This is a genomic window from Herbihabitans rhizosphaerae, assembly GCF_004216555.1.
GTDB lineage: Bacteria > Actinomycetota > Actinomycetes > Mycobacteriales > Pseudonocardiaceae > Herbihabitans > Herbihabitans rhizosphaerae.
This window is the reverse complement of sequence record NZ_SGWQ01000004.1, coordinates 391282-448952: the sequence shown is the minus strand read 5'-3', so window position 1 is coordinate 448952 and position 57671 is coordinate 391282. Positions and strand designations below refer to the sequence as shown.

The window sequence follows — 57671 nt, the reverse complement described above, 5'->3', positions numbered from 1 at the left end:
CGACACGAGCGAGCACATGCTGGAGCTGCTGCTGCGCGAGCTGGAGGTCGACCCGCACGACGTGGTGAACGTGCACGGGCTGCTCGACCTGTCCTGCCTGTGGCAGCTCTACGGCGTGGACCGCAAGGAACTCAAGGACTCGCCGCTGGTGCCGGCCACCCACCCGGCGTTCGGCGAGCGCGAGACGCCCAAGAGCGTGTTCGCCGCGCTGCGCGAGGGTGACGTGCTGGTGCACCACCCGTACGACTCGTTCTCCACGAGCGTGCAGCGGTTCATCGAGCAGGCGGCGATCGACCCGAAGGTGCTGGCGATCAAGCAGACGCTGTACCGCACCTCCGGCGACTCGCCGATCGTGGACGCGCTGATCGACGCGGCCGAGGCGGGCAAGCAGGTCGTGGCGCTGGTGGAGATCAAGGCGCGGTTCGACGAGCAGGCCAACATCAAGTGGGCACGCGCGCTGGAGAAGGCCGGCGTGCACGTGGTGTACGGGTTGGTCGGTCTCAAGACGCACTGCAAGACCGCGCTCGTGGTGCGCCAGGAAGGGTCGAACATCCGGCGCTACTGCCACATCGGCACCGGCAACTACAACCCGAAGACCGCGCGGCTGTACGAGGACATCGGCCTGCTCACCGCCGAGCCGGCGATCGGCGCGGACCTGACCGACCTGTTCAACGTGCTCACCGGGTACGCGCGGCAGGACACCTACCGCAGCCTGCTGGTCGCGCCGTACGGCGTGCGCCGCGGCATCGTCGAGCGGATCCAGGACGAGATCGAGCACGCGCGGCTCGGCCGGCAGGCCGGCGTGCGGATCAAGGTCAACTCGCTGGTGGACGAGCAGGTGATCGACGCGCTGTACCGGGCGTCGCAGGCGGGCGTCCCGGTCGACATCGTGGTGCGCGGGATCTGCGCGCTGAAACCGGGAATCGCCGGACTGTCGGACAACATCACGGTGCGCTCGATCCTCGGGCGGTTCCTCGAGCACTCGCGGGTGTTCCACTTCGCCGGCTGCGGCGAGCACTGGATCGGCAGCGCCGACATGATGCACCGCAACCTGGACCGGCGGGTCGAGGTGCAGGTGCGGGTGACCGATCCGGCGCTGACCGCCCAGCTCGACACGATGTTCGACTCCGCGCTCGATCCGACCACCCGGTGCTGGGTGCTCGGCGCCAACGGCGAGTGGGAGGCCTCCCCGGCTCGGGGTTCGACGGTCAGAGACCACCAAGCGGAGTTGCTCGCCAAGCACCGTGCCCAGGGGTGACCATGACGGACGTGGTCCGGGCCGCGGGTGCGGTGGTGTGGCGGATGGCCGGCGACGAGCCGGAGGTGGCCGTGGTGCACCGGCCCCGGTACGACGACTGGTCGCTGCCCAAGGGCAAGCTGGACGACGGTGAGACGGTGCCCGCCGCCGCGGTGCGCGAGGTGGCCGAGGAGACCGGTTTCGACGTCGTGCTCGGCCGGTCGCTCGGCCGCGCCGAGTACAGCGTGACCCGGCCGCGGCCAGGCCCGAAGACCGTGGACTACTTCGCCGCGCACGCCACGGGTGGCGAGTTCGCGCCGAACGACGAAGTGGACGAGCTGCGCTGGCTGTCGCCGGCCGACGCGGTGCGGCTGGTCGGCTACCCGCACGACGAGTCGATGTTGCAGGCGTTCGGCGCGCTGCCGGCCGAGTTGGCGATCGTGCTGCTGGTGCGGCACGCCAAGGCGGGTCGCCGTTCCGAGTGGACGGACGACGACTCGTTGCGGCCGCTCACCTCTGTCGGCCACGAGCAGGCGCGGGCACTGGCGGGCATGCTGCCGCTGTTCGGCGCCGACCGGGTGTTCTCCGCGCCGAGGGTGCGGTGCGTGCAGACCGTCCAGCCAGTGGCCGACGCGCTCGGCGTTCCGGTGACCGACGAGCGGCTGATGTCCGAAGAGGGCTACTGGCACGACGAGCGGACCGCGGTCGACTGCTTTCTGGAGATCGTCGGGCGCGGCGGTACGCCGGTGGTGTGCAGCCAGGGCGGCGCGATCCCGGACCTGGTCAACCGCCTCGCCGTGCGGGCCGGAATCCGGATGCACGACATACCGTCGAAGAAGGCGAGCACCTGGGTGCTCTCCTTCGAGTCCACAGTGGACGGACCGCGACTGGCCGCCGCCGACTACCTGCCAACTCCATTGCCGTGAATACCGTCGAGTAGAGCCAACTCGTCGCTGCTCAGCCGGAGATCGCCGGCCGCGATGTTCTCCTCCAGGTGTGCGGGATCGCCGGTGCCGGGGATGGCGAGTACGTGCCGGCCGCGGTGCAGGGTCCAGGCGAGCCGGATCTGTGCCGGGGTGGCGTTGTGCGCCTCGGCGACCTTGGCGACCTCGGCCCGGCCCGTGGTGTCCTGGCCTCCGTGCGGGACACCGGGAACCGAGGTCGCGACGGCGAAGAAGGGCACGAACGCGATGCCGTGCTCGGCGCACAGGTCGACCAGGTCGTCGTCCTGCCGATTGGTCAGGCCGTACCGGTTCTGCACGCAGACCACCGGTGCGATCGCCATGGCCTCGGTGAGCTGTTCGGCCACGATGTTGGAGATGCCGAGGTGGCGGATCAGGCCCGCGTCGCGCAGGTCCGCGAGCGCGCCGAAGTGCTCGGCCACCGACCCGGGCTCCTTGCCCATTCCGGCTCCCCAGCGCAGGTTCACGACGTCGAGGTGGTCCAGGCCGAGTTGGCGGATGTTCTCCTCGACCTGACCACGAAGTTGGTCGGGCCGCGCGTATTCGAATTCGCCGTCGCGGGAACGGCCAGCGCCGACCTTCGTGGTGAGCACCAACTCGTCGGGGTAGGGCTGTAGCGCCGTGCTGATCAACTCGTTCGCGGATCGAGTAGGCGTGAAGTAGAAGGACGCGGTGTCGATGTGGTTCACACCGAGTTCGATGGCGCGGAGCAGCACGGCGATCGCGTCCTCGCGGCTCTTGGGTTTCTCGTCCCAGGGCATGCCGGTCAACCGCATCGCGCCGAGGCCGATCCGGTTGATGGTGCGATCGCCGAGTTGCCAGGTGCCCGCGTTCTGGATATTCGTCATGCCACCAGAATCGCGTCGCGACGGCCCGCCGTCCGGGATTGGCAACAACCTGCCGAACTGGGCACCGCCGTTCCGGCACGGGCAGAATCGATGGTATGCGGACGAACGACATGGTGACCGTCGTGCACGGTGAACAGGAGCTGTTCCAGCGAGTCGGGCACATGTTCACGACCGTGACCGACCTCGCGTGTGCCGCCAACGACCTCGCGACCTGGGTGACCGACCACCGGTCCGACGAACACACGGCAGCTGTGGCACGGCGGTGCGGCGACATGCGCGTCCGCAAGATCTATCGGTCCGGCGTGCTGCTCGACTCGGTGTCGGCGCGGGAACTCGCGGACAGGCGCGACCGGTTCGGGGCACAGATTCGCATCACCACCGACGAGCTCAACGAGACGATCATCATGGACGGCCGTCTCGTGATCCTGGCCGGCAACCTCAACGCCGGTCAGCGCAGTTACAGCGTCATCACCCAGCCCGAGACCGTCGAGGGAGTGATGTCGCTGTTCGAGACGGCCTGGCGGTCGGCGACCGATCTCGCCGTTTACGACGCGAGGGTCTCCGAGATCCGCCAGCTCGCGCCCGCGGTGCTGGACCTTCTCAGCCGCGGAGTCAAGGACGAGACCGCCGCCAGGACACTCGACCTCGGCGTGCGCACCTACCGGCGCCGGGTGGCCGAGCTGATGTCCGCGCTGGGCGCCGAGTCACGCTTCCAAGCCGGTGTGCGAGCACGCGAACTCGGCTTGGTGTAGCCGATCCCGAGCACCTGGGCACTCTCCTTCGAGTCCACAGTGGACGGCCCGGTGCTGGCCGCGGCGGACTACGTTCCCACGCCGCTGCCCTGATCGCCGAGCAGCGCGTCGAGTTCGGGAAGTCGTCGATCATCCAGTGGACGCAGGAGTTCGCGTGCCTCTCGCCATGCCTCGCTCGCCGCGTCGGACTGGCCCTTGGCGTGCAGGATGCGACCTCGGACGACGAGCGCGTGGCCGATCTGGCGGCCGCGCCCGAGTTCCCTGAAGTACTCCAGCGATCGGTCCGAGTAGACCATCGCCTCGTCGTAGTCGCCGAGCGCGACGCAGGCATCGGCGAGATTGGACAGGCAGATCGCCTCGTAGGAGCGTTCCGACGCCTCGCGGAACAGCGGCAGCGCGCGCAGCCCGTAGGACAGCGCCGCACGCGCCCGCCCGGCCTCCGCGCAACTCCCGCACAGGTTCAGCAACACGTACGCGCGAAACAGCCCGCCGCCGCCCTCCGGCAACGCGGCGAGCGCCTGCTCGTACATGCGCACGGCACCCTCGAAATCGCCGTGCCGGAACGGTTCGGCACCCATGTTGCTGAGCACCTGTGCCTCGCCCTCACGGTCACCGCGCGCCCGGCGGTTGGCCAGCGCCCGCTCGAAACACGCGCGCACCTCACCCCAGTCGGCCGCCTCGGTGTGCGCCATGGCGAGGTTGTTCAGCGAGAGGAAGATGGCGTCCCCATCGCCGAGCCGCTCGGCGCACGCCAAGCCGATCCGCGCCGTACTCACCCATTCCTGGACGTTGTGCAGGATCAGCCACGCGCCGGACAGCAGCCACGCGAGCCGCCACGCCAGGTCGTCCAGCCCGTGTGCGGCGGCGAGGCCGACCGTGCCGACGAGGTTGTCCCGGTCCCGCTCGATCCAGCGCAACGCGTCGCCGTGACCGTCGAATTCGGGCACGCCGTCCAACTCCCGGTCGATGTCCACCACCTCGCGCAGCCTCGGCGGCCGGGAGAGCACCGACCGCGCCCGCCCGGCCAGCAGCACGTACCGCTCGGCCAGCCGTTCGATCGCGGCTCGGCGCTCGGTCGGATCGAGATCCTCGGCGAGCCCGGAGGCGTAGGCCCGCAACAGATCGTGGAGCTGGAACCGACCGCGGCCGGGCTGGTTCACCAGATGCGCGGCGACCAGTTCGTCCAACGCGGCCCGGGTACGCGGCCGGCCGTCCAGCGCGCTCGCCGTGAACAGATCGAACCGCGGGCCGGGCACGAGACCCAGCAGCCGGAACAGCCGCGCCGCCTCGGGGCGCAACGCGTTGTAGGACAAGGAGAACGTGGCACGCAGATCGGTGCCCTCGTCGTGCGGGTCGCGCAGCACGTCCAGCCGGGAACGCTCGTCACGCAGTTCGTCGACCAGTTCGGCGATCGTGTTGTCCCGGAAGCGTGACACGTACTCGGCGGCCAGCGCGATCGCCAGCGGCAGGTGTCCGCACAGCGCGACCAGTTCGGTGACCGCGTCCGGCTCGTCGGCGATCCGGTCGTCACCGGCCGACGCGGCGAGCAGGCAGGCCGCGGCGGCGGCGGAGAACTCGCGCACCGACAGCCGCCGCGCGCCGTCCCGGGCGACCAGCCCGCGCAACTGATTGCGACTCGTGATCACGACGAGCTGCCCCGGCCCGCCGAACAGCGGCCGCACCTGGCCGGCGGTGGCGACGTTGTCCAGCATCAGGATCGTGCGCGTACCCGCGAACCGGGTGCGCAGCATCGCCGACCGTCCCTCCACTGTGGACGGGATCAGGTCGGGCCGGACGCCGGCCGCGCGCAGCAGCGTGTCCAGCGCCGCCTCGGGCGGCACCGGCGCGTCGCCGGAATGCCCGCGCATGTCGAGGAAGAACTGGCCGTCGGGGTACCGGCCGGCGATCCGGTGTGCCCAGTGCACGGCCAGCGAGGTCTTGCCGACACCGGCTGTGCCGTCGATCAGCACGATGGCCGTCGCGTCGGGCTGGGCCTGTTCGAGCAGCCGGTCCAGTTCGGCGAGTTCGGCGCCACGAGCGGTGAATCGCGTTGTGTCGTGCGGAAGCTGGCGCGGCACAAGGGCGGGCGGCTCGGCGGCCTCGCCGGCGTCGTCGGGCGGGACGGCGTTGAGCAGCTCCAGATGCAGCGCGCGCAACCGTTCGCCGGGATCGACGCCCAGCTCGTCGGCGAACCGCTCGCGACAGTCGGCGTAGACGGCGAGCGCCTCGGCGGTGCGACCGGACGCGGCGAGCACTCGCATCAGCCGCTCCCACAACGGTTCCCGCAGCGGGTGCCGGACGAGCAGCTCGGTCAGCTCGCCGGCCACGCCGTCCACCTCGCCCAGGTCGAGATCGAGGTCCACCCGGCGCTCGACGGCGACCAGGTGACTCTCGACGAGCTGCGGCACGTGCTCGTCGAGCAGCACGTCGGACCGCACGGACTGCAGCGGTTCCCCTTGCCACAGCGCCAATGCCTCGCCGAGCAGCGCCCGCTCGACCGCCGGGTCACCCTCGGCGGCGGCTCGTCGCAGGAGCGCGGCGAACCGGGTGACATCGACGTCGTCGGGGTCGGCCGCGAGCCGGTAGCCGTCCCGGCCGGTGCTGATCGCACCGTCGCCGACCTGCTGGCGCAGCCGCATGACGTGGGTCTGCACGCTTGCCTTGGCGCGGCTGGGTGTCCGTTCGCCCCACACGGCCCTGGCCAGGGTGTCCACCGGAACGTCCCGCCCGGCGAACAGGGCGAGCGCGGCGAGCAGGATCCGTTGCTTCGGACCGGAAACCACGATCGGCTCGCCGCCCAGGCGGACCTCGAACGGCCCGAGCAGCCGCACGCGCAGCCGCCGGCGCCCGTCGGCCTCGGTCACTGTCTCCGTCCCATTGAGACCAGCGTAGCCGCGCACGGCAACACAAGAGCGCGCCGAGCGGTACTCCAACACGCAGCCGAGCAACTTCACCAGGCCACCCACGAAAGCCACGTCGAGGTCGGCCGAGAAAGTCGAGGGCGACCGCCGCCACGCCGAAGGCGTCTCTGCCAACCACCCATGCAACCCAGCCACCCACTGTGGCCGTTGACCCACCAAGCAACAGCACCACAGGCCTTTCGGCGGAGCCGAACGGGCAGCGGCTTTGCCCTCGATAACATGACTGTGGGCCCGGCGGAATCCGCCGGGCCCACACAGTCAGTCCGATGTGGACTGCTACTTCTTCTTCCGTGCCGGCGCCTTCTTGGCGGTCGCCTTCACGGCGGTCTTCTTGGCCGGGGTCGCCTTCTTGGCGGCCGCGGTGCTCTTGGCCGCCGTCTTCTTCGGCGCGGCCTTGGCGGTGGTGCTCTTGGCCGCCGCGGGCTTCGCGGCGGTCTTCTTCGGGGCCGCCTTGGCGGTGGTGCTCTTGGCCGCCGCGGGCTTCGCGGCGGTCTTCTTCGGCGCGGCCTTCGTCGCGGTGGCCCGCGTCGAGGTGGCCCGCGTCGTCGTGGCCTTGCGGGCTGTCGTACCCGTTGCGGCGGTACGAGTCCGGCTCGTGGTGGCCCGGGTCGTGGTGCTCCGCGTCGCGGTGCCGCGCGCGGCGGTACCGCGAGTGGCCGTGCTGCGCGCCGTGGTGGTGCCACGGGTTGCGGTGCTCCGCGTCGCCGTCGTCTTCGCCGCGGCGGTGCCACGGCTGGCGGCGGTGGAACGGGTCGTGGCCACCTTCGGCAGCTTCTTCGTGCCGCTGATGACGTCCTTGAACATCGTGCCCGCGCGGAACGCGGGAACGTTGGTCTTCTTGACCTTCACGGTTTCGCCGGTGCGCGGGTTGCGAGCGGTTCGAGCAGCGCGAGCGCGCTTCTCGAAAACGCCGAACCCGGTGATGTTGACCTTCTCGCCCTTGTTGACCGTACGAACGATCACGTCGACGAGACCGTCGACCGCAGTGCCTGCGGTCTTCCTGTCACCGAGACGCTCGGACAGCGCCTCGATCAGCTGGGCCTTATTCACCCTTCAGTCCTCCGTAGACCACACTGAACGTTTACGGCCTATCCGGCCGACTTCTCGCCACCGTAGGCCCAAGTTCGCGCGAATGCCACGCGCCACGCCCTATTTTTCCTTGCGTGGCGGCACTTTTCGCGCGTCTGATGGCTCTTGGGCAGACCGGTCACGCCGCGAACCATAGACCAATGTGATCACCGGTGCACAATCGACCCGGTGCGAATAGCCGGTCGAAACCGTTGTGTGGCCCCTAATTCGATAAGGACTCAGGCCGGTGTGGTGACCGGTTTCCAGGCCGGCCGGGCCTGTTCGAAGGCACCGATCTGGGCGTCATGCCGCAGCGAGAGGGCGATATCGTCGAGCCCTTCGAGCAGGCGCCAGCGGGTGTAGTCGTCGATGTCGAAGCGGGCTTGGAAGTCCTTTGCGCGCACGGTCTTCTCGGCCAGATCGACGGTCACCTCGGTGCCCGGATCGTTCTCCAGGACCTTCCACAGCTGCTCGACGTCGGCCTGCTCACACTGCGCCGCGAGCAGCCCCTGCTTGCCGGAGTTCCCCCGAAAGATGTCGGCGAACCGGGAGGAGATGACCACCCGAAAGCCGTAGTCGGCCAGTGCCCAGACGGCGTGCTCGCGGGACGATCCGGTGCCGAAGTCGGGCCCGGCGACCAGCACGCTGCCGGCCGAGAACGCGTTGTGGTTCAAGACGAACTGCTCGTCGGCGCGCCACGCGGCGAACAGCCCGTCGGCGAAGCCGGTGCGGCTGACCCGCTTGAGGTACACGGCCGGGATGATCTGGTCGGTGTCCACGTTGGACCGTCGCAGTGGGACACCGACGCCGGTGTGGGTGGTAAAAGGCTCCATCGTCAGCTCCTTAGTTCACGTCGGACGGGGTGGACAGGGTGCCGCGGATCGCGGTGGCGGCGGCGACGAGCGGGGACACCAGATGGGTCCGGCCGCCCTTGCCTTGCCGCCCCTCGAAGTTCCGGTTGGACGTGGACGCGCTGCGCTCCCCCGGCGCGAGCTGGTCCGGGTTCATCCCGAGACACATCGAGCAGCCGGCGGCCCGCCATTCGGCGCCCGCCTCCAGGAAGATCTTGTGCAGGCCCTCGTTCTCGGCGGCCTCGCGCACCCGCATCGAGCCCGGCACGACGAGCATCCGCACGCCGCCCGCGACCTTGTGTCCACGAAGGATCTCCGCGGCGGCCCGCAGGTCCTCGATTCGCCCGTTCGTGCACGAGCCGAGGAACACGGTGTCGACCCTGATGTCCCGCAACGGCGTTCCCGGCCGCAGGTCCATGTAGGACAGTGCCTTCTCGGCGGCGACGCGCTCGTGCTCGTCGACGATCGCCTCCGGGTCCGGCACCCGCCCGGACAGCGGCAAACCCTGCCCGGGGTTGGTTCCCCAGGTGACGAACGGAGTCAGCTCGTCGGCGTCCAGGCGCACCTCGGCGTCGAACGTCGCGTCGTCGTCGGTGCGCAGCTCGCGCCACGCGGCGACCGCCTCGTCCCACTGCTCGCCGGTGGGCGCGTGCGGGCGGCCCTTGAGATAGGCGAAAGTCGTGTCGTCCGGCGCGATCATGCCGGCACGCGCGCCGGCCTCGATGGACATGTTGCACACGGTCATCCGGGCTTCCACGGACAGTGCCTCGATGGCGCTGCCCCGGTACTCGAGTACGTATCCCTGCCCGCCGCCGGTGCCGATCTTGGCGATCACCGCGAGGATGACGTCCTTCGCCGTGACACCGGGCGCGAGCGCGCCGTCGATGGTGATCGCCATCGTCTTGAATGGACGCAGCGGCAGCGTCTGGGTGGCCAGCACATGCTCCACTTCGGACGTTCCGATGCCGAACGCGAGCGCGCCGAACGCGCCGTGCGTGGAGGTGTGACTGTCGCCGCAGACGACGGTGGTGCCCGGCTGGGTCAGCCCGAGCTGCGGACCGACGACGTGCACGATGCCCTGCTCGGCGTCGCCCATCGGGTGCAGCCGGACGCCGAACTCCTTGCAGTTGCGGCGAAGCGTGTCCACCTGGGTACGCGACACCGGGTCCGCGATGGGCAGCTCGATGTCCGTCGTCGGAACGTTGTGGTCCTCGGTGGCGATCGTCAGGTCCGGCCGGCGCACCGTGCGGCCGGCGAGCCGGAGCCCGTCGAAGGCCTGCGGACTGGTCACCTCGTGCACGAGATGGAGATCGATGTAGAGCAGATCCGGCTCGTCGCCTTCACCCTTGCGCACGACGTGCGCGTCCCACACCTTCTCCGCGAGTGTGCGGCCCATGGCTGATCACCGCCGGCTTTCTGAACTGTTCCGAGTTGAGTGCCTCGCCAGGAAAGGCCCGGCACGCCTCTCGACGGCCCAGGCGCCCGCTGCCTGCGTTGTCGAAAGGCCCAAGTACGTCCAGTACGAGGACCTTCCTCCGCCTTGGCAGCGAACGCCTGTATCCGCCGAATAGGCGCACCAGCCTTCCCCGGCGAGACACGTGGTCTTCCCAAATACTGGACTCCCACATGACGGGAATCTAGTATCGAGTCGTGGGACAGCATAGCGGTATCGGAGTACTGGACAAGGCAATGGCCGTGCTGCACGCGGTCGCGAAGGAGCCGTGCGGGCTCGCGGAGCTGTGCAGCAGAACGGGGTTGCCGCGCGCGACCGCGCACCGGCTGGCGGTCGGCCTGGAGACGCATCGCTTGCTGCGCAGGGGATCCGACGGCAGATGGCGGCCGGGTGCCGCGCTGGCGGAGCTCGCCGGCGGCGCGACGGATCCACTGTTGGACGCGGCCACCGCCGTGCTTCCCAGACTGCGAGACATCACCGGGGAGAGCGTCCAGCTCTACCGGCGCGACGGGATGCACCGCATCTGCGTGTGCGCCGCCGAGCCGCCCAGTGGCCTGCGCGACACCGTCCCGGTCGGCGCGCGGCTGCCGATGACGGCCGGCTCGGGCGCGAAAGTCCTTGCCGCGTGGGCGGATCCGGCCACCCAGCGGCTGCTGCTCAACGACGCGGTGTTCGGCGAGCGGGCGCTGCTGGAGGTGCGCAGGCGCGGCTGGGCGCAGAGCGTCGCCGAGCGGGAACCGGGGGTCGCCAGCGTGTCGGCGCCCGTGCGAGACGGCTCCGGCACCGTGGTCGCCGCGGTGTCGGTTTCCGGTCCGGTGGACCGAATCGGCCGCCGCCCCGGCGCCCGCTGGGCCGCAGATCTTCTCGCCGCAGCGGACGCCCTGCAAACCAGACTCTGAGTCAGTGCTTGACGTCGTTCTTGGTCAAGGGGCGGCCGGGGAGCGGGTTGGACGCGGAGGCGCGCAGGCCGTCCAGCATGATCGCGACGCACCGTTCGGTCGCGAACTCCAGCCCCTCCTCGGACAGGCTGCGCACCTTTTGCAGCAGTAGCGAGCAGAGCACGGCGACGTCTCCGCCACCGACGTCCTGGCGCACGGTCTTCTCCCGCTGCGCGAGGGTGACCACCTCGTCGAGCGCGCCCATCAGCGTGCGACGCAGTTCGGTGATCTTCTCGTCGCCCCTGATGATCTCCAGCGAGCGCTCGGAGCTCGCGGTCAGCGCGACGCTGAGCCGCAGGTCGGTGGACAGCCGCATGATCCGCGCGAGCGCGTCCCAGCCGGTCGGTTCCTCGGCCATGGCGGCGCGCACCTTGTCCAGGATCTGGCCGAGGTTGTCCGCCGCGACCGCGCGGATCAGCGCGTCCCGGTCGGGGAAGCGCCGGTACAGCGTGCCGACGCCGACGCCGCTCTCCTTGGCGATCTCCTCCATCGGCACGTCGGGCCCTCGGCTGGCGAAAACGGTCTTCGCCGCCGAGATGATCAGGTCGCGGTTGCGCTGCGCGTCGGCGCGCAATCGCGTCGCTGGCTCCACCGTGCCCACGGCTCCCTTTCGTCCGAGTTGCGCGAATTCTCGCACGACGAACAGTCACTCACCCGAATATGGGTGGCGAAGGCTGTAAGCACGCGGCTACCTTGGGTAGAGAAGCGGAAGATAATCGTCCACATGTGAAAACCGGGGTGTCACCGTGACCGAACTCGCCGACCGTCCCACTCCCGACTTCCCCATGAAGCGCACCTGCCCGTTCGACCCACCGCCGGGATACCAGGAGCTGCGCGACCAACCGACCGCCAGCCGCGTCACGCTGCCCACCGGCAAACAGTCGTGGGTGCTCACCAAGCACACCGAGGTGCGCTCGATGCTCGCCGACACCCGGTTCAGCTCCGACCGCAGACTGCCCGGATTCCCACTGCTGACCGAGACCAGCAAGAAATTCATGGAAGCCGATCCCGGACTGATCGGCATGGACCCGCCGGACCACGGACCGGCCCGCCGCGCGGTGGTCGGCGAGTTCACGGTCAAGCGGATGCAGGCGCTGCAGCCGAGGATCCAGGAGATCGTGGACACGTTCATCGACGAGATGCTGGCCGGCCCCAACCCGGCCGATCTCGTCGAGGCGCTGGCGCTGCCGGTGCCGTCGCTGGTGATCTGCGAGCTGCTCGGGGTGCCCTACGCCGACCACGAGTTCTTCCAGTCCCGGTCGGCGAAACTGCTCAACACCGCCGATGGCATCGAACCGCGGGAGAAGGCCGCCGACGAGCTGGAGGCCTATCTGACCGACCTGATCATGGCGAAGGAGCCCTCCCCCAGCGAAGAGGATCTGCTCGGCCGGCAGATCATCAAGCAGCGGGAAGAGGGCACCTACGACCGCAAAGCACTGGTGTCGCTGGCGTTCCTGCTGCTGCTCGCCGGACACGAGACGACCGCGAACATGATCTCGCTCGGCACGATCGCGTTCCTGCGCAACCCGGAGCAGCTCGCCGCGGTGAAGGCCGATCCGGGCAAGACGCTGCCGGCGGTCGAGGAACTGTTGCGGTACTTCACGATCGCCGAACTGGCCGGTTCCCGTGTGGCCACCGAGGACATCGAGATCGGCGGCGTACTGATCCGTGCCGGCGAAGGCGTGATCGGTCTCGCGCACGCGGCCAACCGTGACCCGAACGCGTTCGCCGATCCCGATTCGCTGGACATCGACCGCGGCGCGCGGCACCACGTCGCGTTCGGCTACGGCCCGCACCAGTGCCTCGGGCAGAACCTGGCGCGGATGGAGCTGCAGATCGTGTTCGACACGCTGTTCCGGCGGGTGCCGACACTGCGTGTGGAGGCGGAGTTCGACGAGCTGTCGTTCAAGGACTCGACGATCATCTTCGGCGTCCGTGAGCTCCCGGTGGCATGGTGAAGGACATGCGAATCAACGCCGACAGAGACGTCTGCGTGGGTGCGGGCCAGTGCGTGCTCACCGACGACGCGATCTTCGACCAGGACGACGCGGAGGGCACGGTCGTCGTGCTGTCCGAGCACGTCGACGGCGAGGCGCTGGAGCACGCCCGCACGGCGGTGGACATCTGCCCGTCGGGTGCGCTGAGCCTGTCCGACGACTGACGTTCACGGCATGACGGGTGTGTCCGATGTGGACGCCGTGGTGGTCGGGGCGGGGCCGAACGGCCTCGCCGCGGCCATCGTGCTGGCCGGCGCCGGGCTCGCGGTGCGGGTCTACGAGGCGGCCGGCACGATCGGCGGAGGCGCGCGCACGGCGGAGCTGACGTTGCCGGGATTCCGGCACGACGTGTGCTCCGCCGTGCACCCGATGGCGATCGCCTCACCGTTCTTCCGCGCGTTCGACCTCGGCGCGCACGGTGTGGAGATGCGCACGCCCGAGGTGTCCTACGCGCATCCGCTGGACGGCGGGCGTGCCGGCATCGCCTGGCACGACCTCGATCGCACGACGGACGGGCTGGGCGTCGACGGCGCGGCGTGGCGGGCGCTGCTCGGCCCGCTGCGTGACGCGTGGCCCGACGTGGTCGCGCTGGGCATGTCCGATTTCCGCCGACTGCCTCGCGCGCCGGTGACCGCGGCACGCTTCGGCGCGCGCGTACTCGAACAGGGATCTCCCTTGTGGGGCAGGCGTTTCCACGACCAGGTGGCACCCGCGATGATCACCGGTGTGGCGGCGCACGCGATCACGCCGCCGCGCTCCCCCGCGCCGGCCGGCGTCGCGCTGCTGCTGGGCGCGCTCGCGCACGCCGGCGGCTGGCCGGTCCCGCGCGGCGGCAGCCAGTCCATTGTGGACGCGCTGACGGCGGAGCTGGTGCGGCGCGGCGGATCCGTGATCACCGGGCACCGCGTGGCGAGCCTGGACGAGCTGCCGCCGGCGCGGGCCGTGCTGCTGGACGTCACGCCGGGCGCGCTGGCCCGGATGGCCGGCGACCGCCTGCCGGCCGGCTATCTGCGAGCGCTGCGGCGATTCCGGCACGGCGCGGCGGCGTGCAAGGTCGACTTCGCGCTGTCCGGCCCGGTGCCGTGGACCGTGCCGGAGTGCGCGCCGGCCGGCACGCTGCACCTCGGCGGCTCGCGGGCGGAGATCGTCACCGCGGAGCGGGACGTGCTGGCCGGCCGGCACTCCGAGCGGCCGTTCGTGCTGGCGAGTCAGCCGCACGTGGTGGACGACTCGCGCGGCGGGCACACGCTGTGGACCTACGCGCACGTGCCGAACGGGTCCACAGTGGACATGACGGAGGCGGTCACCGCGCGGATCGAGGCCTTCGCGCCGGGGTTCCGCGATCTGGTGCTGGCCAGCAACGTGATCACCGCGGCGGAGGCGAGCACGCACAACGCGAACTACGTCGGCGGCGACATCGCGGCCGGCGCGATCTCCCTGCGGCAGACCGTGTTCCGCCCGACCGTGCGCTGGAACCCTTACGCCACACCGATTCCCGGGGTGTACCTGTGCTCGTCGTCGACGCCGCCCGGACCGGGCGTGCACGGCATGTGCGGTGTGCACGCCGCGGCGCGGGCGTTGCGGACGCGCTTCGGCGTCCGCACTGATCCGTTGGAGCTGGTCTAGGTCCGCGTGATCGCGAGTCCCGCGCTGTGCCTCGGCGAGTCCCGCGTTCGTGCTGCGTGAACGCGGGACTCACCGGTGCGGGGCGCGGGACTCGCGCGGTCGGGTCAGCGGGACAGGCCGAGGGACTTCACGATCATCGGGTACGAGTTGTGCAGTTCACGCTGCCAGTAGGGCCACGTGTGCGTGCCGTTGCCGTAGAAGTTGGTGGTCACCGGGATGCCGAGCTGCTTGAGCCGGTCGGTCAGCGCGCGCGAGGACATCTGCGTCCCCGGTTCGATGAAGTCCAACGCGCCGCCCGGAGGATCGAGCGGACCAGCGTTCCCGTTGCCCGACGAGATGTACAACTGCGTACCGCGCAGCTTCTCCGCGTTGTCGTACGGGTTGCGCGACATCCAGATGTTCCGCTGCATCCATTCGTTGCCCCACATCCGGTAGAAGTCGAGGCCCTCGCGCAGCAGAATTCCCTGGACCAACTGCGTCACGACCGGGATCAGCGTGTGCAGCACACCGCTGTAGCTCGCCGCGAACTTGAACATCCCCGGGTGCCGGTACGCGTAGGCGATCGCGCCGTAGCCGCCGATCGACAGACCGGCCACCGACCGCGTGGTACCCGCGCCGTAGCCGCGCTCGAGGATCTGGCGCACCTCGGTGAGGTGGAAGGTCTCCCAGTCGGGCTTGCTCGACATGCCGTAGTTCCACCATGCCGTGTACATGCCGGCCCGGCCGTCACTCGGCATGATCACGAGCGCGTCGGTGTTCGCGGTCAGTTCCTCCACGTCGGTCTTGAACGTCCACGCCTCGTGGTCCTCGTGGCCCGGCTCCGGAATGCCGCAGCAGCCGTGCAACAGGTAGAACGACGGCCACGTCCGGCTGGGATTCGGCGCCCAGCCCTTCGGCAGCAGCAGCCGCACCGGCGCGACGAACCCGAGCGCCGGCGACTCGATCCTGAGATCGAGCATGCGCTCGCTGATCCACTTCTCCTCGACGACCTTCGCGCCCGTGTCGGCCACCGCGGCCGCCCTGGCCGGCGCGGCGGTGGCGCCCGGCGTGATGACCGCGAGCGAGCCCGCGACCAGTGCGAGTGCCAGTAATGCGGCCCGCAGGCCGCGTCTGCGATGTCTGTCCATTGTGGTCTCCGGGATCAGAGTGGGATGTTGCCGTGCTTCCTCGCGGGCCCCTGCTCTCGCTTGTCCCGCAACATCTTGAGTGCCGAGGCCACCCGCAGCCGGGTCTCCGACGGCGCGATCACCTGGTCCACATAGCCGCGCTCGGCCGCGACATACGGGGCGGGCGCCTCCAGTTGGCTGCCGGGCAGCAGCTTCGCCGCGCCGGCCGCGCCCATGACCGCGATCTCGGCGGTCGGCCAGGCCAGGTTCACGTCCGCGCCGAGATGCTTGGACCCCATCACCGCGTACCCGCCGCCGTAGGCCTTGCGGGTCACCACGGTCACCAGCGGCACGGTCGCCTCGGCGTAGGCGTACAGCAGCTTCGCGCCCCGCCGGATGATCCCGCCGCGCTCCTGCTCGACACCCGGCAGGTAACCGGGAACGTCGGCGAAGGTGAGCAGCGGAATGCCGAACGCGTCGCAGAACCGCACGAACCTGGCCGCCTTCTCCGACGCGTCGATGTCGATCGCGCCGGCGTTGTGCCTCGGCTGGTTGGCCACCACGCCGACGGTCGCGCCGGCGACCCTGCCGAAGCCGCAGATCATGTTGCGCGCGAACCGGTCGTGCACCTCGAGCAGATCGCCGCCGTCGACCACCCGGCGGATCACCTCGAACATGTCGTAGGACTTGTTCTCCTCGTCCGGCACGATGGTGTCCAGCTCGCGGTCGGCCGCGGTGATCGCCGGGACCGCGTCGGAGGAGTAGATCGGCGGCTCGGTCTGGTTGTTCACCGGCAGGAACCCGAGCAGGGTGCGCACCCAGTCCAGCGCGTCCGGCTCGTCGGTCGCCGTGTAGTGCGAGTTGCCGGAGACCTCGGCGTGCATCGCCGGCCCACCCAGCGCGTCCACTGTGGACTCCTCGCCGGTGACCGCGGCGACCACCTTCGGCCCGGTGACGAACATGTGCGAGGTGTCCTCCACCATCACGGTGAAGTCGGTCATCGCCGGTGAATACGCGGCGCCGCCGGCACACGGGCCGAGAATCAGCGACAGCTGCGGCACCACGCCGGACCCCGCCGAATTGCGGCGCGCGATCTCCGCGTAGTACGCCAGCGACACCACGCCCTCCTGCACGCGCGCGCCGCCGGAGTCGTTGATCCCGATGATCGGGCAGCCGATGCGCAGCGCGCGGTCCATGATCTTGACGACCTTGCGCCCGAAGGTCTCCCCCATGCTCCCGCCGAACACCGAGAAGTCCTGGGAGAACAGGCAGATCGGCCGACCGTCCACAGTGGCCTGTCCGGTGATCACGCCGTCGCCGTAGGGCCCGTCGGGGTGCCGCGCCAGTTCGTCGGTCTCGATGAACGAGTCGGGGTCGACGAGCAGGTCGATCCGCTCGCGCGCGGTGAGCTTTCCCTTGGGGTGCTGGCGTTCCACGGCGCGCTTCTCGGCGAGCCGGCTCGCTTCGTCGCGGCGCAGGAGCAGGTCGTTGAGCCGTTCCGCGGTGTTCATGGCAGCACCTCCCGGAGGCGGTCGGCGAGGACGGCGACATGCGGCGGGTCGATCATCGACACGTGGTCGCCGGGCACCCGGATCACCCGAAGATCCGCGCAGAGGTCGTCCCAGCCGAGCGCCTCGTCGTCGCGCAGGTAGCGCGAGTCGAGCGTGGTGGTCAGCGGGTGCGGGTCGGTCGCGCGCAGCAGCACGACCCGCCCGCCGTACGGCCGCGGTTGGTACCGCTCGGCCACCCGGGCGTCCACATAGGACGTTCGCTGGTGACGCAGCGCGCCCTCGCCGATGTCCGGTACGGCGGTGGCGAGCGTGGTCATGACGTGCTCGATCTGCTCGTGCTCGGGCAGGTCGCGCAGTGAGTCGGGCACCTCGAAGTCCACGCCGTAGGTGTCCCGGATGTGTTCGGCGAACCGCTGGAACCGTTGTACGACATCGGTTTCCCCGGTCTTGGGGAGAATCGTGTCGATCAGGGCCACCAGCTCGACCCGCTCCCCTGCGGCAGTCAGCCGGTGGGCCACCTCGTAGGCCAGCAGTCCGCCGAACGACCAGCCGCCGAGCAGGTACGGCCCGTGTGGCGCGATCTCACGCAGCAGCTCCACGTATCGGGACGCCTTGTCCGGCAACGATTCCAGCTCGTCGACGCGCTCGAACCCGTAGCACGGGCGGCCGTCGGGAAGCGCCGCGATCAGCGGCTGGTACACGCTGGTCGGGCCGCCGGCCGGGTGGAACAGGAACAGCGGCGACTCCGCTCCCTCCTCCCGCAGCACGCGCACCGGCCCGTCCGGCGAACCTTCCAGTTCGTCGCGCAGCAGGTCGGCCATGGCGGCGACGGTGGGACGGGCGAACAGCGCCTCGGCACCGGGTGCGCCGGCCAGCCGCGCGGTGATCGACTCGTGCACGGCGTCGGCGAGCGAACCGGTGCCGCCGAGCGTGAAGAAGTCGTCGTGCACGCCGAACCCGTTGCGCCCCAACGCGTCCTGCCACAACTGGGCGATCCAGCGCTCGGTCGGATCGCGTGGCGGGATCGGCCCGCGCGGGCGCTGCGGGGCCTCGCCGACCAGGTGTGCGGCCAGGTCGGCGAGGCTTGCTCCGCGTAGCAGCAGCGACACCGGCGGCGGAGCCCCGAGGTCGTGCTGTATCGCGGCGCGCATCCGCATCGCCATCAGCGAGTCCAAACCCATCGACGTGAGTGGCACGTGCACGTCCACTCGGTCCTGGCTGGTTCCGATCAGCGCGGCGAGCCGCGCGGCCAGCCGGTCGAGCACCATCCGCATCGCCTCGGCGGGCGGCAGATCGCGCAGGCCGTCCGCGCCGGGCCAGCCGTCCGCCCCGGACGTGGCCGCGACCACGGCGGGCGCCAGTTCGGCGAGGAAGGGCAGCTCGGCCAGCGTGGGGAACGCGTCGAGTGCCGCCGGCAGGTCCAGGTGCGCGATGCCGGTCGCCGCGCGGCCGCTGGCGAGCACCTCCTGCAAGGCGTCGAGCCCCTGTGTCCGGCCGACCGAGGCGAGCGCCGCGTTGGCCCGGTCGTGCTCGCCTTCCCAGGCACCCCAGTTGATCGTCGCGGCGGGCAGGCCCGTCGCGCGGCGCCGCGCGACGAACGCGTCCAGCCACGCGTTGGCCGTGGCGTAGGCGGCCTGGCCGGGCGAGCCGAACATCGACGCGACCGAGGAGAACATCAGCCACCAGTCCAGCTCCACGTCCAGCGTGGCCTCGTGCAGCCGTTGCGCGCCAACGACTTTCGGCCGCCACACGGTGGTGAGGTCCTCGTCGGTGACGTCCATGGCGGCCGCGTCGCGCAGCACCGCGGCGGCGTGCAGCACACCGTGCAGCGGCACGCCGTCACGACCCGCGTGCGCGACGAGTTTCTCGGCGGTGCCCGGCTCGGCGATGTCACCGAGCAGCACGTCGACCTCGGTGCCGGACTCGCGCAGCCGCACCAGCGTCGCCTCGGCCTCGGGTGCGGGCGCGCGCCGGCCGGACAGCACGATCCGCCGCGCGCCGCGCTCGGCCAGCCACTCCGCGACGAGCAGGCCCAGTTCGCCGAGGCCGCCGGTGATCACGTAGGCGCCCGGCCGCACGACCGGCGCTTCCCGGTCGGTCAGCTCGGCCTTGGCCAGCCGCGCCGAGTAGCGGATTCCGTTGCGCCACAACACTTCGTCGTCGCGCTGATCGGCGTCCAGCTCGGCGTCCAGGCAGCCGGCCGACTCGTCGTCCAGGTCCACCAGCGTCGCCCGCAGGTCGGGGTGCTCGAAGGCCAGCACCCGCACCAGTGCGCGCAGTGCCGCCAGTGCGGGCGGCGCGTTCCGCGTGACCAGCCACAGCCGCTCGCCGGGTTCCACCTGTCGCACGGCCGCGAGCGCGGCACGCACCGGAGCGTCCTCGGAGTCACCTTGATCAAGCGTGATCACCCGTCGCGGTGACGGGGTGCCCGACTCCTCGGGCAGCGGCGCCTTGTCCCAGCGCAGTTCGTAGGCGAGATCGGCCGGCTTCACCGGCACCGCGCCGGCACGCAGGCGGCGCACCACGACGCCGGAGATGTCGACCAGCAGCTCACCGTCCGGTCCGAGCAGATGCACCGCGCCGGTCAGCGTGTTGCCGTCGCCCACCGCGAGCGTCCCGGCGCACCGCACGCCGCGCGCCGGATCGCCGAGCACCCGAACCTCGCCGATCGCCGCGGGCAGGTACCGCCCGGTGGCCATGCCGTGTGCCGCCGCGGCCAGCGTGTGCAGGCAGGCGTCGGCCAGCGCCGGGTGCAGCGTGAACCCGCGGGACTGGCCCGCCTCGTCGGGGAGCCGGATCGCGGCACTCGCGCTGCCCGGAACGGCCCGCACGTCGTGCAACCCCCGGAACGCCGGGCCGTACTCCTGCCCGGCGCGCGCCAGCACCGCGTACAGGTCCAGTGCTTCACCGTCGGCGATCGACAGCGGCTCGGCCGGCTCGCCGTCGGCCGGCAGCACCAGCGCGGTGGCGTGTGTGGTCCACTCCGCGCCGGCCTGCACGGTGACCCGGCCGTCCGGGTCGACCGTCGTCGTGATCGTGGTGCGCTCGTCCACGGCCAGCAGTTGGTGCAGTTCGAGGTCACGCACCCGCACCGGCCCGCCGAGCGCCGCACGCCCCGCCGACAGCGCCAGCTCCAGGTACGCCGTGCCGGCCAGCACGGTCACCCCGTACGCCTGATGGTCGGCCAGCCACGGCAGCGACCCGGTGTCGACCTCCGCCTGCCACACGTGCCGGCCGTCCGGCAGCACGACGTGCTCGCCGAGCAACGGGTGCCGGCTGGTGCGGCGAGGAGCGGGCGCCCAGTACCGCTCGTGCCGCCACGCCGGTCCGGGAAGATCGACCACCGGCGGCTCCGGGTGGCGCCGCGCCAGGTCGGCCGCGCCGATCGTGTGCAACACGGCGAGGCTCGGCAGGCACCCCCGGTCGGCGTCGGTGCGGCGCAGGCTGGGCAGGGCCAGCACGTCGCCGGTCTGCTCGATCGCGGCGACGGTGATCGGGTTCGGCGAGACCTCGAGGAAGGTCGAGTGACCGTCGGCGATCGCGGCGCTGATCGCCTGGGTGAAGCGCACCGGCCAGCGCAGGTTCGCCGTCCAGTAGTCCACACCGAACTCCGGCGGTCCACTGTGGACGGTCGAGTAGCACCGGACCTCCGGCGCCCGGGGGCTCAGGTCGCCGACCAGCGCGCGGAACTCCGGTAGCAGCGGATCGACGTCCGCCGAGTGCCCGGCCCCGCCGACCCGCATCCGCCGGTGCCACCTGCCGAGCGTGTCGGCGTGCCGCAGCACCGCGTCCACCTCGGCGGCCGGGCCGGTGATCGTGCACTGGCCCGGTGAGGCGTACACCGCGATGTCCACGGGGAACTCGGCGAGCTCGTCGGCCGACATGTCCACGACGGCCATCGCGCCGAGCCCGCGCCCGCTCAACCCGGCGAGCAGCCGTGCCCTGGTGGTGATCACGCGCAGGCCGTCGCGCAGGTCCAGCGCGCCGGCCACCACCGCGGCCGCGACCTCGCCCATCGAGTGCCCGATCACCGCGGCCGGGGTCACGCCGTGCGCGCGCCACCACGCGGCCAGCGCGACCTGCGTGCCGAACACCGCCGACTGCGCGACGGCCAGATCGGTGATCTCCCCGCTGATCGCCTCGCGCAGCGAGAACCCCGCCACGGCAAGGAATTCCGGCTCCAGCTCGTCGACGGCCGCGCGGAACGCGGGCTCGTGCTCCAGCAGCCCGGCGCCCATCGCCGACCACTGCGAGCCGTATCCGGAGAACACGAACACCACGTCGGACGCACCGGCGCGGCGCACCTCGACCGAGCGCAGCGCGTCGGCCAGTTCGGCACGGTCGGCGGCCACCACGGCGGCACGCACCGGGTGGTGGTCACGCCGGGCGGCCAGGGTCGCGGCGACGTCGGCCAGCGGCGCGTCGGCGTGCCGCACCCACGCGGCGAGATCCTCGGCGCGCCGGTGCAGTGCCTCCTCGGACACGGCCGACAGCGCGAACACCTCCGGCCGCCGCCCGGCCGGCTCTGGCGCGGGTGCCGTGGGCCACTCCTCCAGCACGACGTGCGCGTTCGTCCCACCGAACCCGAACGCGGACACGCCGGCCTTGGCGAGCCCGGAGTACTTCGGCCACTCGCGGGAGGAGCCCGCCACCCGCAGCCGCCGCGCCGCGAAGTCGATGTGCGGGTTCGGCTCGCGGTAGTGCAGGCTCGTCGGAATCTGTTGGTGCACAAGGGAAAGCACGACCTTGATCAACCCGGTGACGCCGGCGGCGCCCTCCAGGTGACCGAAGTTCGACTTCACCGATCCGATCCACAGTGGACAGTCGTCCGGCCGGTCGGCGCCGAGTACCTCGCCCAGCGCCGCCGCTTCGATCGGATCGCCCAGCAGCGTGCCCGTACCGTGCGCCTCCACGTAGTCCACGGTGGACGGGTCCACGGTGGAGTACGCGGCGCGCAGCAGGTCGGCCTGCGCCTCCGGATTGGGTGCCATCAGCCCGTTGGACCGGCCGTCGGAGTTGACCGCGCTGTCCCGGATCACCGCGAGCACCCGATCATCCGACCGGCGCGCGTCGGAGAGCCTGCGCAGCACCACCACTCCGCAGCCCTCGCCGCGCGCGATGCCGTCCGCCGACGCGTCGAACGCCTTGCACCGCCCGTCCTCGGCGAGCACGCCCGCCCGCGCGAAGTTTGCCGTGATCCCCGGCGTCACGAGCGCGTTCACCCCGCCGACGATCGCGAGATCGACCTCTCCGGCACGAAGGCTCTGGACCGCCTGGTGCACCGCGACGAGCGAGGACGAGCACGCCGTGTCGATCGCCAGGCTGGGGCCGCGCAGGTCGAGCAGGTACGACAGCCGGTTCGCGATCACGCTGGCCGCGGCACCCGTGCCGGACCAGGAGTCCACACCGTCCACATCGGACAGCGTGAGCGTGCCGTACTCGGTGGCCGACAGCCCGACGAACACCCCGGTCCTGGTGCCGCGCAAGGACTTCGACGCGATTCCGGCGTGCTCCAGTGCGGCGTGCGACACCTCCAGCATCATGCGCTGCTGCGGATCCATCACGGCGGCCTCGCGCGGTGTGATGGCGAAGAACTCGGCGTCGAAGCCGGCCACGTCGTCCAGGTACCCGCCGGTGGACGGCAGCCCGGCGAGCGCGTCGTCGTCGGCCAGCTCGGACCAGCGGCCCTCCGGCCGGGTGCGGATCGCGTCCACGCCGCCGTCCAGCAGCCGCCAGAAGTCAGCCGGCGACTCCACCCCGCCGGGCAGCCGGCAGCCGACGCCGATCACCGCGACCGGATCGCCGTGCTTCGGCTCCTGGCGCGTCGTCTGAACCTGATCCGCTTGTCCCACAACGGCTTCCGCGATCGCGGCGATCGTCGAGTGCCGGTAGACGAGCGTCGCGTCCACCGGCGTGCCCAGCTTGTCGGCGAGCTCCGCGGCGAGGGCGACACCGTCGCGGGAGGACAATCCCAGCTCGTGCACCGGCCGGTGCGGGTCGACGCTCTCGGGCCGCCGCCCCGTCGCGATCGCGACCCGGTCGACGAGCCACCGGGCCAGCTCAGCCGGTCCGGTCGTCATCGTCGTGGTTTCGCGAGGTACTGGGCACGGCACGCGGATCGCGTGATCTTGCCGCTGGACGTGCGTTGCAGGCTGTCCGGCTCGACCAGCTCGACGTCGTGCAAGGCCAGCCCGTGCCGTGCGGACACGGCGGCGCGGATCGCGTCCGCCACCGCGCCGGCGTCGGCGTCCTCGCGCCCTCGGGCCCGCTCGGCGAGCACCACGGCCCGCTCACCGTCGTCGGTGTCCACCGCGAACGCGACCACGTTGCGGCGGCGGATCGCCTGGTGCGCGTACTCGGCGGTGTGCTCGATGTCCTGCGGGTAGTGGTTGCGGCCGTCCACCACGATCAGGTCCTTGATCCGCCCGGTGATGTACAGCTCGCCGTCGTACCGCACGCCGAGATCGCCGGTGCGCAACCACTTCTCGTCCGACTCGCCGGCCAGCAGATTCTCGAAGGTGGTCGCCGTGTCCTCCGGCCGTCCCCAGTAGCCGAGGCCGATGTTGGGGCCGCGCGCCCAGATCTCGCCGACCCGCCCGTCCGGCATCGGCTCCCGGGTGACCGGGTCGACGATCGCGACCGCGGTCCCCTGGTCCATCGCCTGCCCGCAGGAGACCATCGGGATGGCGTCCTCCGCGTCCGACGGCACCACCCGGCCCGCGCCCAACTCGGCGCGATCCACCCGCACGTCGACCGCCGCGCGCCCGGGCCGGCTCGTCGCCACGGCCACGGTCGCCTCGGCGAGGCCGTAGGACGGGGAGTAGATGTCCCGCCGCAGCCCGCACGGCTCGAACGTCTCGTAGAACCGCCGCATGGTGCTCGGTCGAATGGGTTCGCTGCCGTCGATCAGCACGGCCACCGTGTCCAGCCGCAGCAGTGCCCGATCGTCCTCGGGTGTCCTGGCGGCGGCGTAGGCGTAGGCGAAGCTCGGCGCCGCGGTGATCGCACCGGGATTGTCGGACAGCGCGCGCATCCAGCGCTCGGGTCGCTCGATGAAGGCGATCGGGTCGAGCAGCACCGTGCGCATGCGTCCGACCAGCGGACAGGCGATCGACAGCATCAGGCCCAGGTCGTGGAACAGCGGCAGCCAGCCCACTGTCACCGACTTGCCGGGGAGGACGCCGTAGGCCTGGTTCGACTGGCTGGCATTGATCACCACGTTCCCGTGGGTGATCATCACGCCGCGCGGGGTGCCGGTCGAGCCGGAGGTGTACTGCAGATAGGCCACGTCGTCGGGATCCGACCGGACCGGCTCGACGGCCGCGGGCTCGAGCGTGTCCACGGCGATCACCTCCGGCGGACCCCATGGCGATTCGGCGGTGTACGCGGCCACCTCGTCGCGGTCGGCCTCGGTGGTGAGCACGACGGCGGGCTGGCAGTCGGCGAGGACGGCGGCGAGACGGTCGCCGTGGCCGGGCAGCGACGGCGGGAACAGCGGCACGGCGATCGCGCCGGCTCGCAGCACGCCGAGGAACGCGGCCAGGTAGTGCGGTGTCTGGCTGGCGAGCACGGCGACCGGCCGGCCCCGCACGTCCAGGCGGGCGGCGACGGCGCTCGCCCGCTCGTCGAGCTGTCGCCAGGTCCAGGAACGGCGCAGGCCGGACGGCCGGTCCCGGTAGTCGACATGGCTCACCGCGACCTGATCACCGTACTGCTCAGCCCAGTCCGCGAGCAGGTCCGCCAGAGAACGGAAACCAACGGCGGAAACGTCGGACTCCCGATCCGGTGATTCAACGCTCGAAATCATTCACAATCCCTACGTTCGGGCAGAGCAATGTGCCGGAACAACGATTGAGTGAATTTCGCGTGCGATGTCCCGGACGGCAAACCTAAAGTTGTGCCGTGTGTGACGTCAACGATTCCCGAGTCCGTTGTCAGGTTGGTGAGCACGCACGCGAATCTGACTGTGCCTCACGTACAACGCCTGTGCGTGGCGCGAGCATCAGCGCCGCGGCGAGCGCGGCCAACAGCTCCAGCGCTCCGGCGACGACCAGGCCCGCGGTGTAGCCGACGGCCAGCCCGTCGCCACGTGCCACGACCGCGAGGACCGCCCCGATCAGCGCGACGCCGAGCGCGCTGGACAACTCGCGGGACGCGGTGAGCAGGCCGGACACCGTGCCGGACCGGCTCTCCGGCGCGGCGTCCAGCGCGTGCGAGGTCAGCGGCGTGGTGAACGCGGAACCGGCGCCGACCAGGATCAGCCCGGGGATCCGTGGCCCCACGGCCGGAAGGTGGTTGACCGCGGCGACGGCGAACAGCCCGGCGGCCACCGCGATCAGACCGGCCGCCACGGTGGCCCTCGGCCCGAACACCCGCACCGCGGGCGCCACGAACGGTGTCGCCAGCACCAGTGCCACCGCCACGAGCACCAGTGGCACGGCTGCCGCCGTGGGGCCGATGCCGAGTGCCGCCTGGTGCGCCATCGGCGTGAAGAAGAACGCGCCGCTCACCCCGAGACCCCACAGCAGTTGGACCACGAGACCGCCGGCGATCGGCCGGGTGCGCAGCAGCGAACGCGGCACGATCGGGTGATGCGACCGCCGGTCGTGGTGAACGAAAAGCACACTCGCGATCAGCGCGGCGCCGGCGAACGCCGTCCACGGCACCGGCCCGTACGCGGCGTGGTCACCCAGCCCGACCAGGGCCGCCGTGCCGAGCACCATGGCCGCGCAGCCCAGCGCCAGCGCGGTCGGGGCGAGCGTGCTCGACTGCTCCGGATCCGCTCGCCCGACCCGCAGCCTGGCGATGATCAGCAGCGGCGCGACGGCGAACGGGACGTTGCCGAAGAAGATCCAACTCCAGCCGAGGTGCTCACTCACCGCACCACCGATGGCCGGCCCGGCGGCCAGCGCGACGGCCAGCGACGCCGTCCAGATCGCCACTCCGGTCGGCCGCTTGCCCGGTGCCACGGAGGTGCGCAGCAGGCTGAGCGTCGCCGGCACCACGAGTGCGGCCGCCGCCCCCTGCACCGCCCGCCCGGTGATCAACACGAACGCCGACCCGGCCAACCCGCCGACGATCGCGCCGACGCCGAACACCGCGAGCCCGGCCGACAGCACCGGCCGCGCGCCCCACCGGTCGATCACCGCGCCGCCCGCGAGCAGCAGCCCGGCGAACGGCAGCATGTAGCCGAGGGTGACCCACTGGGTGGCGGTCAGCCCGAGGCCGAGTTCAGCGGCGATCGAGGGTGCGGCGGTCGCGACGATCGTGTTGTCCACGGAGGTGACGAAGGCGACCAGCGCGATGACCGCGAACACGGATCCTGGGCGAGCGTCCACGGGCACCCGTCTCTAGAAATTGACGCCGCCGGAATTGACGCCGCCGGAATTCAGCGCACCGTAGATTCGCCTCCGGACCGGCGTCAATTGTCCGGGCGATCGGGACCGCGAACTTGTCACCCGGTCAAGAAATACTCAAACCGCGATCGGGCCGCGGGACTCCTCCAGCTCCCACTCCCCCGGTTCGCGCACCCAATGGTCGAACAGTGGGCTGCGCCGGGCCTCGTGCCAGTAGGCCGTCTTCAGCTCGCTCACCAGGTCGGCCGCGACCGTGTCGATGAGACCGTCCCGCCGCCAGGCGAGCACGTGCTTGCGGGCGAGCGCGTTGCGGCCGAGCAACCGGCAGGCGATCCCCGGGCCGTGCCCCGGCGAACCGGCCTGGGACAGGCTGATCGCGCCGCTGCGCACGAGCTGCTGCGTCGCGTCCTCACTCTTGCACTGGTGGATGATGTTCGGCCGGAACCCGAGTTGGGCGCAGGTGGCGAACAGGTACTCGTGGAACCGGGACGAGTCCACCGGGTGCAGCACCCATTCCTCGTCGCGCAGGTCGGTGAGCTGGATCACGTCGCGCGCGGCCAGCGGGTGCAGCTCGGGCAGCAGCACCGCGGTCGGGTCGATCATGAACGCGGTGACCTGGACGCTCGACGGCAGCGCGTGCTCGTAACCCGGGTACTCCTTGATCGCCGCGAGGTCCAGGCGCCGGTCGCCGACCATGTCCAGCAGGCGCAGCACGCAGTCGTCGATCTGCACCGACACCGTGGCGCCCTGGACCGCACCGGCCACCAGTCCGCCGATCCGGCCGACGATCGCGCTGCACACCGCGCCCACCCGCAGCACCGCCGGCTCCGCATCGGCCATCGTGCGCTGCTCGATGTCGGTGAGCAGGTCGTCCATCAGCGGCAGCACCGCGTCGACCCGCCGCAGCAGCGACTCGCCCATCGGCGTGGGCGCCGCGCCGGTGTCGTGCCGCTCGAACAGCCGGTACCCGATCTGCTTCTCCAGCCGGCTCAGCTGACAGCTCACCGCGGGCTGGCTGATGCCCAGCGCCGCGGCGGCCTTGGACAGGTTGCCGGCCCGCCCGATCGCCGCCACCAGGCGTAGGTGCCGCACGTCGAAACCCATATCACCTCACCGCGCCCGGTCGCCGCGTCCCTTGTGGACGGAGCAGGAACGTGCTGTCTTCCTCGACCCGCCGGCGATACCCGCGGATCACCTCATCACAGATCCGCTCGGCGTGCCTGGCGAACTCGCCGTCGGTCCGCCAGGCGAGGAAATGCCGCAGTACCAACGGGTTTCCGACCAGCGGCTTGACCACGATGCCGTTGCGCCTCGGCCGCACCGGTCGCGTCGGGCAGACCCCGTGGCCGCCGGCGACCAGATCCTCGCGAACCTCGGCGGCGTCGATGTCCACCCAGACGCGCATCGGCACACCGTCGCGCTCGCACAGCTCACGCAGTCGCGACCCCAGGAAATCGAGCCCGGCCGGCAGGATCCACGGCTCGTCGGCCAGATCGGCGAGTTGGATCTCCGTGGCGTCGGCCAGCCGGTGCGTGTCCGGGATCGCCACGAACACCGGCTCGGAGATCAGGGGCGCGCTGGTGATCCCATCGCCGCTCGGCACCTGCGCGGCGAGATCGCACAGCAGGGCCGCGTCGATCCCGTCCTCGACGATCTTCGTCAGCAGGCGCGCCTGCCACGGATCGGCACGCCCGGTGAGCTGCTTGCCCGGCGGGATCTCGCGGAGGCCGTCGACGAGCAGTCCGAGCAGGTCGGCGCTCTGCCAGTCGATGCGGAACGGCTGCCCGGCGCGGGCGGGGCCGCGGTGGAATTCCCGGTCCAGCTCATCGAAGGCGGACACGATCGCCCGGGCACGGGCAAGTAATGCCTGGCCAAGGGGCGTCGCCCGCACACCTTGATGGTCACGCTCGAAAATTGTGCCGCCGACGGTGGACTCAATTCGGCGTAGTTGATGGCTCAATGATGCCTGGGGCAAAGACAACTCTGCCGCCGCCTTGGTGAGACTGCCGGCCTGCTCGATGACGCGGAGAACCCTCAGGTGTCTGACCTGCAACTCCACCCAAGAATGATAGAACTATTGACACCGCCCGGTTAACCTACTTTCGTTGGCAGTAAGCCAAACGTAGGTGTACCTACCACTGCGACGATCGGGTGAGTCCACCCCGTGTTCGACGCGCGACCTGGGCTTATAACACCGCGACATGAGCATCCGGCAGTACCGGACGCCGTGCACGGCTGCTCATCATCATGTCGGCTCCGCTCCCCGGCGGACCCCCACGAATAACGGGAAGCACCGACGATGAATGTGAGGCGTCCGTGACGCGCGATCATCACGACGAGAAAGCGCTTCACATTTCCTCGAGCGCTGCCAAAAACGGCCAGGCCGACACGGTTCTGCCCGGAATGCACGACGATTACTCGCTGCAGCGACTTCCGGATCACGCCACCCGTTCCTGGTTCAGCGTCGCCGTGCAACGGCTCGGTCAGATCTCGTCGTTTTCGCAGTTCCTGATCGGTGCGGCACTGGGTTTCGGAATGACATTCTGGGACGCGGTGCTGGCGATGGTGCTCGGTGTGGCCATGCTCGAAGTGATCACGATCCTGCTCGGCATCGCCGGTGCTCGCGAGGGCCTGTCGATGTCGATGCTCAGCCGCTGGGGCGGGTTCGGCCGCAAGGGTTCCGCACTGGTCGGGCTGCTGCTGACGGTCAGTTTGACCGGATGGTTCGGCGTGCAGTCCGGCGCGTTCGCACAAGGCCTGCACAGTCTGGCCGGCGGTCCGCCGACGTGGGTGTGGGCGCTGGTCGGCGGCGTGGTGGTGACGCTGATCGCCACCGGCGGGTTCGTGTCGATGGCCTGGACGGCGTACGTAACCGTGCCGGCGTTCGTCCTGCTGGCCGGGTACTGCGTGGTCGACTACCTGGGCGAGCACTCGCTGAGCGAGCTGACCACCAGCCCGGCGCCCGGCCCGGCGATGACCCTCGCGCAGGGCGCCACGATCGTGGCCGGCGGCTTCATCATGGGCGCGATCATGACGCCGGACCTGACCCGGTTCAACCGGACCCCCGGCGACGTGGTCAAGCAGACCGTGCTCGCGGTGACCCTCGGCGAGTGCGGCGCCGGTCTGATCGGCATCCTGCTGGCGCACGCGGCGAAGTCCTCCGACATCGTCGGGATCGTCACCTCGTCCTCCGGCGTGGTGGGCACGCTGATCCTGGTCGCGGCCATCCTCAAGGTCAACGACGTCAACCTGTACTGCGCCTCGCTCGGCCTGGTGAACTCGGTGGACGCGCTCACCCGCAGGCCGATCAGCCGGGTGACCGCCGCGATCGGGCTCGGCGTGGTCGGCTCGGTGTTGTCCGCGATGGGCATCCTCGAGCACTACACGACGTTCCTCACCTGGCTCGGAGTGATCACGCCGCCGGTCGCCGGCGTGTTCGTCGCCGAGTACTACTTCGTCCGCCGGTACCGCGCCGCGCTGGACGAGTCACGCGCGAAGGGCGAACTGCCCGCGGAGACACCCGAGTGGGAGTTGCGCGGCCTGATCTCGTGGGCCGGCGGCGCCGCCGTCGGACTCACCGTCGAGATCGGCATCCCCAGCCTCAACTCGATTCTCGTCTCCTTCGCGCTCTACATGCTGCTGGTCCGCCGGCCTCGACCGCGCCCGGTCGGCGGACCAGCTCCCACCCCTGCCCAGTCCGAAGTCGTCGTCGAGTCCCGCGTCGACGGCAGAACCGAAGGTGGTTGTCCCGCATGAAACGCAAGCCCGCCCGTGCGATCGTGGTCGGCTGTGTCGCCGGATCACTCGCGCTGACCGCTCTCGCCGTCCCGGCGCTGGCCAGCCCGGGGACCGCTCCGGGAACCAACGGGGACCCGGAGATCGGCGCCGACGGCTGGGTGCACGTCGAACCGAACGGCACCGTGCTCGGGCCGGACCCGTACTACCCGAAGGACGGCAACGGCGGGTACCGGGCCGAGAACTACAAGGTCGACGTCAAGTACGACCCGGCGAGCAAGAAGCTCGACGGCACCGCGGTGATGACGGCCAAGACCACCCAGCGGCTCAAGCAGTTCAACCTGGACCTGCAGGGCCTCGAGGTGTCCTCGGTGAAGGTGAACGGCGCCGAGGCCAAGCACTCCCGCGCCGACGAGCACGAGCTGGTGATCGTCCCGGCCACCGTGCTGGAGAAGGACGCGGCGGTCACCGTCGAGGTCGTCTACTCCGGCACCCCGGCCGCGATCGACACCCCGCGCGGCAAGACCGGCTGGCAGGAGCTGCCGGGCGGCGGCGCGGTGGCCGCCGGTGCGCCGCACTCGGCGCGCACCTGGTTCCCGATCAACGACACGCAGATGGCCAAGGCCACGTTCGACCTGACGGCGACCGTTCCGGACGGCTGGTCGGTGGTCTCGATCGGTGCCGAGCAGCAGGTGACCCGGGCCAACGGGCAGGCCACTTTCACCTGGAAGGAGGCCGGGAAGGTTCCGCCGCAGGGAATCGCGATCGGAATCGACAAGTGGGAGTTCGAGCGCGGTTCACTGCCCGACGGCAAGCCGGTGGTCAACGCGTTCGCACCGGACGCCGGCGACAAGCGCGACCTGGCCAAGAAGCTGCCCGAGGTCGTCGAGTTCCTCGCCACGAAGATGGGCGCCTACCCGCAGTCCAGCGCCGGCGGAATGTTCCTGCCGAAATCGACCGGCTACACCGCACCCGCCCAGGGCAGGCCGGTCTACGACGGATCGGCCGACCTGTCCACTCTGGTGTACGCGACGGCCTCCCAGTGGTGGGGCAACCTGCTGAGTGTCGAAATGTGGAAAGACACCTGCCTGATGGACTGCGTCGCGCACTACGCGACCTGGATGTGGGACGAGAAGAACGGCGCCGATCTCGCCGCCCGCTACAAGGAGATCGTCGAGGCCAATCGCGACAAGCCCGAGTTCTGGGCGACCAACCTCGGCGACCCCGGCGCCGGCAAGGAATACGCCACCACGGCCAAGGGTGTTCTGCTCATGCACGCCCTGCGCAAGCAGATCGGTGACGCCAAGTTCGACTCGATCCTCAAATCGTTCCCGGCGAACAACAAGAACTGGAACCAGGGCTGGCACGACTGGGAGCTGTACGTCAACGCGGTTACCCAGCAGAAGCTCAACGACTTCTTCGCCGCTTGGGTGCACGGCACGAAGATCCCCGAGGAGAAGTTCCTCTATCCGCAGGGCGCCAAGTAAGGAGGTAGCGCCAGCAACCGAGTTGGTCATTCGTTGGTCATGCACTGAAACTGAACTGGAGATACAGAAAATGCGTAAGGCTGGAATTCTCGCCGGCGCGCTGGCCATCGCGGCCAGCACGATCTTCGGCGCCTCGGTCACCGCTTCCGCCGACGAGCTTCCCCGCCCGGGCTTCCCGGCGGCGAGCAAGGTGCTCGAGGAAAACGTCATCGAGGTGACGGACGCCAACTACGAGGAAGTTCTCGCCAAGTCCAACGAGAAGCTGGTCATCTTCGACTTCGGTGCGACCTGGTGTCCCCCGTGCCAGGAGATGAAGCCGGTCATCGACAAGCTGGCCAAGGAAGGCGCCGACGCCGGCAAGTGGATTCTCGCCACCGTCGACGTCGACGCCACGACGGTCGACGACAAGTACAACATCGAGTACATCCCCACGCTGATTCCGGTGCGCAAGACCGTCGAGCACCCGGACAGCCGGCACGTCGGTTACGACGGTGACGCCGCGGCTCTGGAGCAGTACATCAAGGACCAGATCGCCAAGGGATGAACCGGTATTCGGCCCGGCGTTTCTTCTCGCCGGGCCGAATCCATGGCGGAGTGGCCGAGTGGTTAGGCAGGGGCCTGCAAAGCCCCCGACGCGGGTTCGATTCCTGCCTCCGCCTCTGTAAGTGGTAAAAGTGACAGGAGGGTGCCGTGTTCAACGAGGAACCGCTGACACCGAACTGTGAGTCCGTGCGCGAGTCCGGTGCGCACGCCTGCGTCGGAATCAGCCCGTTCAACGGTTACTACACCGCGAGCCGAATCGCCGACCTCGTGGCGTGGGCGAAACGGAGCTTCGACTACTACCACTTCTTCGTTCCCGACGCGGCCGCGGCCTACACACTGGAGGCCCTCGGCTACGAACCGAAAAAAGCGCGGCAAAAGGCCCGCCGACAGGGAAACCTCGTCTACAACAAGATCAGCCGTGCGTTGGCCGAACAAGGAGTGCACGACGCCAAGCGCCACATTCTCGACTCCGCGCGGCTCGACACGAATCCGCGGTATCGCGAACTGCACGCCGAGGTGACCGGACTCTTCGAGAAGGACGAGGAATTCCGTACCGAGACGATGGGCAGCTCGGAATGGGTGCTCGCCAAGCGGCTGCCGCCGGGTTGCTCGCCGACACCGCGCCAACGGGAGCTGGCCGTCCGGTACTTCCTCGCCGAGCTCCCCCTGTTCCTGGACACGCCGACCATCGTCGGCCGGCCGTCCTCGGTGTTCGTCTACCACCAGCGCGTCACCTACCTGGAGCGCCTCTACCAGGGCGAACTCGCCCGCCGGCCCGACCTGGCCCAAGGCTTCCTCGTCGTGGCGCCCGACGAGGTGACCCCGGACGAGGACCGGTCCGAAATGGTCCTGCCCGTCTGATCCGCCCGACCTCGCAAGGAACACCGTAGAAAAGGAGCACCAGCCGTGGTTCCCCTCATCGCCCGCCAGGAGCTGAAGGCCGCGATCGACGCCGGCAAGATCACCGTCGTGGACACCATGCCGGTCAACTACTACGAGAAGGAACACATCGAGACCGCGGTCAACATCCCGGGCTTCCCCTACGAGACCGCCGCCGAGTCGACCCGGCAGCACGCTCCCACGGTGCTCCCCGACAAGGACGCCACCATTGTCGTGTACTGCGCCAACATCCCGTGCCGCAACAGCGAGTTCGTCGGCGCGGAGCTGCTCAACCTCGGCTACGAGAACGTCTACAAGTACCGCGAGGGCATCGAGGACTGGGTGGAGGCCGGCCTCCCGACCGAAAGCAGCCATGAGTGAGCGACTGATCATCGTGGGGTCGGGGCCGGCCGGGTACACGGCGGCCATCTACGCGGCGCGCGCGAAGCTGGATCCGGTGGTGTACGAGGGCGTCGCGTTCGGCGGCGCGCTGATGACGACCTCCGACGTGGAGAACTACCCCGGGTTCGAGGTCGGCATCACCGGCCCGGAGCTGATCGAGCAGATGCGCAAGCAGGCGGCGCGGTTCGGCGCGCGGCTGCAGGCCGAGGACGTGACCGGCCTCGTGCTGAACGACGGCGGCATGCCGGCGGTGCGTGCCGCCGGCGGTGAGCACCGGGCCGAGGCGGTGATCCTCGCGATGGGCGCGGCGACGCGCTACCTGGACGTGCCCGGCGAGCAGCGGTTGCTCGGCAAGGGCGTGTCGTCCTGCGCGACCTGCGACGGGTTCTTCTTCCAGGACGCGGACATCGCGGTGGTCGGCGGCGGCGACTCGGCCATGGAGGAGGCGATCTTCCTGACCCAGTACGGGCGGTCGGTGACGGTGATCCACCGGCGGTCGGAGTTCCGCGCGTCGCGGATCATGGTGGAACGGGCGCGGGCCAACGAGAAGATCCGCTGGATGACGAACACCGTGGTGGACGAGGTGCTCGGTGACGGCGCGGTCTGCGGCATCCGGGTGCGCGACAGCGAGACCGGCGAAGAGTCCACAGTGGACGTCGCGGGCATGTTCGTGGCGATCGGGCACGTGCCGCGCAGCGAGCTGGTGGCCGGTCAGATCGAGGTGGACGCCGACGGGTACGTCGTCGTCGACCCGCCGAGCACCGCCACGGCCATTCCCGGCGTATTCGCGGCCGGCGATCTGGTCGATCGGCATTATCGGCAAGCGATTACGGCGGCGGCATCGGGATGCGCGGCGGCAATCGACGCCGAGCGATGGCTGGCCGATTAGTCCCACGCTATGAAATAACACGCCTCGTCTACCTCCGATCGTAGGGACTTCGCCGCCGTGCGCCGCCCGCACGCCCGCTACCAGTGGGTATCAGGCTAGGTAGACGTCCTCTACGTGCTTCCGCAGCCGATTCTGTAGCGGATCCGAAGAATAGATTACGTGGCTATCCCGTGTTGTTACCGCTTGTGTTGGAGCAGCACGATGATTGTGACACCGCCAATTCAATGGCGATTTGTGCACGATCAGGAGGAAATCCGCGATGACGAATACGAGACGCCGCACGACACGGCTGGTCACCGCAGCGCTCGGTGTCGCCGCGCTGGCCACCATCGTGGCGAGCCCGGCCACGGCCAGCCCCGCGGCGGCTGGCAACGCGCCGGCGGACAACTTTGAGGCCAGCGACATCCCGCCGGTCCAGCCCGGCGTCAAGCCGATGTTCGCCGGCGGCTCGGACGCCACGGTGAGCGAGTTCCCGGCGATCATCGGCGGCTTGCGCGAGGGCGGATCGCGGCCGGAGGGCCAGACCTGCACCGGCACGGCCGTCGCGCCGCGCAAGATCCTGATCGCGGCGCACTGCGCGGACGCGGCGGGCACCAAGTCGTTCCGGTACGGCCTTGACGACCTCGCGGCCGGCGGCGGGACCGACATCAAGGTGGTGGACTACAAGAAGCACCCGAAGTACGTCAACTTCGACCAGGGCTACGACGTCGCCGTGGTGACCACGGAGAGCGACATCCCGGTGAAGGACGGCAAGTACGCCCAGTTCGCCACGTCCGCCGACGCGGGCAGCGCCTGGAAAGTCGGCGACGAGATGCAGGGCTTCGGGTACGGCATGAAGGACCAGCAGGACGCGTCCAAGGACGTCACCCTGGACAAGGCGAGCATGCCGATCGTGGACGGCGCCAGCGAGTGCACCGGTGTCGGTGCCGGCTTCAATGCCGAGTACATGATCTGCGCCGGCTACTCCGACGGCAAGGTCACGATCCTCAAGGGCGACTCCGGTGGCCCGATGATCGTGAACGGCAAGGTCGTCGGTGTCGCGTCGTGGAGCCGTGCCGACTTCAAGTGGTACAGCGTCTACGGCCGGCTGGACAACGAGATGGGCGACTGGGTCAAGCAGGAGGTCGGCTCCGGCCGTTGATCCATCACCCGGTAAGTGGCGCCCGCGCGGCTGGTTCGCGCGGGCGCCACTTTGGCGGTAGCCGTATCACGGTCGAATCGACAACGGCGATACGCGACATCGGGTACCCGCGCCTTACCGGACACCGCTTTCGGTACGTTCGAAATGGTAAACCTGCCGAACAGGATTGCACCCGAATTCTCTGGCTTTGTCCCCGAGGGGGTGTCCCGGATCAGACCGGCGGCACCCCAGCCGCCCCCTGTCAGCACTGCGGCAGCGGGTCGACCACCGGCGGGCCTTCCCCGTAGATACATCCCAGCACGACCGCGCCGGGCGGGTGCTCATCGGCACCGGCGACCTGCCCGCCGAGCACCACGAGCAGCGCCGCCGCGGCGACCGGCACGACCAGCCTTCTCAGCACGACTGACATCACGTCTCCTTCTCGAGGCAAATTGCGATCTTCACATGGTGGGCCGATTAATCGACACGCCACACTTTGTCTACCTACGATCGTAGGTTGTCCGCGACATCGCATGCCCAAATTTGAAAAGGTTGAGGGTACGCATTGTTGCCAGGCCTATTGTTTGAGTGCACCGAACTGATCACGCTGGTCTTTGTGTTCGACACAGTGAGGGAGCGAATATGAGGTTCAAGCCAAGGAGCGCCGGAGCACGGATCGCCGTGGTCGGCGTGGCGGCTGCCGCCGCGGTGTCCGTGTCGCTGGCCGGTGCCGCCACGGCGGAGCAGGCCGAGGGTGCGATCCTGAACGAGGGTTCGGCCGCGGCCATCCCCGGCCAGTACATCGTGGCGCTGAACGGCGAGCCGGCCGCGTTCGCACGGACCGCCCAGCAGTCGGCCGAATCACTGGCCGGCGACCTGACCGGCAAGTACGGCGGCACCGTGAAGTTCACCTACGACACCGTGTTGCGCGGATTCTCGGTGCGCATGGATCCGGCCGCCGCCAAGAAGCTCGCCGCCGACCCGGCGGTCCGCTACGTCCAGCAGAGCGTCACCGTGCGCGCCTACGACGAGCAGCCCAACCCGCCGTCGTGGGGCCTGGACCGGGTAGACCAGCAGGAAGGCAGCCTGGACCAGAAGTACGTCTACAACGCGACCGGCGAGGGTGTCACGGTCTACGACATCGACACCGGGATCAGCAAGGACCACCCCGACTTCGAGGGGCGTGCCGAGTACGGGGAGAACTACATCGACCCGGGCCAGCCGTCCACGGACGAGAACGGCCACGGCACGCACACCGCCGGCACGGCGGTCGGCAAGACCTTCGGTGTCGCGAAGAAGGCCAAGGTCGTCGGGATCAAGGTGCTCGACGCCGGCGGCTCCGGCCCGGACGAGGGCGTAATCAAGGCGATCGACTGGGTGGCGGCGAACGGCGTCAAGCCTGGTGTGATCAACATGAGCCTTGGTGCCGACACGCACCCGCATCAGGCCATGAACGAGGCCACCGACAAGGCGGCCGAGGCCGGCATCCTGTCCGCGACCGCTGCCGGCAACGACGGCGGCGACGCCTGCCTGAACTCGCCGGGAAGCGCGAAGAGCTCGCTCAACGCCGGCTCCACCGACAAGGGTGACGGCAAGTCGGGCTTCTCCAGCGTCGGCACCTGCGTCTCGCTGTTCGCGCCGGGCGGCAACATCACGTCCGCCTCGCACAACGGCAGCGGCTCGGCCACCATGTCCGGCACGTCGATGGCCTCGCCGCACGCGGCCGGCGCCGCGGCGCTGTACTTCCAGCTGCACAAGGACGCCACCCCCGCTCAGGCCAAGGAGGCCATCGTGGCGGCGGCGACCGAGGGCAAGGTGCAGAACCCGGGCCAGGGCTCGCCGAACAAGCTGCTGTTCACCGTCGGAATCAAGTAGCACCAACGCAAAGGGCCGGTCACGCCGAAACGGTGTGACCGGCCCCTTGCCGTGTGCTCAGGAGCGTGAGTGTGATCCCACCGCCGCCCGAGGCCGTACGTGGATCACCCTCACGTTCTCCGTACTCTGATGATCATGTCTGACCTGGTCTTTCTCCGCAGCTGCCGTACTTTAGCGGGCTAAAGTACGCGGACGGGTACCCGTGCGTTTGTCAAGCACCTGGCCGGTCGACGAGTTCTTCTAGATGGGCGCGGGAGCTGTCGTCCTGCAGCTCGGTTCGGGAGCTGACGCCCATCTTCTTCAGCACACTGGCGGTGTGCCGCTCGACCGTGCGGGGCGACAGGAACAGCGCCTTGGCGATCTCCCGGTTCGTCTGGCCGGCGGCGATCATCCTGGCCACTTCGCGCTCCCGTGGCGACAGCTCGGTGCCGTACCCGCGCCGGCCGCGGCGGGACGGATAGCTGACGCCCTTCTCCCGCAGCGCGAACTGGCACCGGGCGGCGTCGATCGTCGCGCCGATCGACTGGAACCATTGCGCCAGCGCGAAAAGCCGGTCGATCGCGGCCGGCTCGGCGGCGGCCGACGGGTGACAGGTCAGCGCGCGTTCGGCCGCGAGCGCGGCGTGGTACGGCGCCGGCATCCGCTCGTAGGCGGCGCTGGCCTCCAGGAGGTGGCCCGACGCGGCCTCGCGATCGTCGTCGTGCGCGGCGAGGATTCCCTTGCACCAGGACAGCGCGGCGTGGGCACTCGGCGCGTCCCGGCCGGCGATGCCGTGCGCGAAGTCGTCCACGAACAACCGCGCGTCGCTGATCCGGCCGACCGCGCGGTACGCGTCCACCAGATGTGGCGCCATCTCGGCGGCGAACGTCCAGATCCCCTTGCGCCGCAACAGGTCCAGACCTCGGTCGGCCTCCTGGGCGGCGCCTTCGCCGTCCTCCTGACACAGCCGCATGCGGGTCAGACCGCCCCGCGCCGCGATCGCGACGTGTGCGAACGCGTCGCCCGGCTGGCTGATCCCGGTCTCGGCGAACCGCACCTCGGCCGATTCCCAACTCCCCGAGGCGACCGCGAGCAGGCCGAGCACGAGCGCCACCTCGTTGGTGATCGACCTGATCTCGCGGTACTCGTCCGCCAGCGCCAGGCAGCGCGGTGCCAGCCCGTCCCATTCACCGGCGCGCCAGTCCAGATGCGCGCGGGTCGAGTGGGACAGGCTGAGTACGTAGATCTCTCCGGACGACTGAGCCAGCCGGGACCCGATCTCGAGGAACCGCCGCGCCTTGACGTGATAGCCGTTCCACGCGCAGGCGTCGGCGATGTTGCACTGCATCCGCGCCAGCTCGCGCCGCACCTCCGGGGTGTCCGCCGCCTTCGGCGCCCCATCCAGCATCGCCCAGGCCTTGGGGTCACCGGCGAGCATGTACGTCGCCACGCTGCTCGCGAGCAGGGTCATGATGGTGCGCTCGTTCGTGCCGGTCTTGATCATCTCGTCGACCTTGGCCTGCCACTGGAGATGCTCGGCGACGGGAGTCGCCCCCGCCACGACCATCGCCAGCATCGCCATGCCGCGGCCGGCCAGTTCCGGCTGGTGCTCCAGGTCCTTGATCGCCATCTCGAGGTGGGCACGGGCCGTCTCGAGCTCGCCGGCCTGCCGGAGGAGTTGCACCCCGAGCGCCAGCCGGACCTCGCCGTGCAGGCGCCGGGACAGTCGCCGATCGGCCAGCAACCGCTCCAGTGTCCTGGCGATGGTCTGCACGTCGATGCCGTTCGCGCCGACCTGCGTCAACTTGACGGCGAGCTGGTCCACGCTGGAGGCGGGCAGCATCGGCTCGTCCAGCAACTGGCACAACAGGTCCGTCGCGGTGACCACGTCCCCGGCCTCGATCGCCCGGTCCACAGCGGCCTCGGCGTAGCCGGCCCATTCGGTGAGCGCTCCGGCCTTTCTGCTGTGCTCCGCCAATTGCACTAGTGGCCGTGGTTCCAATTCGCCCAACACCATAACCGCGCGCCGGTGCAACTGCCGCCGTTCGGGCGCCGGTATGGCCTGATAGGCCGCACGCTGAGCCAGCGAATGCCGAAACTCGTACAGCCCTTCTCCCGTTTCGATGAGCACATTCGCCGCCAGCGCCGACGCCAACGCGCGCGGTGCGCGATCTTGCGGAATCGCGGCCAGGTCCGCCAACAGATCACCGTCGACCGGAACGGCCACGACGGCGGCGGCTTGGACCGTTCGGGTGGCCCCAATTGACAACGTGGAAATCCGCTCGGCCATCGATTCCCGCAACAGCGCCGGTACCCGCGCGCCGTCCAATTGATCGCACGCGGCCAAATCGTCCAGCGGCCAGGTCTCGTCGGTCGGCCGCAAGGTGTGCAGCAATTCCTCGACCACGAACGGGAGACCGGCGGTCCGCTCGTGCAGCAAACGGGTGAACCGCGTGGACACCGGCCGCCCGCCGAGCAGCGCGGTGGTCAGCTCGTGCACCTCGTCCGGCTCCAGCGGGCTCAGCTCGATCAACGTGCTCGCCGCGCCCGGCGCCGGCCGATACGCGCCGCCCAGCGGCAGCCCGCCCGGAATCTCCTCGCCGCGATAGGTCACCACCATCGACAGATTCGGCGGCGGCTCCGACATCAGGAACCTGAGCAGGCGCCGAGAACCGTCGTCGGACCAGTGCAGATCCTCGGTGACCAGTACCGTCGGCCCGAGCGCGTCGAGGAACTCGCGCACGGCGCGGAACAGCCGGTGCCGCTCGGCCCTCGGATCGCCGAGCGGCCCCGGCGCGGCCGGCAGCAGGTCGGCGATCTCGGGCAGATAGGGCCGCAGCGTGCCGACGACCGGACTCAGCCGGCAGTCGGCCAGCGCGTCGCCCACCTTGCGAATCGCCTCGAGCACGACGCCGTAGGGAAATGGTTCTCCGATGGGCTGGCAATAGCCGACTATCGCGCGTCTGTCGACCATTTCCGGATGCGCGAGCAACTCGGTGACCAGGCGCGTCTTTCCGACGCCGGCCTCGCCGGAGATCATCGCCACCGACGGAGTTTTCGTCAGTGTCGACAGAACGGCGTTGAGTTCCGATTCACGGCCTACGAACGACGGTGAACCGGTGTGCGAGTTGGCCGCGCCGTTCGGGGTCAACGTCGACCGTCGAGCCATGTCACCCCCGGGGGCGGGCCAACGTTCTCTGTCTTTTCGGAGAGTAGTACGGAGCCCACCGCCCGTGAAGCTTACTAACGAGTTACCCGACTTTAGTAGGGTCCGAAAGTATTACGTGCACCTAGATCCGGCTTCCTGCGTTGTTTGGGTACTGCTCAACCGGAACCGTGAGTCCTGGTGGAGGTGCGGTCCACCTACGGAAATCCGTACTCGCGAAAGGTCAACTCCGATGAAACGCTTTCGTCCGCGCGCCGCGATGGTCGCCGCCGCACTGGCCGTCGCTCTTCCCCTGACCGGTGTCGCGACGGCACACGCCGCCCCCGAGGCGCCGGCCACGGCGGCCACGCCAACCGACCAGTTGACGCCCGAACCCGGTGCGGGCCCGAGGGTCGTCAACGGGCAGCCCGCCACGGTCGGCGAGTTCCCGTTCGTCATCGCCGGCATGCGCGTCGGCGGCGGCGGACCGCAGGGCCAGTCCTGTACCGCCTCGATCGTCGGCAAGCGGAAGATCCTGACCGCGGCGCACTGCATGATCGACGCGCAGGGCGAGAAGAGCTACCTGTACGGCGACGACGATCTCAACACCTCGGGTGACGAGACGTTCAAGAGCAAGGTGGTCGAGTTCAAGGCGCACCCGGAGTACGGCGGAGCGGGCGGCTGGCAGCAGGGCCACGACGTCGCGGTCGTGACGATCGCCGACGACGTGCCGATCTCCGAGGACAAGTTCGCCAAGTTCGCGACGTCCAACGACTCCGGGCTCACCCAGCCCGGCAAGGAGGCGACCGCGATCGGATACGGCAAGACCGGCCCGAGTGGTGGTTCGGGAAAGCTGATGAAGACCACAATGCCGATCAACGCGGCGAAGGACTGCCAGGTGTTCGACATTCCCGTCAAGGACGACCAGATGATCTGCGCGGGCTATGACGACGGCAAGACCGGTACGTGCTCCGGCGACAGCGGCGGCCCGGTGGTCGTCGACGGGATCATCGTCGGGGTCACGTCCTGGGGCGCGTCGAACTGCGACCGCTACAGCATCTCCGCGAAGCTGACCGGCACCCTCGGAGACTGGGCGCACGAGCAGGTGTTCGGCGCCGCCGCGAGAAAGTAGCACCGTTCACGCCCGCGCCGCCTCGTCCCGATCCGAGGCGGCGCGGGCTCGTTCACTCGATCCTGATATAGAGCATGTGATAGCGGGCCGTGGCGGGATTGTGCGTGTCGCGATGCACCCAGCCGTCCCCCGCCGGGCCCCAGTTGCCCTCGATCGTGTGGATCACGCCGTCGCGGTCGACGTGGTCGACGATTCCGATGTGCCGGTTCGGGTAGGCGTAGTCACCGTTGCCGTCCCAGTCGAACGCGATCAGATCGCCCGCCCTCGGCGTGGAGACCCGGTTCAGGTTCGATCCGTCGGCCTTCGCGGTGTTCACCCAGTCGCCGACCGCGGCGCTCTTGTACGTGGTCACGTGCGCCTTGTGGTTGACCACCCAGCTGACGAACGCGGCGCACCAGGAATCCCGGTCGGTGTGCAGGCCCGGCCACGCCCAGGAGAAGTACTTGTCCGCCTCCGGCCCCTCCTCGACGCCGAGTTGGCCACGCGCGATCGCCACCACGTTGGAGCCGGTCACCTGCGAGCAGACGTCCGGCGCGACGGTCAGCGGCAAGCTCAGCGTGTTCACGTTGGCGACCGTCGTGTGATCGGAGATCGCCGTGCCGGTGCCCTTGGCCGGCAGGTCGATCAGATGCCGCCACAGGTGGTTCGGCACGTCCCGGAACACCACCCCGGCGCCGGGCGAGCCGATGCCGGCCTGATCCCATCCGGTCGAGCGGACGGTGCTGATCGTCGCGTCCCAGCCCGACGAGAAGCTCACGTCCACCGCCCGCAGCGCGCCGCTGGAGTCGGTGTACATCAGTTCCTGATCGCTGCCCGCGTTGCCCCACAGGGCCAACGGATAGCCGATGCTCTTCACGTATGCCGGAGCCGTGGGCGCGCGGGTGGACGACACGCTGGTCATCACGAACAGCTTGCCGTCCTTGGAGCCGTACAGCCGCTTGCCGTCGGAGGCGAGGCGGCTGAAATCGTACGGGCCCCGGTCGTTCGCGCTGCCGGTACGCAGGTCGCGCACGCCCTTGATCGACGTGCTGCCGAGGTCGAAGTCGTAGAACCGCAGGCCGCCGTCGCGGTCGGTCACGAACAGTTTCGCCGAACCGCCGGAAACCGCGTGCGCGGCCACCGCCAGCGCCGGGCGGGAGGCGCCGAATTCGTAGACCCTGCGCCAGTTGTAGAACTGCGGATACCGCCCGGCCGGGTCACCGACCGAGGCGTACCAGAGTTCCCGACCGTCGGCGCGCAGTTGGAACATCCGCGCCGCGCCCTCGCACTTCACGTCGGCGAACGAGGTCGCGGCCTCGGCCGGACGCGAGCCGGCCAACGCGAACGACACGCCGGTGCCGACCGCGGCGAGCGCGAGAACGGTGGCCAACGCCTTCCTGAATCCGCTCATGTCGAATTACCCCGCGTTCACCCAGGTGACCCAGATATTCGAGTACGTGCCTTTCAGCACGTCCGCGTCGGCGCGCACGGGCTCGCCGGTCCGCGTGGAGAAGAACCGCACGACGGTCTCGCTCCCGCCGCCGGACGGCCCGGCCAGGATTCCTCGTCGCACCAGCGTCTCGTCCTCCTCGACGGTCATCGAGATCACCGGCCCGCGTGTGCCGGACCTGATCACGAGATCGCCGTCCGGCTCGACGGCGACCGATGTCGCGCCGGTGCACAGGTGCGTGGAGTTCTGGTAGATCGCCGGGCCGGCCGCCTCGAATCGGATCGCGCAGCCGGTGACGAGCGGTGGTGCCACCCCGTCGGCCTCGGCGGTGCTCTCGCTGACGTACAGCCCGGTGCCGACGACGGTCGCCCCGAGCAGGGCAACCGCGAACCACCTCGATCGTCGCATCCGCGACCTCCTTCCGGTGATCGCGCAAGTAGACGAGAGCCCGCTTTCAGATCGCTTTCACCAGTCGCACGTCGTGTGACGTGGCGTCGGGGGTGATCAGTTCCAACAGCCGTGCGCCTTCTTCGGTGACCGCCTCCGTGTCGTCATGGGACAGCGGTGCGAACGGCTCGACGGTGAGCACGCCGTCCACGAGCACGGTCTGCTCCACGAGATCGCCGACGCACACGATCTTCCGCACCTCGTCGGACATGAACCGGCCGCGGTCGTGGTAGGCCAGCAGCACGTTGTCGAAGCCGGCGAGCAGGCGGACCGGTACGGGGGTGTCACGATCGGGTCGCGGCGCGTCGGGCAGGTCGAACACCGCGCGGCCCTTCTCGTCGCGGAAGACGGCCAGTTCGTCGTCCATGTCCTTGACCACCTCGGCGAGCCGGGCCGCACCGGACCACGCCCGCAGGTCGGACACCGTGGCGGGACCGAACGCGCCGAGGTAGCTGCGCACGAGATCGCGCGGGTCGGGCTCGTCGAACTCCCCCACGATCGACTCCGCCAGCGCGAGCGGCGTGGACCCCTTGGTGTCCCAGATCCCGCACGGCGCCGGATGCACGACCGGCAGCAGATACTGGATCGACCACCCGAGCGCGTTCGCGTCCGAGCCGGGCCGGGACTCGGCGAGCAGGCGGCCGAGGTCGGGGCGGAGCTGGTCACCGGCGGCGAGGATCTCCCGTGCCTCGGCGACCAGCGCGTCCAGGTCCACGCCCTCGGTGCGCCGGCCGAACGTGTTGCGCTGCATGCGGGTGAACAGCGGTGTCAGCACCGGCCGCAGCCGGCGGTAGTCGGCCACGCTCACCAGGTGCTGGGTGCCGCGCACCATGATCGACCTGATCAGCGCGCGGTCCTCGATCGCCGTGGTCAGGTCGTCCAGTTGGAAGCCGTCCAGCCGGGACGCGAGCGCCAGGTACGGGTCGTTCGCCTGCTGCGCGTTGAGCCCGCCGATCCGCTCGACGGTGTCGACGACGTCGCCGCGCTCGCGCCGGATCAGAAGCTGCCGTTCGAGCGTCGCGCGGCCGAGTGACCGCCGGTCGAGTACCTGGTCACCCATGGCCCCAGTATGACGGCCGGTCGCATCCGAATGGGTGTAGCCAGGTGGTGCAATTGCAGATTGCCATCGTGGCAACTAACTACACCATTCGAGTGACATTTCCAAGAACTGCGCCGTTTCGTTGCCCTGGCGCGGGCAGGCCAATAAGGTCAAAAGGCTTGCGCATTCTGGGGAAGTGATCCATATGCCGCCGGAAGAGGCGAAAGGCAAGCGACGCCACCCGGCACGTCCGGCGATGCTGGACGTGGACGAGGCCGACCGAATGCCGTACGAGGTGCTGTTGGCGACCCAACCGGGCCGCTCGGCCGAGCAGCGGGTCATGCTCGAGCTGCGCGAGTCCGTGAACGACCAACTGGCCGTGCTGGCCTACAGCTCCGTGCAGCGGCTGGTCGAGTGCTGTGGTCGCGGGCAGTCGTGGATCACGGTGCCGGCGCGGGAACTGCCGCGGTTGAAGCGGATCGCCGGCTTCAAGGCGGTGCTGCTGGACGTTCCGCTGCCGCTGGACGCACGACATCCCGATGCCTTGCCGGGCACCGAGGATCCGTCTCCGTTCACCGGCGACGGCAACGACGAGGACCGCGTGCTGTACGTGCCCGCGCGCCCCTACCTGGAGGGCGACGGCGAGGCTTTGCTTGAGCTGCAACCGATGCGCGAGGACCAGCTCGCGCTGCTGGCGTACTCGTCGCTGGACCTGCTCGTGCGGGGCTGCGGCGAACACCAGCCGTGGGTGTCGTTCCCGGCCGATCGGATCGACGAGGCGCGGCGGCAGTCGGGTGCGGACGTGGTCGTCATGGACATGGCGCTGCCGGGGTGGCTGCGTCACGGACCGGGAACGGTGAGAGGCAGGGGCGATGGGGTTTGAGGCCGATCCGAAGGGGCTCGAAGGGCTCACCAACCAGTTGGCGGCCGGCCCGGCCGAGCTGGCCAGGGCCGCGCGGACCGCGACCGGGCTCGCCGACGCCGGTCCGTCCACGCCGGACGTCGGCCGCACCGTGGCGTCCATCGTGAACGCCGCGTCCGCGCTCGTCGCGGTGATCGGCGACACCGCGGGCAGCATCGACGCGAGTCGCGGTTCGTACGGCACGGTCGAAAACAACAACATGGCCAAGTTTCGGGAATCGCGACAATCCGATGGCGGAACCGGGGGAATCTGAATGATTAATACAAAAATCGACGGAGATCCGGCATCGTGCCGCGCGACCGCGCATTGGCTCGGCCAGGTATCGGGCGGCGTGCATCAGGCCGGTGGGGCGCTGCACGGGGCGCGGGGCGCGTCGGAGTCGTGCTGGAAAGGTCCAGCGGGTGAGGCGTTCCGCGCGTCGGCGCTGTTTCGCGGGCAGGACGCCGACGAGCTGACGAAGATCGCCGACCGGGCGAAACAGGCGCTGACCGTGTTCGCCGGCGACCTGGACACGGTTCGCGCGCGCATGGTCCAGGCGCGCGATGTGGCGACGCGGGGCGGCCTGGTCGTCACCCCGGATGGGGTCCTCCCGCCCGGTCCGGCTCCCGGGCCCGCGCCGCGAGTCCCCGACACACCGATCACACCCGACGCGCAGCGAACCCTGAACCAGGCGATCTCGACGCACACCGCCGCGGTGACGAGTCACCTTCAGCAGGTCAAGGCGTACCACGAGGCCAGAGCGACGGTCGACGACGCGCGACGCATCGAGGCCGACGCGCACAACAAGCTGCGCGGAGCGCTCGAACCGACCAAGTACCAGGCCAGCACGCTCAAGATCGTCAGCGTGTCGGTGGCCAGTGGGACGCTCAGCAGTATCAAATCCATTCACTCGACGGCGCACGACCTCATCAAGCTCGCCGACGACCTCGACACGCAGGCCATTCGCTACTCCAGCACGACGGCGTTCGATCACGCCGGCCGGATACACGCGGCGCGATTCGCGCAGGCGTCGATGCAGGGCGCGCAGAACAGCCGCACGCTGGCGAACAGGATTCTCACGCCGGTCGCCCAACTCCCGGATTCGTTACGAAAAGGGATCGCGGGGAGCCCGGGTGATCTCGTCGCGGTGACGCGACACAGTTCGCCGTGGCTCAAGGGAACGCAGAAGGTTCTCAAAGGCCTGCCGTACATCGGCACGGCATTTACCATATCGATGGCCGGCGTCGATGTGGCCAATGGCAAACCGGCCGGGCAGGCCGCCGCCGAAACCGCTGGCGGCATTGCCGGTGGTGTCGCCGGCGGCGCGGCGGGAGGTGCCGTTCTCGGATCGGTGTTTCCCGGAGTCGGCACGGTTATCGGCGGAGTCGTTGGCGGTGCCGTCGGCGGCATCGTCACCGCTTTCGGCATCGGAAAAATCTTCGGCTGAGGAAGGCGACAGTGACCCGCAGGGACGGCAAGCACGTCAGGCAGTGGAATGACGCGGACGAACTCCCGCCGAGGCCGGACCCGGCGACGGGAGAACCGCGGGTACCGTTCGTCTCCTCGGCGTACACCGGCAGCGCGGTCGCTCCCGACGCTGCGGACACCGGTGCCGGTGAGCCGCCGACACCGCCGGACGGCGAGGCGCCGGCGCTCGCCTGGTCGCGGAACGACCGGCAGGTGCTGATGTGGACCGGTATCGCGACCGTCGGCTTCGGCATCCTGTTCTTCACGGTGATTCAGGGCTTGAGCTTCGACTGGATGTCCTACTGGTGGACCTGGCTGTCCCTGGCGGTGGTCGCGGCGGCCGTCGTGTGGCGAAACGCGGGCGACACGATCTCGGCCGGCGCGGACTGGGTGCGCTACCGCGACAAATGGGTGAAGACCTACGATTTGACCAGCGCGAAGGTGCGCACGTGGGGCCCGATTCTCAAACTCGAATTGCGGGACACGGGCGGACGCAAGGTTTCGATACACCTGAGCGACCTGAACGACGATCCCTACGTCTTCGATCTGGTGCACAACGGCATTCTGCACTCCATTGTCGCCGGAAACGCCCTCACGAACAGCACGCTGCACCAGATTCTCGGTGTACCGCGCCGGCCGGAACGCGATTAGGTTTCCGCTATTCAGTGACCAGGACCGGCGCGTAGGCCGGCTACGTCGAGGAGCGTATGCGGGAAGCCTCCTGCGGCACGACGACGGCGGCCGGCCCGGAAAACGTCCAGCAGGCCGGTCCGTTCGTCACGCGGCCCGAATGCGAGGCCATGCAGGATGATTACAGTCGGGAGGGAGCAGCAATACTCTCGGTCTGCTGGTACGGCGAGGTCCACGACAGGGGAGATGGATTTTATTTCGACTTCGAATGGCGGTGAGGTAGCCAAGGCGTAGTAAGAGAACGCGGCCTCGCACACCTATCGGGTGTGCGAGGCCGCTTTGGCGGAAGCGGCGTCTCCGGCGTCGCGGGCCAGGCCGGCGAGGCGCTGGCAGTCGGCGAGCGTGTGCCCGGCGAGGCTCGCGCGCACGGCCGGCAGGCTCGGCGCGGACATCGACAGGCTGGTGACACCCAGCCCGACCAGCACGGGCGCGAGCAGTGGATCACCGCCGGCCTCACCGCACACGCCGACCGGCTTGCCGGCGGCCCGGCCCGCGTCCGCGCACAGCGCGATCAGGTCGAGCACGGCCGGCTGCCACGGATCCAGCAGCGCGGCCAGGTCGCCGTTCATCCGATCCGCCGCCATGGCGTACTGGCTCAGGTCGTTGGTGCCGATGCTGATGAAGTCGACCACCTCGAGGATTCGCCCGGCCCGCAGCGCGGCGGCCGGCACCTCGATCATCACGCCGGCCGGCAACCCGAGCGCGCGGACCCGCCCGGCGAACCACACCGCCTCCTCCACGGTCGCCACCATCGGCGCCATCACCCGCACGTCGGCCTCGGTGTCGACGGCGGCACGGGCGATCGCGGCGAGTTGGTCGTCGAGCACCTCGGGGCGCACCCGGGCGACCCGCAGACCGCGCACGCCGAGCGCCGGATTGTCCTCCTCGGGCAGACCGAGGAACGGCAGCGGCTTGTCCGCGCCCGCGTCCAGCGTGCGGATCACCACCGGCCGGCCGCCGGCACAGCGGAACACCTCCACGTAGGCCTGCCGTTGCTCCTCCACCGACGGCGCGCTCGTCCGGTCGAGGAACAGGAACTCGGTGCGCACCAGGCCGACGCCCTCGCCGTCCTCGACGAGATCGGCCGACTCGCCCACGTTGAGCAACAGCGGCACGGGATGGCCGTCGGCGGTGCGGCCGGGCCCGGTGATCTCGGCGAGCAGTGCCCGTTCCCGGGCCGCCTCGGCACGCACGGCCGCCGCCTCGGAGACGTCGATCGCCCGGACCTCGCCCAGGGTGCCGTCGACGGCGATCACCGTGCCGTCCGTCAGCGCCAGCACGTTCGGGCAACCGACCACGGCCGGAATCCCGCGCCCCTTCGCCAGGATCGCGGTGTGGCTGGTCGGCCCGCCGCGCACGGTCACCACGGCGAGCACGGCCGACGGGTCGAGCAGCGCCGTGTCGGCCGGCGACAGGTCCTCGGCGACCAACACGTACGGCTCCCCCGGCGACGGCAGGCCGGGCATCGGCAGGCCGAGCAGCCGGGCCACCGCGCGATCGCGGATGTCGGCCAGATCCGCCGCCCGTTCCGCGAAGTAGCCGCCCAGCTCCTCGAACGCCCGCTGCTGCTCCCCGACCGCGTCGGTGATCGCCCACGCCGCCGGCCGGCCCACCTCCACCTTCGCGGTGACCGCCTTGGCCAGCGTCTCGTCCGCCGCCATCAGCGCCTCCGCGGCGAGCACCTCGGCGGCGGTGCCGTCGGCCCGCGCGGCGAGCGCGTCCAGGTCGGCCGACACCGAGCGGAGCGCGGCGAGTGCCTGTTCGGACTCGGCCGCGGGTTCGGCGACCGGTGGCACGACGTCCGGCAACGCGGGTGGCGGCCCGATCCGATAGAGCGGGCCGGCCGTGCGCCCGGGGCTGACCCCGAGACCGGTGAGCGGCTCAGACATCGGCCGACTCGGCGTCCAGGTCGCGGGCCAGCACGGCGGCGACCGCCTCCAGCGCGGCCTCGGCGCCCTCGCCGTCGGCCTCCACCGTCACCATGTCGCCACCTCTCGCCCCCAGTGCCAGCACCGCGATGATGCTGCTGGCCGCGACCGGTTCCTGCCCGGCGACGGCGATCCGGACCGGTACCCGCTGCGCGGCCGCGACTCGGACCAGGGTCGCTGCCGGCCGGCCGTGCAGACCGATCCTCGACCCCACGACGACCTCTCTGACTGCCATGGCTCCTCCTCCGGGCGAACGTGCCGGGTTACGGCTCGATCGTGACCTTGATGGCCTGCCCACTCGCCACGAGCTGGATCGCGTCGTGCAGCTCGGCGAGCGGGAGTCGATGGGTGATCAGGTCCGCCACGGGCACCTTCCCGGTGGCGATCAGCTCCAGCGCGCGCTTGTTGTCCGCCGGGCTGGAGCCGTTCGCGCCGACGACGGTCAGCTCGCGGTAGTGCACCAGGTTCGAGTCCAGGGTGATCGTCGGCGCGTCCTTGGGCAGGCCGCCGAACAGACTGATCCGCCCGCCGCGCGCGGCCATCCGCACGGCCTGCTCCTGTGCCGCCCCGGACGCCGCCGCGGTGATCACCACGTCCACGCCGCGCCCGTCGGTCAGCCGCATGATCTCCTCGACCGGGTCGACCTCGGAGGCGCACACCGCGGCGTCCGGCGCGACGGTCGACGCGGACAGGTTCAGCCGGGCCCGGCTCAGCTCTACGAGCACGACTCGACGCGCGCCGTTCGCCCTGGCCAGGCGCACGTGCAGGCAGCCGATCGGGCCGGCGCCGATCACCACCACGTCGTCGCCCTCGCCCACGCCGGCCAGGTTCTGCCCGTTGACCACGCACGCCAGCGGCTCGGCGACCGACGCCTCGTCGAAGTTCACGCCGTTCGGAATCCGGTTCAGCCCGTCCACGGCGAGCACCTGCTTGGGCACCACCAGGTACTCGGCGAACCCGCCGTCGTAGTGGTAGCCGACCGAGGTCTGGTTCGGGCACACGCTCATCCGGCCGCGCCGGCAGTAGTCGCAGGTGCCGCACGGCACGGCGGCGATCGACTGCACCCGGTCGCCGGCCTTCCAGCCGTTGGCGGCCTCGACCACCTCGCCGGCGATCTCGTGTCCGATCACCCTCGGCGGGTCGAGGTGGTGGTGGCCGTGCTTGAAGATCTTCACGTCGGTGCCGCAGGTGGAGCAGTTGCGGACGCGGATCTTCACCTCGTCCGGGCCGGCCGGCGGTTCGGCGGCCTCCTCCAGCCGCAGATCGCCCGGCGCGTAGTAGCGAGCCACCCTCATGTGTTGACGCCCTCTCCGATCGGGGCCAGCAGCGCGTGCACGACGTCGACGTCGGTCGAGGTCCGCAGCCGCTCGGCCTGCTTGGGGTCCATCAGGATTCGGGCGAGCGCGGACAGCACGGCGACGTGCTCGTCGCCCTTGGCCGCGATCGCCACGCAGATCGTCACCGGGTTGCCGTCCCAGTCCACGCCGTCCGGGAACTGGAGCACGCCCAGCGTCGTGCGGCGGACCAGCGCGCGGCTGGCGTCGGTGCCGTGCGGGATCGCCACGCCCTCGCCGATGTGCGTGGACACGGACTTCTCGCGCTCCAGCATGGTTTCGGCGTAGCCGGGTTCGACCGCGCCGAGTTCGTCGAGCAGCGCGCCGGACTGGCGGATCGCGTCCCACTTGTCGGCGGCGGTGAGCCCGAGCCGGATGCCGTTCTTCGGCAGCACGTCAGCCACTGATCCGCTCCTTGTTCTTGATCGCGTCCTCGACCCGGTCGAACACCGGGTCGCCGAGGAACATCCGGAACTCGATCACCACCGCGTCCGGCACGGCATTGCGAGCGCGTTCGGCGAGGTCGGCGTGGGTGAGCACGACCCGTGCGTCGGACGGGAGGTCGGCGATCGACACGTGCTCGACGGCCACGCCGTACGGCTCCAGCCGGGCGCGCATCTGGCTGGCCAGCATCACGCTGCTGCCCATGCCGGCGTCGCAGGCCACGTGCAGCACGCGCAGGTCGCCGGCATCAATGCCGGTCGTCGTGTCGGGTTGATCGGCCGCCGGCTCCTCGTCGGCGTCGGCGCCCTTGCCGAACTTCAGCAGCGCGGCGGCCACCACGAACGCCACCGCGGTCGCGATCACGATGGACAGCAGCACGCTCAGGTGTCCGCCCCTTGGCGTGACGGCCATGTAGGCGAAGATGCTGCCCGGCGCGGGCGCGGAGATCAGCCCGGAGTTGGTGATCATCGCGGTGCCGACGCCGGCCATGCCGCCGGCGATCGCCGCCAGGATCAGCCGCGGCTTCATCAGCAGGTACGGGAAGTAGATCTCGTGGATGCCGCCGAGAAAGTGGATGATCATCGCGCCGGGCACGGTCGGCCGGAGGCGGCGCGGCCCGAACAGGAAGACCGCGATCAGGATGCCCAGGCCCGGCCCGGGGTTCGTCTCGATCATGAACAGCAGCGACTGGCCGGAGTCGGCGGCCTGGTCCACGCCGAGCGGGCTGAGCACGCCGTGGTTGATCGCGTTGTTCAGGAACAGCGCCTTGGCCGGCTCCACGATGATCGACACCAGCGGCAGCAGGCTGTGGTCGACCAGGAAGTCGACCGCGTCGCCGGCCGCGTTGGACAGCGCCTGCACGATCGGGCCGATCCCGACCAGCCCGAGCAACGCCATCGCGCCGCCGATGATGCCGGAGCTGAAGTTGTTGACCAGCATCTCGAAGCCGGACTTGATCTTGCCCTCGACCAGCTTGTCGAAGCCCTTGAGCACGAACGCGGCGAGCGGGCCCATCACCATCGCGCCGAGGAACATCGGCACGTCGGCGCCGACCGCCACACCCATCGTGGCGATCGCGCCGACCACCGCGCCGCGCTGGCCGTGCACCAGCTTGCCGCCGGTGTAGCCGATCAGCACCGGCAGCAGGATGCTGATCATCGGCTCGACCAGGCCGGCCAGCTTCGCGTTGGGCAGCCAGCCCTTCGGCGTGAACAGCGCGGTGATCAAGCCCCACGCGATGAACGCGCCGATGTTCGGCATGATCATGCCGGCCAGGTGACCGCCGAAGCGCTGCACCCGCGCCCGGAATCCGTTGCCCTGTAAGTGCTTCAGGTCGGTTGTCGAGGCGCTCATCGGACTCGCTCCATCCCGTGCGGTTGGTGCGGCTCCCGCAGGGGCCGCGAGAGATCGGCGGCACCGTGCAGGCGCACCGCGCCGCGTTCCACGTCCCCCGGGCCCGGCATCCGCGAGCCGGGCAGCCGGACGGCGGCGGCACCCCAGGCCAGCGCCTCGATCAACGCGTGTTCCCCGTCCGCGCCGGCCGCCAGGAATCCCGCGAGCATCGCGTCGCCCGCGCCGACCGCGCTGCGCCCCCGGTCGACCGGCGACTCGCCCCAGCGCGCGCCGGAGCCGTCGACCAGCACCGCACCGTCCACGCCGAGGCTGGCCAGCACCGTGCCCGCACCCGCGCCGCGCATCTTCTCCGCGGCGCGCACCGCGTCCCCGACCGTGTCGATCCGCGCACCGGCGAACTCGGCCAGCTCGTCGCGATTCGGCTTGACCAGGGCCGGCCGGGCGCCGAGCGCCTCGGCCAGCGGCGGGCCCGAGGAGTCCACGGCGAACGGCACGGACAGGTCCGCGACCAGGCGGCGGTAGAACGTGTCCGGCACGCCGGGCGGCAGGCTGCCGCTGAGCACCACCCACTCCGCGTCGGCCGTCGCGTTCAGTGCCGCCGCCGCGACCACGTCCAGGTCGTCACTGGTGAGCGCGCCGCCCGGCTCGTTGACCTTGGTGACCGTGCCGTCCGGCTCGACCAGGCTGACGTTGGACCGGGTACGGCCGGCGACCGGCACCGCGCACACGTCGATGCCCTCGACCTCCAGCAGCGTGGTGAGCTGGTCGCCCTCCGGCCCGCCGCACGGCACCACCGCGCGGGTCGGCACGCCGTGCGCGGCCAGCGCCCGCGCCACGTTCACGCCCTTGCCACCCGGGTCGAGGTGGGTGTCACCGGCGCGCACGATCCCGCCCCTGACCAGCCGCTCGATCTCCATCGTGCGGTCCAGGCTGGGGTTGAGCGTGACGGTGACGATCATGCGCGCACCACTCTCGGCCCGTGCGACTCGATCTCGGCCGCGATGCGCTCGTCCACGCCGGTGTCGGTGATGAAGGTGTCGATCTCGCCGAGGTCGGCGAACCGGCACAGGTGGTCGGAGCTGAGCTTGGTGTGGTCGGCGAGCAGCACGGTTCGCCGCGCGGAGGCGATCATCGCCTTCTTCACGGCAGCCTCGGCCTGATCCGGTGTGGTGAGCCCGCGCTGCACGGAGATCCCGTTGGTGGCGACGAACGCGACGTCCACATAGCTCTGCGCCAGCGATTCGAGCGCCCACGGGTCGACACAGGCCAGCGTGCGCCCGCGCACTCGGCCGCCGACGAACAGCACGGTGAGGTTGGACCGCGTGGCCAGCGAGAGGGCGCCCGGCAGGGAGTTGGTCAGCACGGTGAGCTGGCGGTCCACCGGCAGGATCTCGACCAGCCGCGCGGTGGTGGACCCGGCGTCCAGCAGGATCGAGCCCTCTTCGGGCAGCTCGGCCAGCGCGGCCTTGGCGATCCGGTCCTTCTCGGCGATGAGTACGGCGTCGCGCGCGGCCAGCGCGGGCTCGAAGCCCAGCCGCTCGACCGGGATCGCTCCCCCGTGCACCCGGCGCAGCAGCCCGTGCCGCTCCAGCAGCGACAGGTCGCGGCGGATCGTCTCGCCGGTCACGGACAGCTGCTCGGACAGCCACGACACGTCCACCCGGCCCTCCCGCCGGGCCCGGTCGACGATGTGCTGCTGCCGCTCTTCTGGGTACATGTGGATTTACCGCCATTTCATCTGTGTCTATGTTTGTTTACCTGGATTTGAGTGGGACGTCAAGAGGGTGGAAATTTCTTTGAACCCTCCGCGCCCACCCGCCCGTGTTGCCGCTGAACCCAGACGGATACAGGAGGAGAACCCATGTCGCGCAGGCGTTTCGCGATCACACTGGCCACCACGGCAGCAGGACTGGCACTGCTCGGAGCGTGCGGGCAGACCACCCAGGGCCAGCCGGCGGCGGTCACCCCGGCGGCGGACGCGGGAGTCGCGGCGGCACCCGGCAGCGCGCCGAAGTTGACCGCCACCACGCTCCCCGGCCTCGGCCAGGTGCTCACCGACCAGGACGGCTTCACGCTGTACCGGTTCGACCGAGACACCAAGGGGGACACCAAGGAGCCGTCCAAGTCCAACTGCGACGGCGAGTGCGCGGCGAAGTGGCCGCCGATGCTCGCCGACGGGCCGGTCGACCTGTCCGGCGCCGGCGGGGCCACGGCCGGCTTCGTGACCCGGTCCGACGGCACCAAGCAGGTGACCGTCGGCGGCTGGCCGGTCTACCGGTTCGCACAGGACAAGGCGCCCGGCGAGATCAAGGGCCAGGGCGTGGGAGGCGTCTGGTTCGCGGTCACGCCGACCGGAGCCAAGGCCGGGGGAACGACGGGCGGTCAACCCGGTCAAGGGGGCGCGACCGGGCTGACCGCTCGTCAGATCCAGGGCATCGGGCCGGCACTGACCGACCAGGACGGGCGCACGCTCTACATGTTCACCAAGGACTCGAAGCAGCCGCCGAAGACCACCTGCTTCGGCGAGTGCGCCCAGACCTGGCCGCCGGTGCTGACCACCGGTGATGTCCAGTTGACCGGGGTGGACCGCAAGCTCGTGGGAACCGTGGACCGCGGCGACGGGACCAAGCAGGTGACCGTCGGCGGGTGGCCGGTGTACCGGTACGCCAAGGACACCGCGGCCGGGCAGGCGACCGGGCACGGAGTGAAGGGCGTCTGGTTCGTGATCGAGCCGGCCGGCTGCAAGTCGAACGCGCCGGTCCGCACCGCACCGCCGGCCGGCAGTGGATACTGAGCCGACTTTCCGAAGGAGCAGCCGTGGTCGGGTGGACGCGCAAGCGGGCGAACGCCGACGAGGCGTTGATCCGTGGCCTCTACGAGGAACACGGGCGTGCGCTGCTCGCCTACGCGACCCGGCTGCTCCGGGACCGCGCCGCGGCCGAGGACGTCGTACAGGAGACGCTGGTGCGAGCGTGGCGCAACCCGGACGTGCTGGTGAACGGCAAGGGCTCGGTGCGGGCCTGGCTGTTGACCGTGACCCGGAACCTGGTCACCGACCGGTACCGGGCACGGGCGGCCAGGCCGCACGAAGTGGCCGAACAGCCGCAAAGCCCGCCGGTGCAGTCCGATCACGCCGAGGGTGTGGTCAACTCGATGATGGTGGCCGAGGCGCTGGACCAGCTCTCCCCCGGCCACCGGGACGTGCTGCGCGAGGTGTACCTGAACGGCAGGACGGCGGCCGAGGCGGCCGCCGTCCTCGGCGTTCCGACCGGCACCGTGAAATCGCGATCGCACCACGCGTTACGCGCGCTGCGACAAACGTTCAGGAACGAGCGGCCCGCGTTGAGAGGGGTGACCGGATGACCCAGGTAGGAAACGGGCCACACGACCCCGACACGTTGGGCGCCTACGCCTTCGGCGCGCTCGACCCGGCCGAGGCGCACGCCGTGGAGGCGCACCTCGCGCGTTGCCCGGACTGCCGGCGCGAGCTGGCCGAGCTGCGGGAGGGCCGGGCCATGCTGGACGAACTGCCCCCTGAGGCGTTGCTCGACGGCCCACCCGAGGGCGGCGATCTGCTGCTCCGGCGGGCCGTGCACCAGGTGCGGGCGGAGAGTGTCGCCCGGTCGCGGCGGCGCACCGCCGGGCTCGCCGTCGCCGCGGCGGCGATCGCCGCGGCGCTGGTGGGCGGCGGAGTGGTGCTCGGCCGCGCCACCGCGCCCGACCCCGTGGTCGCCGCGCCGGCCCCCACCCCGCCTACCGGTGCGCGCACCGGCGAGGGCATCGAGGGCGCCGTTCGGCTCGCCTCGACGGTCACCCCGGCCAACGGCTGGGTGCGGGTCGAGGTGAAAGTGTCCGGGATTCCCGCAGGCCAGAAGTGCCGGATCGTCGTGGTGGCCAAGGACGGCTCGCGGCAGCACGCCGGCAGCTGGCTGGTCACCAAGCTGGAAGGCACCACGCTGCAAGGTTCCGCGCTGGTCGCCCCGGCCGACGTGGCCGCCGTGGAGATCGAGAACCTGGACGGCCACAAGTTCGTCAGCGTGCCGGTCTAGCCGGCCAGCTCCGTGCTGACGAACGCGCGGAAGTCCCGAGCCGGCCGACCGGTCACCCGGGCCACCGTGTCGGTGACCCGGTCCTCGGCGCCGTCGGCGATCGCGACATCCAGCCCGGCCAGGAAGGCGGCGTACTCCGGTGGATAGTCCGACAGTCGCGCCACCAGTTCCCGCGCCTCGACGGCGCGGTGGGCGACCGGCCGGCCGGTGACCTCGGTGATGATCGCGGCCGCCTCGTCGTAGCCGAGCGCCCGCGGGCCGGTGATCAGGTGGTCGGTGTCGTGCGGCCGCTCGTCGGTCAGCGCGCGCACCGCGACCGCGGCGATGTCCCCGGCGTCGACGAATCCGATCCGCCCCGACCCGGTGGCGGTGACGATCTCACCGGCTCGCACCCCGTCTGCCACAGGGTGATCGCCGGTGAAGTTGTTCATGAACCAGCTCGGCCGCAGCACTGTCCACTCAGGACTCACCGTGCGCACCAGGCCCGGCAGCGCGCCCCACCCCGGGGTTTCCTCGTTGAGGGCGGAGAAGCCGAGCAGCACGACCCGGCGCACGCCCGACTCGACCGCCTCGTGCAGCAACGGCTCGACCAGCGGGACCGGATCGGCCACGCCGATCGGTGCGATCAGGTAGACCGCGTCGACCCCCGTCAACGCCGGCCGGTGGGTGCCAGGGTCGGTCCACTCGAAGCGGACCTGGCCGGGCGCGCGAGGGGTGCGGGTGGCTCGTCGAGTGGAGACGCCACGCTCGGCCAGCCCGGTGGCGACCCGCGAGCCCG

Annotated in this window: 50 protein-coding genes and 1 tRNA gene (2 of these 51 only partly in view); 25 read left to right on the top strand and 26 right to left on the bottom strand. The window is 70.2% G+C overall.

Features of this window, described 5'->3' with window-relative positions; translation table 11 throughout:
• Both EV193_RS15570 and EV193_RS15565 read left to right on the top strand, forming a co-directional pair.
• Positions 1-1258, top strand: partial view of an RNA degradosome polyphosphate kinase gene (locus tag EV193_RS15570; RefSeq protein WP_242613424.1) — the 3' portion only. It extends 851 nt beyond the left edge of the window; the window shows 1258 of its 2109 coding nt (coding positions 852-2109); its start codon lies off the left edge, out of view; it ends in the stop codon at positions 1256-1258.
• A 2-nt stretch (positions 1259-1260) separates the two neighbouring features.
• Complete coding sequence (locus tag EV193_RS15565) at positions 1261-2163, top strand: NUDIX hydrolase (RefSeq protein WP_130344816.1); 903 nt, start codon at positions 1261-1263, stop codon at positions 2161-2163.
• On the opposite strand, the gene EV193_RS15560 is transcribed toward EV193_RS15565, so the two are convergent.
• The gene (locus EV193_RS15560; protein WP_130344815.1) at positions 2139-3047 is read right to left on the bottom strand and encodes an oxidoreductase; all 909 of its coding nucleotides are present in this window, start codon (positions 3045-3047) and stop codon (positions 2139-2141) included. The two genes, EV193_RS15565 and EV193_RS15560, sit on opposite strands and share 25 nt — an antisense overlap.
• A gap of 95 nt (positions 3048-3142) precedes the next feature.
• Here EV193_RS15560 and EV193_RS15555 point away from each other — a divergent pair, with 95 nt between their 5' ends.
• Positions 3143-3799 carry a DNA-binding response regulator gene (locus EV193_RS15555; RefSeq protein ID WP_242613406.1) on the top strand — a complete coding sequence of 219 codons (657 nt, stop codon included), beginning with the start codon at positions 3143-3145 and terminating at the stop codon, positions 3797-3799.
• 68 nt (positions 3800-3867) lie between these two features.
• On the opposite strand, the gene EV193_RS15550 is transcribed toward EV193_RS15555, so the two are convergent.
• The 4 genes from EV193_RS15550 to leuC form a co-directional block, all read right to left on the bottom strand.
• Positions 3868-6663 (bottom strand): AfsR/SARP family transcriptional regulator, encoded by a 2796-nt coding sequence (locus tag EV193_RS15550; protein ID WP_130344814.1) that lies wholly within the window; start codon positions 6661-6663, stop codon positions 3868-3870.
• 333 nt (positions 6664-6996) lie between these two features.
• On the bottom strand, positions 6997-7770 hold the full coding sequence (locus EV193_RS15545) for an HU family DNA-binding protein (protein WP_130344813.1): 774 nt from the start codon (positions 7768-7770) through the stop codon (positions 6997-6999).
• Positions 7771-8027: 257 nt separating this feature from the next.
• On the bottom strand, positions 8028-8621 hold the full coding sequence (gene leuD / locus EV193_RS15540) for a 3-isopropylmalate dehydratase small subunit (protein WP_130344812.1): 594 nt from the start codon (positions 8619-8621) through the stop codon (positions 8028-8030).
• A gap of 10 nt (positions 8622-8631) precedes the next feature.
• On the bottom strand, positions 8632-10035 hold the full coding sequence (gene leuC / locus EV193_RS15535; RefSeq protein WP_130344811.1) for a 3-isopropylmalate dehydratase large subunit: 1404 nt from the start codon (positions 10033-10035) through the stop codon (positions 8632-8634).
• Between the two features lie 254 nt (positions 10036-10289).
• Between leuC and EV193_RS15530 the strand changes: the two genes are divergently transcribed.
• Entirely contained in the window at positions 10290-10991 is a 702-nt protein-coding gene (locus tag EV193_RS15530) for an IclR family transcriptional regulator (RefSeq protein ID WP_207222650.1), read from the top strand.
• 1 nt (position 10992) lies between these two features.
• Here the strand turns inward: EV193_RS15530 and EV193_RS15525 are convergent, their stop codons facing one another.
• Positions 10993-11622 (bottom strand): TetR/AcrR family transcriptional regulator, encoded by a 630-nt coding sequence (locus EV193_RS15525; RefSeq protein WP_242613405.1) that lies wholly within the window; start codon positions 11620-11622, stop codon positions 10993-10995.
• Positions 11623-11776: 154 nt separating this feature from the next.
• Between EV193_RS15525 and EV193_RS15520 the strand changes: the two genes are divergently transcribed.
• Genes EV193_RS15520 through EV193_RS15510 form a run of 3 tightly spaced genes read left to right on the top strand, consistent with a single transcriptional unit; the run spans position 11777 to position 14653 of the window.
• Positions 11777-12988, top strand: coding sequence for a cytochrome P450 (locus tag EV193_RS15520; protein ID WP_130344809.1), 1212 nt, complete (start codon positions 11777-11779; stop codon positions 12986-12988).
• Positions 12989-12993: 5 nt separating this feature from the next.
• Positions 12994-13191, top strand: a complete 198-nt coding sequence (locus EV193_RS15515) for a ferredoxin (RefSeq protein WP_130344808.1) — start codon at positions 12994-12996, stop codon at positions 13189-13191.
• Between the two features lie 10 nt (positions 13192-13201).
• The gene (locus tag EV193_RS15510; protein WP_130344807.1) at positions 13202-14653 is read left to right on the top strand and encodes a phytoene desaturase family protein; all 1452 of its coding nucleotides are present in this window, start codon (positions 13202-13204) and stop codon (positions 14651-14653) included.
• 104 nt (positions 14654-14757) lie between these two features.
• Here EV193_RS15510 and EV193_RS15505 read toward each other — a convergent pair whose 3' ends face one another.
• From EV193_RS15505 to EV193_RS15475, 7 genes are all read right to left on the bottom strand, one after another.
• A complete protein-coding gene (locus tag EV193_RS15505) occupies positions 14758-15780 on the bottom strand; it encodes an alpha/beta hydrolase (protein ID WP_130344806.1) in 1023 nt (340 codons plus the stop codon).
• A 14-nt stretch (positions 15781-15794) separates the two neighbouring features.
• The gene (locus EV193_RS15500) at positions 15795-17270 is read right to left on the bottom strand and encodes an acyl-CoA carboxylase subunit beta (RefSeq protein ID WP_130344805.1); all 1476 of its coding nucleotides are present in this window, start codon (positions 17268-17270) and stop codon (positions 15795-15797) included.
• Entirely contained in the window at positions 17267-23350 is a 6084-nt protein-coding gene (locus tag EV193_RS15495; protein WP_130344804.1) for a type I polyketide synthase, read from the bottom strand. Before EV193_RS15495 ends, EV193_RS15500 begins: the two co-directional genes overlap by 4 nt.
• Complete coding sequence (locus EV193_RS15490) at positions 23347-25077, bottom strand: fatty acyl-AMP ligase (protein WP_130344803.1); 1731 nt, start codon at positions 25075-25077, stop codon at positions 23347-23349. The genes EV193_RS15495 and EV193_RS15490 overlap by 4 nt, the downstream gene beginning before the upstream one ends.
• A 127-nt stretch (positions 25078-25204) precedes the next feature.
• Positions 25205-26608, bottom strand: a complete 1404-nt coding sequence (locus tag EV193_RS15485) for an MFS transporter (RefSeq protein ID WP_130344802.1) — start codon at positions 26606-26608, stop codon at positions 25205-25207.
• 135 nt (positions 26609-26743) lie between these two features.
• Positions 26744-27730, bottom strand: coding sequence for a LysR family transcriptional regulator (locus tag EV193_RS15480; RefSeq protein ID WP_130344801.1), 987 nt, complete (start codon positions 27728-27730; stop codon positions 26744-26746).
• 1 nt (position 27731) lies between these two features.
• Positions 27732-28685, bottom strand: coding sequence for a LysR family transcriptional regulator (locus EV193_RS15475; RefSeq protein ID WP_130344800.1), 954 nt, complete (start codon positions 28683-28685; stop codon positions 27732-27734).
• A gap of 344 nt (positions 28686-29029) precedes the next feature.
• Between EV193_RS15475 and EV193_RS15470 the strand changes: the two genes are divergently transcribed.
• The 8 genes from EV193_RS15470 (at position 29030) to EV193_RS15435 (ending at position 35702) form a co-directional block, all read left to right on the top strand.
• On the top strand, positions 29030-30382 hold the full coding sequence (locus tag EV193_RS15470) for a purine-cytosine permease family protein (protein ID WP_130344799.1): 1353 nt from the start codon (positions 29030-29032) through the stop codon (positions 30380-30382).
• On the top strand, positions 30379-31848 hold the full coding sequence (locus tag EV193_RS15465; protein ID WP_130344798.1) for a gluzincin family metallopeptidase: 1470 nt from the start codon (positions 30379-30381) through the stop codon (positions 31846-31848). Before EV193_RS15470 ends, EV193_RS15465 begins: the two co-directional genes overlap by 4 nt.
• 70 nt (positions 31849-31918) lie before the next feature.
• Positions 31919-32392, top strand: coding sequence for a thioredoxin family protein (locus EV193_RS15460; protein WP_242613403.1), 474 nt, complete (start codon positions 31919-31921; stop codon positions 32390-32392).
• Positions 32393-32436: 44 nt separating this feature from the next.
• A tRNA-Cys gene (locus EV193_RS15455) sits at positions 32437-32507 on the top strand.
• Positions 32508-32538: 31 nt separating this feature from the next.
• The gene (locus EV193_RS15450; RefSeq protein WP_130344797.1) at positions 32539-33252 is read left to right on the top strand and encodes a tRNA-dependent cyclodipeptide synthase; all 714 of its coding nucleotides are present in this window, start codon (positions 32539-32541) and stop codon (positions 33250-33252) included.
• A 45-nt stretch (positions 33253-33297) separates the two neighbouring features.
• Positions 33298-33651: a rhodanese-like domain-containing protein gene (locus EV193_RS15445; protein WP_130344796.1), complete on the top strand. Its 354-nt coding sequence runs from the start codon at positions 33298-33300 to the stop codon at positions 33649-33651.
• Positions 33644-34561, top strand: a complete 918-nt coding sequence (gene trxB / locus EV193_RS15440) for a thioredoxin-disulfide reductase (RefSeq protein WP_130344795.1) — start codon at positions 33644-33646, stop codon at positions 34559-34561. Before EV193_RS15445 ends, trxB begins: the two co-directional genes overlap by 8 nt.
• Positions 34562-34820: 259 nt before the next feature.
• Positions 34821-35702 (top strand): S1 family peptidase, encoded by an 882-nt coding sequence (locus EV193_RS15435; RefSeq protein ID WP_130344794.1) that lies wholly within the window; start codon positions 34821-34823, stop codon positions 35700-35702.
• 241 nt (positions 35703-35943) lie between these two features.
• On the opposite strand, the gene EV193_RS33310 is transcribed toward EV193_RS15435, so the two are convergent.
• Positions 35944-36111 carry a hypothetical protein gene (locus tag EV193_RS33310; RefSeq protein WP_165401363.1) on the bottom strand — a complete coding sequence of 56 codons (168 nt, stop codon included), beginning with the start codon at positions 36109-36111 and terminating at the stop codon, positions 35944-35946.
• 212 nt (positions 36112-36323) lie between these two features.
• On the opposite strand from EV193_RS33310, the gene EV193_RS15430 reads away from it, so the two are divergent.
• Positions 36324-37556 carry a S8 family peptidase gene (locus tag EV193_RS15430; RefSeq protein WP_130344793.1) on the top strand — a complete coding sequence of 411 codons (1233 nt, stop codon included), beginning with the start codon at positions 36324-36326 and terminating at the stop codon, positions 37554-37556.
• Positions 37557-37767: 211 nt separating this feature from the next.
• Here EV193_RS15430 and EV193_RS15425 read toward each other — a convergent pair whose 3' ends face one another.
• Positions 37768-40704 (bottom strand): helix-turn-helix transcriptional regulator, encoded by a 2937-nt coding sequence (locus tag EV193_RS15425; protein WP_130344792.1) that lies wholly within the window; start codon positions 40702-40704, stop codon positions 37768-37770.
• Positions 40705-40933: 229 nt separating this feature from the next.
• Here EV193_RS15425 and EV193_RS15420 point away from each other — a divergent pair, with 229 nt between their 5' ends.
• A complete protein-coding gene (locus EV193_RS15420) occupies positions 40934-41812 on the top strand; it encodes a S1 family peptidase (RefSeq protein WP_242613400.1) in 879 nt (292 codons plus the stop codon).
• A 52-nt stretch (positions 41813-41864) separates the two neighbouring features.
• Here EV193_RS15420 and EV193_RS15415 read toward each other — a convergent pair whose 3' ends face one another.
• The 3 genes from EV193_RS15415 to EV193_RS15405 are packed head-to-tail and all read right to left on the bottom strand — an operon-like array spanning position 41865 to position 44748.
• Positions 41865-43202, bottom strand: a complete 1338-nt coding sequence (locus tag EV193_RS15415; RefSeq protein WP_130344791.1) for a CHAP domain-containing protein — start codon at positions 43200-43202, stop codon at positions 41865-41867.
• Between the two features lie 6 nt (positions 43203-43208).
• Complete coding sequence (locus EV193_RS15410; RefSeq protein WP_130344790.1) at positions 43209-43649, bottom strand: hypothetical protein; 441 nt, start codon at positions 43647-43649, stop codon at positions 43209-43211.
• 46 nt (positions 43650-43695) lie between these two features.
• Complete coding sequence (locus tag EV193_RS15405) at positions 43696-44748, bottom strand: winged helix DNA-binding domain-containing protein (protein WP_130344789.1); 1053 nt, start codon at positions 44746-44748, stop codon at positions 43696-43698.
• Positions 44749-44932: 184 nt separating this feature from the next.
• Between EV193_RS15405 and EV193_RS15400 the strand changes: the two genes are divergently transcribed.
• The 5 genes from EV193_RS15400 (at position 44933) to EV193_RS15380 (ending at position 48003) form a co-directional block, all read left to right on the top strand.
• Positions 44933-45610: an SAV_915 family protein gene (locus EV193_RS15400; RefSeq protein ID WP_341273167.1), complete on the top strand. Its 678-nt coding sequence runs from the start codon at positions 44933-44935 to the stop codon at positions 45608-45610.
• On the top strand, positions 45600-45902 hold the full coding sequence (locus EV193_RS15395) for a hypothetical protein (protein WP_130344787.1): 303 nt from the start codon (positions 45600-45602) through the stop codon (positions 45900-45902). Before EV193_RS15400 ends, EV193_RS15395 begins: the two co-directional genes overlap by 11 nt.
• Before the next feature lie 78 nt (positions 45903-45980).
• On the top strand, positions 45981-47075 hold the full coding sequence (locus tag EV193_RS15390; RefSeq protein ID WP_207222649.1) for a hypothetical protein: 1095 nt from the start codon (positions 45981-45983) through the stop codon (positions 47073-47075).
• 11 nt (positions 47076-47086) lie between these two features.
• The gene (locus EV193_RS15385) at positions 47087-47746 is read left to right on the top strand and encodes a hypothetical protein (protein ID WP_130344785.1); all 660 of its coding nucleotides are present in this window, start codon (positions 47087-47089) and stop codon (positions 47744-47746) included.
• A 56-nt stretch (positions 47747-47802) separates the two neighbouring features.
• Positions 47803-48003 carry a hypothetical protein gene (locus EV193_RS15380; protein ID WP_130344784.1) on the top strand — a complete coding sequence of 67 codons (201 nt, stop codon included), beginning with the start codon at positions 47803-47805 and terminating at the stop codon, positions 48001-48003.
• 39 nt (positions 48004-48042) lie between these two features.
• On the opposite strand, the gene ptsP is transcribed toward EV193_RS15380, so the two are convergent.
• Genes ptsP through EV193_RS15345 form a run of 7 tightly spaced genes read right to left on the bottom strand, consistent with a single transcriptional unit; the run spans position 48043 to position 54561 of the window.
• A complete protein-coding gene (ptsP, locus tag EV193_RS15375; RefSeq protein ID WP_130344783.1) occupies positions 48043-49674 on the bottom strand; it encodes a phosphoenolpyruvate--protein phosphotransferase in 1632 nt (543 codons plus the stop codon).
• The gene (locus tag EV193_RS15370) at positions 49667-49948 is read right to left on the bottom strand and encodes an HPr family phosphocarrier protein (protein ID WP_130344782.1); all 282 of its coding nucleotides are present in this window, start codon (positions 49946-49948) and stop codon (positions 49667-49669) included. The genes ptsP and EV193_RS15370 overlap by 8 nt, the downstream gene beginning before the upstream one ends.
• Before the next feature lie 28 nt (positions 49949-49976).
• Positions 49977-51008: a zinc-dependent dehydrogenase gene (locus EV193_RS15365; protein ID WP_130344781.1), complete on the bottom strand. Its 1032-nt coding sequence runs from the start codon at positions 51006-51008 to the stop codon at positions 49977-49979.
• Positions 51005-51451, bottom strand: coding sequence for a PTS mannitol transporter subunit IIA (locus EV193_RS34100; RefSeq protein WP_130344780.1), 447 nt, complete (start codon positions 51449-51451; stop codon positions 51005-51007). Before EV193_RS34100 ends, EV193_RS15365 begins: the two co-directional genes overlap by 4 nt.
• Complete coding sequence (locus tag EV193_RS15355; RefSeq protein WP_130344779.1) at positions 51444-52844, bottom strand: PTS mannitol transporter subunit IIBC; 1401 nt, start codon at positions 52842-52844, stop codon at positions 51444-51446. The genes EV193_RS34100 and EV193_RS15355 overlap by 8 nt, the downstream gene beginning before the upstream one ends.
• Positions 52841-53803 carry a 1-phosphofructokinase family hexose kinase gene (locus tag EV193_RS15350; RefSeq protein ID WP_130344778.1) on the bottom strand — a complete coding sequence of 321 codons (963 nt, stop codon included), beginning with the start codon at positions 53801-53803 and terminating at the stop codon, positions 52841-52843. Before EV193_RS15350 ends, EV193_RS15355 begins: the two co-directional genes overlap by 4 nt.
• Entirely contained in the window at positions 53800-54561 is a 762-nt protein-coding gene (locus EV193_RS15345) for a DeoR/GlpR family DNA-binding transcription regulator (RefSeq protein ID WP_130344777.1), read from the bottom strand. Before EV193_RS15345 ends, EV193_RS15350 begins: the two co-directional genes overlap by 4 nt.
• Positions 54562-54705: 144 nt before the next feature.
• On the opposite strand from EV193_RS15345, the gene EV193_RS15340 reads away from it, so the two are divergent.
• The 3 genes from EV193_RS15340 to EV193_RS15330 are packed head-to-tail and all read left to right on the top strand — an operon-like array spanning position 54706 to position 56893.
• A complete protein-coding gene (locus EV193_RS15340) occupies positions 54706-55638 on the top strand; it encodes an SCO0930 family lipoprotein (protein ID WP_130344776.1) in 933 nt (310 codons plus the stop codon).
• A 23-nt stretch (positions 55639-55661) separates the two neighbouring features.
• Positions 55662-56207, top strand: a complete 546-nt coding sequence (locus EV193_RS15335) for a sigma-70 family RNA polymerase sigma factor (protein WP_130344775.1) — start codon at positions 55662-55664, stop codon at positions 56205-56207.
• A complete protein-coding gene (locus EV193_RS15330) occupies positions 56204-56893 on the top strand; it encodes an anti-sigma factor family protein (protein WP_130344774.1) in 690 nt (229 codons plus the stop codon). Before EV193_RS15335 ends, EV193_RS15330 begins: the two co-directional genes overlap by 4 nt.
• On the opposite strand, the gene EV193_RS15325 is transcribed toward EV193_RS15330, so the two are convergent.
• On the bottom strand, positions 56890-57671 hold the 3' portion of the coding sequence (locus EV193_RS15325; protein ID WP_130344773.1) for an NmrA family NAD(P)-binding protein. The gene runs 37 nt beyond the window's last position; 782 of the gene's 819 nt are visible here — the last part of the coding sequence; its start codon lies beyond the right edge, outside the window; its stop codon occupies positions 56890-56892. The two genes, EV193_RS15330 and EV193_RS15325, sit on opposite strands and share 4 nt — an antisense overlap.

Bases quoted from the DNA above. Each gene is read 5' to 3' on its own strand.
- EV193_RS15565 (WP_130344816.1), top strand. From the start codon at position 1,261: ATGACGGACGTGGTCCGGGCCGCGGGTGCGGTGGTGTGGCGGATGGCC.
- EV193_RS15560 (WP_130344815.1), bottom strand. From the start codon at position 3,047: ATGACGAATATCCAGAACGCGGGCACCTGGCAACTCGGCGATCGCACC.
- EV193_RS15555 (WP_242613406.1), top strand. From the start codon at position 3,143: ATGCGGACGAACGACATGGTGACCGTCGTGCACGGTGAACAGGAGCTG.
- leuD (WP_130344812.1), bottom strand. From the start codon at position 8,621: ATGGAGCCTTTTACCACCCACACCGGCGTCGGTGTCCCACTGCGACGG.
- leuC (WP_130344811.1), bottom strand. From the start codon at position 10,035: ATGGGCCGCACACTCGCGGAGAAGGTGTGGGACGCGCACGTCGTGCGC.
- EV193_RS15515 (WP_130344808.1), top strand. From the start codon at position 12,994: ATGCGAATCAACGCCGACAGAGACGTCTGCGTGGGTGCGGGCCAGTGC.
- EV193_RS15510 (WP_130344807.1), top strand. From the start codon at position 13,202: ATGACGGGTGTGTCCGATGTGGACGCCGTGGTGGTCGGGGCGGGGCCG.
- EV193_RS15505 (WP_130344806.1), bottom strand. From the start codon at position 15,780: ATGGACAGACATCGCAGACGCGGCCTGCGGGCCGCATTACTGGCACTC.
- EV193_RS15500 (WP_130344805.1), bottom strand. From the start codon at position 17,270: ATGAACACCGCGGAACGGCTCAACGACCTGCTCCTGCGCCGCGACGAA.
- EV193_RS15495 (WP_130344804.1), bottom strand. From the start codon at position 23,350: ATGACGACCGGACCGGCTGAGCTGGCCCGGTGGCTCGTCGACCGGGTC.
- EV193_RS15490 (WP_130344803.1), bottom strand. From the start codon at position 25,077: ATGATTTCGAGCGTTGAATCACCGGATCGGGAGTCCGACGTTTCCGCC.
- EV193_RS15480 (WP_130344801.1), bottom strand. From the start codon at position 27,730: ATGGGTTTCGACGTGCGGCACCTACGCCTGGTGGCGGCGATCGGGCGG.
- EV193_RS15470 (WP_130344799.1), top strand. From the start codon at position 29,030: ATGCACGACGATTACTCGCTGCAGCGACTTCCGGATCACGCCACCCGT.
- EV193_RS15465 (WP_130344798.1), top strand. From the start codon at position 30,379: ATGAAACGCAAGCCCGCCCGTGCGATCGTGGTCGGCTGTGTCGCCGGA.
- EV193_RS15460 (WP_242613403.1), top strand. From the start codon at position 31,919: ATGCGTAAGGCTGGAATTCTCGCCGGCGCGCTGGCCATCGCGGCCAGC.
- trxB (WP_130344795.1), top strand. From the start codon at position 33,644: ATGAGTGAGCGACTGATCATCGTGGGGTCGGGGCCGGCCGGGTACACG.
- EV193_RS15435 (WP_130344794.1), top strand. From the start codon at position 34,821: ATGACGAATACGAGACGCCGCACGACACGGCTGGTCACCGCAGCGCTC.
- EV193_RS33310 (WP_165401363.1), bottom strand. From the start codon at position 36,111: ATGTCAGTCGTGCTGAGAAGGCTGGTCGTGCCGGTCGCCGCGGCGGCG.
- EV193_RS15430 (WP_130344793.1), top strand. From the start codon at position 36,324: ATGAGGTTCAAGCCAAGGAGCGCCGGAGCACGGATCGCCGTGGTCGGC.
- EV193_RS15425 (WP_130344792.1), bottom strand. From the start codon at position 40,704: ATGGCTCGACGGTCGACGTTGACCCCGAACGGCGCGGCCAACTCGCAC.
- EV193_RS15420 (WP_242613400.1), top strand. From the start codon at position 40,934: ATGAAACGCTTTCGTCCGCGCGCCGCGATGGTCGCCGCCGCACTGGCC.
- EV193_RS15415 (WP_130344791.1), bottom strand. From the start codon at position 43,202: ATGAGCGGATTCAGGAAGGCGTTGGCCACCGTTCTCGCGCTCGCCGCG.
- EV193_RS15410 (WP_130344790.1), bottom strand. From the start codon at position 43,649: ATGCGACGATCGAGGTGGTTCGCGGTTGCCCTGCTCGGGGCGACCGTC.
- EV193_RS15405 (WP_130344789.1), bottom strand. From the start codon at position 44,748: ATGGGTGACCAGGTACTCGACCGGCGGTCACTCGGCCGCGCGACGCTC.
- EV193_RS15400 (WP_341273167.1), top strand. From the start codon at position 44,933: ATGCCGCCGGAAGAGGCGAAAGGCAAGCGACGCCACCCGGCACGTCCG.
- EV193_RS15395 (WP_130344787.1), top strand. From the start codon at position 45,600: ATGGGGTTTGAGGCCGATCCGAAGGGGCTCGAAGGGCTCACCAACCAG.
- EV193_RS15380 (WP_130344784.1), top strand. From the start codon at position 47,803: ATGCGGGAAGCCTCCTGCGGCACGACGACGGCGGCCGGCCCGGAAAAC.
- ptsP (WP_130344783.1), bottom strand. From the start codon at position 49,674: ATGTCTGAGCCGCTCACCGGTCTCGGGGTCAGCCCCGGGCGCACGGCC.
- EV193_RS15370 (WP_130344782.1), bottom strand. From the start codon at position 49,948: ATGGCAGTCAGAGAGGTCGTCGTGGGGTCGAGGATCGGTCTGCACGGC.
- EV193_RS15365 (WP_130344781.1), bottom strand. From the start codon at position 51,008: ATGAGGGTGGCTCGCTACTACGCGCCGGGCGATCTGCGGCTGGAGGAG.
- EV193_RS15355 (WP_130344779.1), bottom strand. From the start codon at position 52,844: ATGAGCGCCTCGACAACCGACCTGAAGCACTTACAGGGCAACGGATTC.
- EV193_RS15350 (WP_130344778.1), bottom strand. From the start codon at position 53,803: ATGATCGTCACCGTCACGCTCAACCCCAGCCTGGACCGCACGATGGAG.
- EV193_RS15345 (WP_130344777.1), bottom strand. From the start codon at position 54,561: ATGTACCCAGAAGAGCGGCAGCAGCACATCGTCGACCGGGCCCGGCGG.
- EV193_RS15340 (WP_130344776.1), top strand. From the start codon at position 54,706: ATGTCGCGCAGGCGTTTCGCGATCACACTGGCCACCACGGCAGCAGGA.
- EV193_RS15330 (WP_130344774.1), top strand. From the start codon at position 56,204: ATGACCCAGGTAGGAAACGGGCCACACGACCCCGACACGTTGGGCGCC.